This is a genomic window from Dactylosporangium sp. NPDC048998, assembly GCF_043197855.1.
Taxonomy (GTDB): domain Bacteria; phylum Actinomycetota; class Actinomycetes; order Mycobacteriales; family Micromonosporaceae; genus Dactylosporangium.
In genome coordinates this window covers 112860-170183 of sequence record NZ_JBICTV010000017.1, presented here as the reverse complement: position 1 = coordinate 170183, position 57324 = coordinate 112860, and the positions used below count along the sequence as shown (strand labels likewise).

Annotated in this window: 51 protein-coding genes (1 of these 51 cut by a window edge); 25 read left to right on the top strand and 26 right to left on the bottom strand. The window is 70.0% G+C overall.

Translation table 11 applies throughout. The annotated features are described in order from the left end of the window. Positions 1-639: 639 nt before the first annotated feature. Positions 640-1737, bottom strand: a complete 1098-nt coding sequence (locus ACGFI8_RS31070) for a M48 family metallopeptidase (protein WP_392810333.1) — start codon at positions 1735-1737, stop codon at positions 640-642. Positions 1738-1961: 224 nt separating this feature from the next. On the opposite strand from ACGFI8_RS31070, the gene ACGFI8_RS31065 reads away from it, so the two are divergent. Both ACGFI8_RS31065 and ACGFI8_RS31060 read left to right on the top strand, forming a co-directional pair. After that, positions 1962-2309, top strand: coding sequence for a PadR family transcriptional regulator (locus ACGFI8_RS31065; protein WP_392810332.1), 348 nt, complete (start codon positions 1962-1964; stop codon positions 2307-2309). After that, positions 2306-3232 carry a hypothetical protein gene (locus ACGFI8_RS31060; RefSeq protein WP_392810331.1) on the top strand — a complete coding sequence of 309 codons (927 nt, stop codon included), beginning with the start codon at positions 2306-2308 and terminating at the stop codon, positions 3230-3232. Before ACGFI8_RS31065 ends, ACGFI8_RS31060 begins: the two co-directional genes overlap by 4 nt. Before the next feature lie 343 nt (positions 3233-3575). Here ACGFI8_RS31060 and ACGFI8_RS31055 read toward each other — a convergent pair whose 3' ends face one another. Further along, positions 3576-4268: a hypothetical protein gene (locus tag ACGFI8_RS31055; protein WP_392810330.1), complete on the bottom strand. Its 693-nt coding sequence runs from the start codon at positions 4266-4268 to the stop codon at positions 3576-3578. A 470-nt stretch (positions 4269-4738) separates the two neighbouring features. Here ACGFI8_RS31055 and ACGFI8_RS31050 point away from each other — a divergent pair, with 470 nt between their 5' ends. Next, complete coding sequence (locus ACGFI8_RS31050; protein WP_392810329.1) at positions 4739-5029, top strand: hypothetical protein; 291 nt, start codon at positions 4739-4741, stop codon at positions 5027-5029. A gap of 758 nt (positions 5030-5787) precedes the next feature. On the opposite strand, the gene ACGFI8_RS31045 is transcribed toward ACGFI8_RS31050, so the two are convergent. The 6 genes from ACGFI8_RS31045 to ACGFI8_RS31020 form a co-directional block, all read right to left on the bottom strand. Further along, positions 5788-6705, bottom strand: coding sequence for a carbohydrate kinase family protein (locus tag ACGFI8_RS31045; RefSeq protein WP_392810328.1), 918 nt, complete (start codon positions 6703-6705; stop codon positions 5788-5790). 20 nt (positions 6706-6725) lie between these two features. Continuing rightward, complete coding sequence (locus ACGFI8_RS31040; RefSeq protein ID WP_392810327.1) at positions 6726-7571, bottom strand: class I SAM-dependent methyltransferase; 846 nt, start codon at positions 7569-7571, stop codon at positions 6726-6728. Next, on the bottom strand, positions 7519-8172 hold the full coding sequence (locus ACGFI8_RS31035) for a thymidylate synthase (protein ID WP_392810326.1): 654 nt from the start codon (positions 8170-8172) through the stop codon (positions 7519-7521). Before ACGFI8_RS31035 ends, ACGFI8_RS31040 begins: the two co-directional genes overlap by 53 nt. 1 nt (position 8173) lies before the next feature. Beyond that, a complete protein-coding gene (locus tag ACGFI8_RS31030; protein WP_392810325.1) occupies positions 8174-9934 on the bottom strand; it encodes a hypothetical protein in 1761 nt (586 codons plus the stop codon). Between the two features lie 743 nt (positions 9935-10677). Continuing rightward, positions 10678-11172 (bottom strand): hypothetical protein, encoded by a 495-nt coding sequence (locus tag ACGFI8_RS31025; RefSeq protein WP_392810324.1) that lies wholly within the window; start codon positions 11170-11172, stop codon positions 10678-10680. A 197-nt stretch (positions 11173-11369) separates the two neighbouring features. Continuing rightward, the gene (locus tag ACGFI8_RS31020) at positions 11370-11726 is read right to left on the bottom strand and encodes a hypothetical protein (RefSeq protein WP_392810323.1); all 357 of its coding nucleotides are present in this window, start codon (positions 11724-11726) and stop codon (positions 11370-11372) included. A gap of 79 nt (positions 11727-11805) precedes the next feature. Here ACGFI8_RS31020 and ACGFI8_RS31015 point away from each other — a divergent pair, with 79 nt between their 5' ends. Continuing rightward, a complete protein-coding gene (locus ACGFI8_RS31015) occupies positions 11806-11991 on the top strand; it encodes a hypothetical protein (protein ID WP_392810322.1) in 186 nt (61 codons plus the stop codon). A gap of 48 nt (positions 11992-12039) precedes the next feature. Here ACGFI8_RS31015 and ACGFI8_RS31010 read toward each other — a convergent pair whose 3' ends face one another. After that, positions 12040-13263, bottom strand: a complete 1224-nt coding sequence (locus tag ACGFI8_RS31010; RefSeq protein WP_392810321.1) for a hypothetical protein — start codon at positions 13261-13263, stop codon at positions 12040-12042. Between the two features lie 105 nt (positions 13264-13368). On the opposite strand from ACGFI8_RS31010, the gene ACGFI8_RS31005 reads away from it, so the two are divergent. From ACGFI8_RS31005 to ACGFI8_RS30990, 4 genes are read left to right on the top strand one after another with little or no spacing between them, the layout of a single operon-like run. Continuing rightward, a complete protein-coding gene (locus ACGFI8_RS31005) occupies positions 13369-17343 on the top strand; it encodes an SNF2-related protein (RefSeq protein WP_392810320.1) in 3975 nt (1324 codons plus the stop codon). Next, positions 17340-17924: a hypothetical protein gene (locus ACGFI8_RS31000; RefSeq protein ID WP_392810318.1), complete on the top strand. Its 585-nt coding sequence runs from the start codon at positions 17340-17342 to the stop codon at positions 17922-17924. The genes ACGFI8_RS31005 and ACGFI8_RS31000 overlap by 4 nt, the downstream gene beginning before the upstream one ends. A gap of 58 nt (positions 17925-17982) precedes the next feature. After that, positions 17983-18411: a hypothetical protein gene (locus ACGFI8_RS30995; RefSeq protein ID WP_392810317.1), complete on the top strand. Its 429-nt coding sequence runs from the start codon at positions 17983-17985 to the stop codon at positions 18409-18411. Further along, a complete protein-coding gene (locus tag ACGFI8_RS30990; protein WP_392810315.1) occupies positions 18408-19757 on the top strand; it encodes an FtsX-like permease family protein in 1350 nt (449 codons plus the stop codon). Before ACGFI8_RS30995 ends, ACGFI8_RS30990 begins: the two co-directional genes overlap by 4 nt. 72 nt (positions 19758-19829) lie before the next feature. Here ACGFI8_RS30990 and ACGFI8_RS30985 read toward each other — a convergent pair whose 3' ends face one another. The 6 genes from ACGFI8_RS30985 to ACGFI8_RS30960 all read right to left on the bottom strand — a co-directional run bounded on the left by ACGFI8_RS30985 (position 19830) and on the right by ACGFI8_RS30960 (position 29507). Continuing rightward, positions 19830-20981, bottom strand: coding sequence for an acyltransferase (locus ACGFI8_RS30985; RefSeq protein ID WP_392810314.1), 1152 nt, complete (start codon positions 20979-20981; stop codon positions 19830-19832). Between the two features lie 145 nt (positions 20982-21126). Then, positions 21127-21930 (bottom strand): DeoR/GlpR family DNA-binding transcription regulator, encoded by an 804-nt coding sequence (locus ACGFI8_RS30980; RefSeq protein ID WP_392810313.1) that lies wholly within the window; start codon positions 21928-21930, stop codon positions 21127-21129. After that, positions 21927-23246, bottom strand: coding sequence for an alpha-galactosidase (gene melA / locus ACGFI8_RS30975; RefSeq protein ID WP_392810312.1), 1320 nt, complete (start codon positions 23244-23246; stop codon positions 21927-21929). Before melA ends, ACGFI8_RS30980 begins: the two co-directional genes overlap by 4 nt. A 69-nt stretch (positions 23247-23315) precedes the next feature. Continuing rightward, positions 23316-24116 (bottom strand): DeoR/GlpR family DNA-binding transcription regulator, encoded by an 801-nt coding sequence (locus tag ACGFI8_RS30970; protein WP_392810310.1) that lies wholly within the window; start codon positions 24114-24116, stop codon positions 23316-23318. Between the two features lie 139 nt (positions 24117-24255). Continuing rightward, positions 24256-26763, bottom strand: a complete 2508-nt coding sequence (locus tag ACGFI8_RS30965; RefSeq protein ID WP_392810308.1) for a DUF4832 domain-containing protein — start codon at positions 26761-26763, stop codon at positions 24256-24258. Between the two features lie 62 nt (positions 26764-26825). Next, complete coding sequence (locus tag ACGFI8_RS30960) at positions 26826-29507, bottom strand: fibronectin type III domain-containing protein (RefSeq protein ID WP_392810306.1); 2682 nt, start codon at positions 29505-29507, stop codon at positions 26826-26828. 209 nt (positions 29508-29716) lie between these two features. Between ACGFI8_RS30960 and ACGFI8_RS30955 the strand changes: the two genes are divergently transcribed. Further along, positions 29717-31096 (top strand): DUF4832 domain-containing protein, encoded by a 1380-nt coding sequence (locus ACGFI8_RS30955; RefSeq protein WP_392810304.1) that lies wholly within the window; start codon positions 29717-29719, stop codon positions 31094-31096. Here the strand turns inward: ACGFI8_RS30955 and ACGFI8_RS30950 are convergent. Then, positions 31083-31922 (bottom strand): DeoR/GlpR family DNA-binding transcription regulator, encoded by an 840-nt coding sequence (locus tag ACGFI8_RS30950; protein WP_392810302.1) that lies wholly within the window; start codon positions 31920-31922, stop codon positions 31083-31085. The two genes, ACGFI8_RS30955 and ACGFI8_RS30950, sit on opposite strands and share 14 nt — an antisense overlap. Before the next feature lie 404 nt (positions 31923-32326). Here ACGFI8_RS30950 and ACGFI8_RS30945 point away from each other — a divergent pair, with 404 nt between their 5' ends. The 5 genes from ACGFI8_RS30945 to ACGFI8_RS30925 all read left to right on the top strand — a co-directional run bounded on the left by ACGFI8_RS30945 (position 32327) and on the right by ACGFI8_RS30925 (position 38433). Further along, positions 32327-33274: a carbohydrate ABC transporter permease gene (locus tag ACGFI8_RS30945; protein ID WP_392810300.1), complete on the top strand. Its 948-nt coding sequence runs from the start codon at positions 32327-32329 to the stop codon at positions 33272-33274. An 8-nt stretch (positions 33275-33282) separates the two neighbouring features. After that, complete coding sequence (locus ACGFI8_RS30940) at positions 33283-34179, top strand: carbohydrate ABC transporter permease (protein WP_392810298.1); 897 nt, start codon at positions 33283-33285, stop codon at positions 34177-34179. Between the two features lie 37 nt (positions 34180-34216). Further along, entirely contained in the window at positions 34217-35566 is a 1350-nt protein-coding gene (locus ACGFI8_RS30935) for an ABC transporter substrate-binding protein (protein WP_392810296.1), read from the top strand. Positions 35567-35675: 109 nt separating this feature from the next. Beyond that, a complete protein-coding gene (locus tag ACGFI8_RS30930; protein WP_392810294.1) occupies positions 35676-37178 on the top strand; it encodes a glycoside hydrolase family 36 protein in 1503 nt (500 codons plus the stop codon). A 70-nt stretch (positions 37179-37248) separates the two neighbouring features. Further along, positions 37249-38433: an ROK family protein gene (locus ACGFI8_RS30925; RefSeq protein WP_392810292.1), complete on the top strand. Its 1185-nt coding sequence runs from the start codon at positions 37249-37251 to the stop codon at positions 38431-38433. 33 nt (positions 38434-38466) lie between these two features. Here ACGFI8_RS30925 and ACGFI8_RS30920 read toward each other — a convergent pair whose 3' ends face one another. The 5 genes from ACGFI8_RS30920 to ACGFI8_RS30900 form a co-directional block, all read right to left on the bottom strand. Beyond that, entirely contained in the window at positions 38467-40965 is a 2499-nt protein-coding gene (locus tag ACGFI8_RS30920) for an FtsX-like permease family protein (protein WP_392810290.1), read from the bottom strand. Continuing rightward, positions 40962-41684 (bottom strand): ABC transporter ATP-binding protein, encoded by a 723-nt coding sequence (locus ACGFI8_RS30915; protein WP_392810288.1) that lies wholly within the window; start codon positions 41682-41684, stop codon positions 40962-40964. Before ACGFI8_RS30915 ends, ACGFI8_RS30920 begins: the two co-directional genes overlap by 4 nt. Next, positions 41681-42298 carry a PadR family transcriptional regulator gene (locus tag ACGFI8_RS30910; RefSeq protein ID WP_392810286.1) on the bottom strand — a complete coding sequence of 206 codons (618 nt, stop codon included), beginning with the start codon at positions 42296-42298 and terminating at the stop codon, positions 41681-41683. The genes ACGFI8_RS30915 and ACGFI8_RS30910 overlap by 4 nt, the downstream gene beginning before the upstream one ends. A 26-nt stretch (positions 42299-42324) precedes the next feature. After that, a complete protein-coding gene (locus ACGFI8_RS30905) occupies positions 42325-43104 on the bottom strand; it encodes a DUF4386 family protein (RefSeq protein ID WP_392810284.1) in 780 nt (259 codons plus the stop codon). A gap of 154 nt (positions 43105-43258) precedes the next feature. Beyond that, complete coding sequence (locus ACGFI8_RS30900) at positions 43259-43624, bottom strand: hypothetical protein (protein WP_392810283.1); 366 nt, start codon at positions 43622-43624, stop codon at positions 43259-43261. Between the two features lie 115 nt (positions 43625-43739). On the opposite strand from ACGFI8_RS30900, the gene ACGFI8_RS30895 reads away from it, so the two are divergent. After that, positions 43740-44810: a Dyp-type peroxidase gene (locus ACGFI8_RS30895; RefSeq protein ID WP_392810281.1), complete on the top strand. Its 1071-nt coding sequence runs from the start codon at positions 43740-43742 to the stop codon at positions 44808-44810. Further along, positions 44810-45652 carry a family 1 encapsulin nanocompartment shell protein gene (locus ACGFI8_RS30890; protein WP_392810280.1) on the top strand — a complete coding sequence of 281 codons (843 nt, stop codon included), beginning with the start codon at positions 44810-44812 and terminating at the stop codon, positions 45650-45652. The genes ACGFI8_RS30895 and ACGFI8_RS30890 overlap by 1 nt, the downstream gene beginning before the upstream one ends. Here ACGFI8_RS30890 and ACGFI8_RS30885 read toward each other — a convergent pair. Next, positions 45571-46494: an FAD-dependent monooxygenase gene (locus tag ACGFI8_RS30885; RefSeq protein WP_392810278.1), complete on the bottom strand. Its 924-nt coding sequence runs from the start codon at positions 46492-46494 to the stop codon at positions 45571-45573. The genes ACGFI8_RS30890 and ACGFI8_RS30885 overlap by 82 nt on opposite strands. A gap of 195 nt (positions 46495-46689) precedes the next feature. Between ACGFI8_RS30885 and ACGFI8_RS30880 the strand changes: the two genes are divergently transcribed. Then, the gene (locus ACGFI8_RS30880; RefSeq protein WP_392810277.1) at positions 46690-47037 is read left to right on the top strand and encodes a hypothetical protein; all 348 of its coding nucleotides are present in this window, start codon (positions 46690-46692) and stop codon (positions 47035-47037) included. 29 nt (positions 47038-47066) lie between these two features. Beyond that, complete coding sequence (locus tag ACGFI8_RS30875) at positions 47067-47798, top strand: hypothetical protein (protein WP_392810276.1); 732 nt, start codon at positions 47067-47069, stop codon at positions 47796-47798. Positions 47799-47882: 84 nt separating this feature from the next. Here ACGFI8_RS30875 and ACGFI8_RS30870 read toward each other — a convergent pair whose 3' ends face one another. From ACGFI8_RS30870 to ACGFI8_RS30855, 4 genes are read right to left on the bottom strand one after another with little or no spacing between them, the layout of a single operon-like run. After that, positions 47883-48455: a hypothetical protein gene (locus ACGFI8_RS30870; protein ID WP_392810274.1), complete on the bottom strand. Its 573-nt coding sequence runs from the start codon at positions 48453-48455 to the stop codon at positions 47883-47885. After that, positions 48452-49366 (bottom strand): zinc metalloprotease HtpX, encoded by a 915-nt coding sequence (gene htpX / locus ACGFI8_RS30865; RefSeq protein ID WP_392810273.1) that lies wholly within the window; start codon positions 49364-49366, stop codon positions 48452-48454. Before htpX ends, ACGFI8_RS30870 begins: the two co-directional genes overlap by 4 nt. Before the next feature lie 10 nt (positions 49367-49376). After that, positions 49377-49655 carry a hypothetical protein gene (locus ACGFI8_RS30860; RefSeq protein WP_392810271.1) on the bottom strand — a complete coding sequence of 93 codons (279 nt, stop codon included), beginning with the start codon at positions 49653-49655 and terminating at the stop codon, positions 49377-49379. Continuing rightward, positions 49652-50428, bottom strand: coding sequence for a PspA/IM30 family protein (locus tag ACGFI8_RS30855; protein ID WP_392810269.1), 777 nt, complete (start codon positions 50426-50428; stop codon positions 49652-49654). Before ACGFI8_RS30855 ends, ACGFI8_RS30860 begins: the two co-directional genes overlap by 4 nt. Positions 50429-50663: 235 nt before the next feature. Here ACGFI8_RS30855 and ACGFI8_RS30850 point away from each other — a divergent pair, with 235 nt between their 5' ends. The 7 genes from ACGFI8_RS30850 to ACGFI8_RS30820 form a co-directional block, all read left to right on the top strand. Beyond that, entirely contained in the window at positions 50664-51110 is a 447-nt protein-coding gene (locus ACGFI8_RS30850) for an MscL family protein (protein ID WP_392810267.1), read from the top strand. A gap of 391 nt (positions 51111-51501) precedes the next feature. After that, positions 51502-52731 carry an ROK family protein gene (locus ACGFI8_RS30845; RefSeq protein WP_392810266.1) on the top strand — a complete coding sequence of 410 codons (1230 nt, stop codon included), beginning with the start codon at positions 51502-51504 and terminating at the stop codon, positions 52729-52731. Next, on the top strand, positions 52731-53612 hold the full coding sequence (locus ACGFI8_RS30840) for a carbohydrate ABC transporter permease (protein ID WP_392810264.1): 882 nt from the start codon (positions 52731-52733) through the stop codon (positions 53610-53612). The genes ACGFI8_RS30845 and ACGFI8_RS30840 overlap by 1 nt, the downstream gene beginning before the upstream one ends. Next, complete coding sequence (locus ACGFI8_RS30835; protein WP_392810262.1) at positions 53605-54408, top strand: carbohydrate ABC transporter permease; 804 nt, start codon at positions 53605-53607, stop codon at positions 54406-54408. The genes ACGFI8_RS30840 and ACGFI8_RS30835 overlap by 8 nt, the downstream gene beginning before the upstream one ends. Before the next feature lie 29 nt (positions 54409-54437). Continuing rightward, complete coding sequence (locus ACGFI8_RS30830; protein ID WP_392810261.1) at positions 54438-55715, top strand: ABC transporter substrate-binding protein; 1278 nt, start codon at positions 54438-54440, stop codon at positions 55713-55715. Between the two features lie 51 nt (positions 55716-55766). After that, positions 55767-56849 carry a glycoside hydrolase family 15 protein gene (locus ACGFI8_RS30825; RefSeq protein ID WP_392810260.1) on the top strand — a complete coding sequence of 361 codons (1083 nt, stop codon included), beginning with the start codon at positions 55767-55769 and terminating at the stop codon, positions 56847-56849. Continuing rightward, positions 56846-57324, top strand: the beginning of a protein-coding gene (locus ACGFI8_RS30820) for a TIM-barrel domain-containing protein (RefSeq protein ID WP_392810258.1). The gene runs 1699 nt beyond the window's last position; the window shows 479 of its 2178 coding nt (coding positions 1-479); its start codon is at positions 56846-56848; its stop codon lies beyond the right edge, outside the window. Before ACGFI8_RS30825 ends, ACGFI8_RS30820 begins: the two co-directional genes overlap by 4 nt.

Below are 57324 nucleotides of genomic sequence, written 5' to 3'. Positions count from 1 at the left end.
AACGCGTTCCAGATCGCGTTCGAGGGCCGCCTGAACCCGACCAACCACTGACCAATTCAACAATCCAGATCAGCCGTTAACTTGACACTCCCGATCCCGGATGCTCAGCCGGCGAGCGGGCCGTTCGTGCCGGGTCCTACCGACCGCGTGACGCTGACCATGCACGGGAATTGGGCGATCCCATGGCCGGTCTTCCGCCGCTTTGTCGATGCAATCCAAGCATCCGGCGACATCGTGGATGCATGAGCAGCCGACGGGAGTTGTGTTCCAGCCATCCCTGGGGGCAAACAGGGGGTCACGGGAGCGAACAGCCGCGTACAGCCACGAACGCTTGTGAACCTCGAACCGTTGCGGCGCAAGGGGTTTGGGCACGTCCAGCCCGGACATCATGGCGTTCACACCGAAGAGGTCACTGGTTCGATCCCAGTATCGCCCACCGCCGAGGGGCGGAGTCTACTCAAGGGACTCCACCCCTTTTCGTTGTGCCCGGCGGTGGATTCCTCCCGCTCGCTTCGCCCGCTCAAGAATCGACGGTCAGATCGTGGGGCAGGGATTCGAGATCGCCCTCCGTTTTCCATTCCTGCGCGTCGGCGGGTCGACCCTGCCCCTGCCCGCACGTGCTCTGCGAAGCGGCGGCGATCAGCCGGTGCGCAGGTCGCGGACCACTCGCCGGTAGATCGGCTCCAGCTCGCCGTCGGTCGCCGAGGTGTCGACCTCCAGCGCCGGGACGCCGGCCGCGTCCGCCAGGAGCGCCGCGCGCCGGGCCAGCGACGGCGGGTACGCCGCCGGATCGTCGTCCACAAGGGACGGCTGCGCGGCCCGGATCTGCGCGACGAGCGCCGGCCAGCCCGCCACGACCGGGCCGACCGGCCCGCGGCGCAGTGCCGCCGCGTCCGCGCCCGCGTGGTCGCCGGCCCGGGCATCGCGGCGCAGTACGGTGGCGATCGACGGGGCCAGGGCCCGGATCGCGAGCACGTCACGGACGGCCGCGGAGCCGGCCAGCCTGGCCCCGGCGGCGTCGGCGGCGTGCAGGGCACGCACCGCGGCGGGGCGCTGTAGCGCGACATACGCCCGGCGCAGCAGCCCAACCACGCCGCGTACCACCCAGACCACCGGAAACAGCAGCAGCTCCGCGACCCACACCGGGGACACCGTCCCGGTCACCTGACTGCCCATCCGGGTCGGAGCGGCCGCCACGAGTGTCGGGTCCTGCAGGGCGCGCAGCGACTCGTCCCGCTGCGGCTCCAGCAGCGCCTCCAGCTCGCCGAGGCTGCGGTCCACCCAGCCGGTGACCGGTGCGCGGTCCGGGTCGCCGGTGCCGTTGCGGGCCAGCTCCATGGCAAGCAGGGCGATGCGCTGGTGCCCGTCGAGGACGGCCCACAGCGGGGCGCCGATCCTGAGGTACCGGCGCCGGAGAACGCCGTCGAAGCCGCTGGCGGCGTCCAGGCGGTCGTCGACCGCCACGACCCGCGGGCGCGTGAGGCCGAGCGCGGCGCTGACCCGGCCGGCCAGGTCGTGCAATGCGGGCGCCTCGGCCCGGGACAGCCGGGTGGCCTCGCGCGGCAGCGCCGGCGGGCGGGGCAGCGTCAGCGCGCCGAGCGCCAGCAGCACCACTCCCGGCAGCAGCCCCACGCTCGGGAAGTGCCGAGCGCACAGCCAGACGCCCAGCGCGAGGCAGCCCAGCGAAGCGAGCTGCACCGCGGCCGCGACGACGAACGCGAGGCACCGCCTCATCATGCTGCACACATTATCGCTGTCGATGAATGCCGACAGTCTCAGGTTCGCACCGCAGGGCCCGCGCTGACCTGCGTCGATCTTTCCGCCTGACTCTTCGCGCTCCTTGCCGAGTTGCCCGAGTACCGCGCCGCCACGATTGCTTGGCCCGATCGGGAGGACGCCTCGACGATGGCAACGGGGATTCGACTCTTGGCATATACCGCGCGACGGTATATGTTCTCCACATGGAATCAATGAGCGAGCAGTCGTTCCTGATCCTGGTCGCGCTCGCCGACCAGCCCCGGCACGGATACGGGTTGGTGACGGAGGTCGCGGCGCTGTCCGGCGATCGCGTGCGGCTGCGGGCCAGCACGCTGTACGCGGCGCTGGACCGGCTCTCCACGCGGGGGCTCGTCGCGCCGGAGCGCGACGAGGTGGAGAACGGCCGGTTGCGCCGCTACTACCGGCTCACCGACGCCGGCGCGGCGGCCGTCGAGGAGGAGACGGCACGGATGGCGGCGCAGGCCAAGGCGGCCCGCCAGCGGCTGGCCCAGCGTTCCGGCCACGCCCCACGGCTGGGGACCGCCGGATGAGCGCCCGGTTCAGCCGGGACCGCGACGGCGCGACCGGAGACGACCGGATGGGCCCGCTCAAGCGCCGATACCGTGCGCTCATCCGCATACTGCCGGCCGACCATCGGGCGGCGCGCGGCGAGGAGCTGCTCGGCCTGCTGCTCGACCTCGACGAGGGCCGCGAGCGGCCCAGCCTGCGCCAGGCGGCCGGCGTCGTCGGCCTCGGGCTGCGACTCCGCCTCGCCGCGACGGCGACCCTGGTGCTCGCCGCGCTGCTGATCGCCCTGAGCACCGGGATGGCCGCGCTGTGGATCGGCTCCGTTTTCGGCTCGGCGGTGGCACCGTCCCCGCGCCCGGCCTGGCAACTGGTCGCCCTGACCGCCGTGCCCGCGGCGGTGGCGCTCGCCGCCGCGGCAACCTGGGCGACCGGCCAGCGACGGACCACGCTGTGGCTGCTGGTCGCCCAGCCCCTGGCGGCGTTCGCCGCCGCCCGGTTCGAGGCGCTGACCGTACCGATGATCGCGGGGCCGGCCGTGCTCGCGTTCGCGGCCTGGCTGCTGCCGGTCCCCCGGCCACGCCGGGCGCTGCTGCTGACGATGCCCCTCGCCGCGCTGCTGTGGTCGGCGGAGTCCGCGTGGGGCCGGCACAGCCTCGCGTACCCGCTGCTCGACACCCCCGCCGCGCCGGCCCTCGCGGGCGCCGGGGCCGGGCTCGGCCTGCTCGCCGCGCTGCTCATGGCGCGCCGGACGGGCTGGTTCGCCAGGGCCGCCGCCGGGTTGGCGGGCGCGGTGGCCGGCGCGTCCGTCCCGACGCTTGCGCTGAGCCTCATCTCCGGCGAGCCCAGCTGGACGCTCGCGGTCACCGCCGCCGTCACCGCCGTTGCGGCCGCAGCCGGCCGGGCACCAGCCGGCCAAACGAACCACGTACTGAGAACGGCCCGCTAGGCGCCACAGCGCCCGCCCCCAGCCGAGCCGGCGCACAGGCCGGGACGGGGACCGGGGGCCACGCCGCGCCGGGCGGGGTGCCCCAGGCGCCCGGGTTCGCCGCCGGGGTCGGGGGTCGGCGTCGCCGATCATCGACGTGGCGGGAGACGACGGGCACGCGGCCCGGAGTGGCGCGGTCGGGGCAGTGGGTACTCCTCGCGGAGGTTGATCCTGTATCTCGCACCAACGGCGGAGAGTCGAGCAGGAAAGACGGCCGTGACACCTTGATCACAGGTGTCACGGCCGCATTCGCGAACCCGTTATCAGGACGCGAATTTCACCGTAATGTCTCCGTTGCTCGTGGTCAGGTCGAGCCGGTGGTCGCCCGTCGGGTCGTTGGGCGTGGCGATGCTTTTGTCCCCTCGGTTCGTCTGCGCGGACCCTGGTACCGCCCGGCCGGGACGGTGAGGGTGATGTGCCCGTTGGACGTCTTCGCCTGGATATCCTGCGATGTGGTCGGAGTGAGTTCGATGGCACCGTTGGAGGTCTCCGCCCGGATGCGTCCACCGGCCAGTCCTCGTCCGCCGATCCGGCCGTTGGTGGTCCGCACGTCAACCGAGCCGGTGACTTCATCCAGAACGATGCGCCCGGAACCGGTCGACACGCTTACCTCGCCTACGTGGGACAGGCTGATGGCACCTGTCGAGGTCTCGCCGCTCACCGGGAGGCCCGCAGGCAGGTCGATGCTGTAGCTCACCGAGCAGTGGCGACCACATCCACCGAGGACCAGGACGCCGTTCTCGACCTTATGGGTGGCACCGTGGGGACGATCGCCCCGATACTCGACTTTTCGGTGCATCGACACCTCATCGGCGCCCTCTTTGCCACGCAGTTCGACGCCGCCGGAACTATTGTCCAGCCGTACGGACGTGATCGCGCCCTGCAACGCGCTGTCATCTTCGAAGGTCTTCGCTGGCATGGATCCGCACGCGCCAAGTCCGCCGACAACGATACCGGCAATGGCGACGACCTTGAGGATGTGGAGTTGCCGACGCATGAATGTCCCCGTATCCGACGAAATTCCCGGCCCCGACACATTTATCGGTAACGTTCGGCAAAGCTATCGCACGGGCAAGGGCGCAACCATGGGGTAAACCCCAGTATCCGGCGTATGGGCCGCCTTACTGCCGCCCCTGTTGCCCCGGTGAGCAGGTACAGCCAGTTCCGCTACTCAGCGTAGATAAGCCTCAGGTCGTGGGCGCGACGTCGGTGGCGGCCGCGGGCCGGGTCGGGCGCGCTCGTCGCGTTCGGGATGGGCACCCGGAGCAGCCGCCCTCCCTGTAGTTGCAGGGAACCGTGGTGCTTGTTGGACGAGCCGCCACCTCGCCCCAGTAATGGCGCGGCCTCCGAAACGGGGGCCTCCTGCTGCGCCGCCGGGCGAACCTACCGGCCACGTCGCCGACGACGACCGGCCGATTCGAAGACTACGCACTGGCCATCGGCGACCTGGTCGCCGTCTTCGGCGGCGTGACACAGCTCGACGGCATGAACGGCGGTTGCGTCCACGGACCGGCGTGGTACGTGCATCGCCTCGCGGCTCGCCTGTGCGCGGGCTACGTCGCGGCCCCGAGGACCACGCTGGCCCAGCTCCTCGCGGACGCGATCGACGGCGTACGCGGTGACCACGGTGGCAGTTGCGACCTGGCCCATCCTGGCACTCCAGCGGCCACCGTCTGCGCGCTGCAGGTACACGATGCCGAGGCCGAGTATCTCGTCCTTGCTGACAGCCCGATGGTGTTGGAGACCGGACCGAGCTGACGATGGTTCGGATGATCATGGACCGGCCATCCATGAATTGACCATGAAGATCTTGTCGCCCGGGTTCTGTTGTACCCGCTGAGTAAGCTTGGGGCACCCTGGTTCGCCCAAGTGAGATGGACGGGAAGGTGGCTCATGCGTAGTTCCTGGCCGACGATGGTGGGATATGGCCGCGAGTCCGCTTAAGAATCGTGCGCCTAGGGAAGCACCATCTCCCTCTCCGGACCGAAATGATGGACTCAGTGCAATTGCTTTTTATAGCGCTTGGATTGTCAACGCGGATACGAAGATTGGATTCCTCGCTACTGGTGTCACGGTAATTGGTGCGGCGGAATTTGGAAAATTGAACCACTTCGTCAATTCTCACCCGTTCTCCGGGGTTCGAAGCGAGGTGGGAGGCACGCTCCTTATTGCCTCGCTAGTAGGTGTAACGCTTGCAGCGCTCAGTCTCGTCTGTGCACTCACTCCACGCACCGCGTCACCGCCAATGTCGACGCGATATGCGTTTCCCGACCTAATCCGACACGACTTCGGGTACTTGCCAACGTTGGATGCTGTTGCGCAGCGCGAGGAGGCTTGGGTACAGGCCCGCGCCCTGGCCGAGATAGCGACAAAAAAGCTGCGGTATTTCAAATTTGGACTTTACGCCTTCAGCGGATCGGCGCCGCTATTGGGTGTTTCTGCCGTACTGATCAAATAGCTGTGATCTTGTCCGGCAACCACTACTGCATGATCGACGCAGTGGCGGTAACCAGTCATCACCTTTGCTGAAGCAGGGCGGCGACCTCGTCGGGTCCTGGAAGCGCCGATCCCGTGCCGCTGCGCAGGGTCGCCGCCGCCCCGAAGCCGTTGGCGAGCGCGAGAGTCTCGGTGAAGGGCAGGCTGCGCAGTAGCCCCACGGTCAAGGCGGCGACGAAGGCGTCCCCGGCGCCGGACGTGTCGACCGGGGCGACGTCCACGCCCGCCGCCTGTACAACACCGTCCGGGCCGACACCGACACAACCCGCGGAACCCAGCGTGACAACCACCGTCCGCCGCGGGACCGCCAGCCGCTCGGCTGCCTCGCGCGGGTTGGACGCGCCGCACAGCCGGTACGCCTCGTCGGCCCCGACAACCAGCACGTCGATGCATGGCAGCAGGCGCATTACCTCGTTACGGACCTCGTCGGGAAGGTCGGTGGGTAGGTCGAGTACGACCATGGCACCTGCCTCACTGGCGAGGTCCATCAGCTGCCTCGCCTGCTCTGAGCGCGCGGCGCCGAACAGCGAGTACCCGGAGACTACTAGCACCGCAGCAGGTCCGGGCAGCGTCGTCCAGGCGTCGTCCGGACCGGGCCGCGCGCTGGCGCCACGGTGCCCGATGATGGTCCGTTCACCCGGGCCGGACACGAGGATGACGGTGAGATGCGTCGGCAGTTCCTCGTCCCGGGACACTCCCGTGACATCGACCCGTTCCCGCCGCAGCAGGGCGAGCGCTTGGTCGCCCCAATGGTCCTGACCGAGGTTAGCCACGAGCACGGGGCGGCCACCCAGCCGGGCAAGGATCAGCGCGATGTTGACACCGCACCCGCCGACGGTCACCATGCGTTCGTCGACAAAGGCGTCGCCGCCCTCTTGCGGGAAGGCCGTCAGGTGCAGGACGACGTCGACAGCAACGTCGCCCAGGACCCATATCACGCCCGGCGGAGTCTCGCCGCTCAGCGGTCGATACCGCATCTGGGCCGGCAGCGCCCGAGCAGGAAGCGGGGGAACTCCCAGGCGATCGGGTACTGCCCCTCGATTCCCTCGTCCGGATAGGGCTCCGTGATCTCCTCGACCACTAGGCCGGCTGCGGTAAACGCGTTGAAGTACCCGTACAGCGGACGATGGGTGTGGGTCGTTGTGACGGGATTGTCTGGATTGAGCGAAGTGCGGAACGGCGCCTCGATCCAGATCTCACGGTCGTAACGGAACCACGGTGCCTTCTCGTACTTCCAGTAGCGGGGCCAGAAACACGGGTGCGGGACCGCGAACACGAACGCGCCATTCGCGTCCAGCATCTGTGCGCAGGCGTTCAGCACAGACGGCAACGAGCTGACGTTCTGCAGCAACATGTTCGCAATGACGAGGTCAAACGACTGCCGTTCCACCTCCGTCGCGAACCCCTCGACGGTCTGCTGGCGGAATTGCAGGTTTGCCACTCCGGACCGCTTATGGTCGGCGATGTCGATACTCGACGGGCTAGGGTCGATGCCGACGATTTGGCATTCCGGATGATCGCGGGCAAGCTCAGACGCGAATTTTCCAGTTCCGCACCCGGCGTCGAGGATCCGGTGGCCCGGCATCAACCACTTGGCGCTCAACTGCAGAAGTGCTGGTATCAGGATGTAGCTGTAGCTCAGGTCACGACCTTCGACGATCAGCTGATCACGATCCGCCGCCACTCGATCCCATTCGGCCGCCAATTCGTCGCTGGTACGCGGCTCGACTCTGCGCGGACGGAGTCGATTGCTAGTCATGGCGGCCGCCTCGGTCGCCGGGCGAAATGAGGCGATGCGCGGCATCCCAATCTCTTTCGTAGATGTGCGCCGAGATGATGTGCAGGGTCAATGGACCGGCTGGGACACCCAGCTTGTCGGAGATGTCGATCTGCAACCGATGCAACGCCATGGCATTGCCCGGTTGACTGGCGAAGACGTTCTGGCTGCGGAACACCGCGTTGAGGTGCAGACTGCCATGCCGCACCTTGCAGTCTACGAGCGAGATGCAGCTCAGGACCTCATCTCCAGGAATGTGGAACCCAATCGTCGCGGACTTGGTCTCGGGCCGTAGTCTAAGCCGGTCGATCAGCCACTCGACCTGATCGACTCCGGCGTGTTCGCGAAAGAGCCTGCCGTAGCTCATCGGGTACATCGGCAGCGGGGTCATTGACTCATACTTGTCGATCATCAGCGCGATCCGGGCGGCGTCGGCGCCCGCCCGCACGAGGCTCTCGGTGTCACAGGTCCAAGCCGACACGCTGACATTCAGCGACTCACGCAGGGCGACCCCGTCGTCATGGACCACCTGCCCGCTGGTGAGCACCTGCCGCACGCATCGCAGCCAGGCGCCGGCGAAATCCGGAAACGTCCCGACATTGGTCGACAACACGACGTCCGGCGGCATGTCAAGCACTCGCCTCCCAATAACGGCGCACCACGGTACGAATCCCCTCGAACTCCGGAACGCGCCGCGACCAGTCGAACCCGCTCGACGGCTCGCCCGTAGGCGGTTCGTCACGTGTCTGGTGAATGAGATGACCGACCAGCCGGGTGTGGTAAGACGCGAAGAACCGCCAGATCGGCAAGGCACGTAGCTCCATGACCAACTCCCCACCGAATCGGCCAGGATGCGGGACCTCCGACAGCACGCTGAGGTGGTCGAGGAGGTGCCCGAAGTAGTAGACACTGAGGCGGTCACGCCGGTTCGTCACCTCGAGGTGCGGCAACCCGCCGGTGGTGCCGGCCAAGTGCAGCAGGCTCACCCGCTCCTCGAACGCCTCGTAAGCGGCGTCGGCCTCGGTGATCCCCGTGCCGCGACGGATCGCCTCCATCAGGATCTGCCGCGAGAAGGAGTTGTGGTTGGCCAGTTGATTGACGTGGTCCTGCAGCCGCCCGACCGTCGCCGGATCGGCCACCACCCGGCTCAGCGTGCCGTCCGCGGCCTGATGGCTGAGGTCAAGCAACTGCCGAAGCGTGAGCCCGAGTTGACTGACGATACTCGCGGCGAAGTGTTCGCAGATGGTCACCAACTCGGTCGGGCGCAGGTCCTGCCGGACCGCCCGGTTGAACGCGTCCGAACCGGAGAACCCGCGGATGAGGGCATACGGGCTCACCCCGAGCAGCGCCTCGGCCCGCTCGATGGCGTCGCCCTCCACCTGCTCCAGCGACGCCACGTCGTTCTGTCCGAGTTCGGATTTTCCGTACTGTTGGATCTTGAAATCGATGTAGCCGCGGAAATGCGTGCGCGGATTCTGCGTGTTCTCTCCCAGGAGGAACAACAGGTCGCCTGCGGCCACGCACGGCAGCAACTCCTGGACGGTCTTGGCGACCTGTGCCGACCGGTACGGGTCCGCGCAGTGAATGACCGCCTTGTCCGCCAGCAGGAGCGCCGCCTCCAGATGTTGGACCACGGGCGCCTCGGGGAACCGGCGTCGATAGAGGGCCGCATTGTGGATGTCGGTGATCGCGACGTAGAGCGTCGTCGGCGGCAGATCGCGCAGGGTCATAACCCGGGGAGGTGCCTGCTGCCCTGCCGGAACCGGTCGAGCGGTGGGCAGGTCGGCCCGGGCCGGCGACGCGAGCGCGTATGCGGAATCGAGCCAGACTACGGTCGTGGTCTCTTTCACCGCGATCTTGACCGGGGCGAAGCTTTCCGGTTCGAGCGAGCCGTACCCAGGACGAATGATCTTGTCGTAGAAGTCGTCGGAGACCACGACGACCACATCGCGTTTGGTCGCTTTGAGCGCATCGCGGATCACGTCATTGTCGATGATCCGGAAGGCGTGATTCAACTGTTCTCCGGAGTGCCCCTGAGCGTCAACAGTGACCTCACCGTGGTGCACGCCGATACGAAGCCGCAGGGCGGCGGCGGAGTTTGCGGCGCGGTTGTGGTGACGCACACCCGTTTCGAGCGCCGGCATGAAATCCTGCAAGATCGAGGTCTTCGGCAGATCGGAGCGGAAGAGCAGCCACTTGCCGTCACCGGTGTCGCCCTCCGCGCTGAGCGCTTCGGAGTGCGCCATGCGTTTGATTGCCATCCGGATCAAGGAGTCGAGATCTCGGCGAAGCCCGGCCCGGATCGGATCCGTGCGCGTCGGTGAGCCGAAACCTTCCATGTCGACGGTGACGATGGAGTGGTGCTGTGGTTCCCAGACTGCATTCGTCACAGGCGCTCCCCTGCTGCGGCCGCCGTCGCTTAACGCCATGCGACACGTTCGACAGTACGTGGCTAACTCCCGCCAGGGAATAGCCGAGAGGCTCAGGCCGCGCCCACCCGGCAGTCAACCCCGTATCCGGCGACCGAATAGATCAACGCCAGTTTGATCGTGCGGTACTCTATCCTGCCTGGCAACCATCAGCTTGCGGCTCGCCCTCGGCGCCGCACCGCCGCGACCGTCACATCTGACCCCTGAACAGCGACGACGCGGTTCTTAGGCAAACTCCTGCAGTCGGTGCGCGCCGGCACATCCGACCATCCACACGTGCGGGAGAGGCTGCGCCGAGCAACTGGGCGGCTGGAGTTCTAGTTCCGCTGCGTGGTCCGGCCGCTTGCCCGAGACTGTTCTGGCTGTCCGTCCTCCAGAGTTGGGCACGCATTGGGCACAGACGTCCGCTGAGGGCCGGTCAGCGCCGGCTATAGCCGTACACAACGGTGAAGCCCTGGACAGGGTTCTCGCTGCTCCAGGGCTTCGTTTGTCCTGCTAGACCGCCTTCTGGCGGGTGGTGCCCCGGTAGGATTCGAACCTGCGCCCCCGCCCCCGGAGGGCGAGCAGCCTTTGATCTGCCGTGGTGCTGTGAGCTGCGCGGACGTACAGGCCGAGCGCCGCCCGGCAGGAACTTCGGCGCCTAATTCGGCGTGGCGCTGGAATGGGGGCGAGCCGGAACTCGGTGCGGGTCAGCGCTGCGTACGTCATGACGAGACCGGCCGCGGGCTGGCTGATGGGGGCAACTCCGTCGAGTAAGCCTCCAAATCCCAGGAAGTGATGGTGTCCGCCCGGTCGATGACCACGGGGTAGGGACCGAGGTCCTGGTGGCCGACCGCACGCTCATCGGGCGGAAAAAGACTCTTCGAGAATTCCCATCTTTCGATGCATGGCCATCGCTCGTCTTGGCTGAAGCTCTGTCCGCTCACGTGCACCGCGAGCTCGCCGGAGCCCGTGCATCGTCCTCGGAGCCGGACCAGCCACCCTTCGGGTATCGCGACTTCGATGTGTGGGGAACCGTACACCTTCGAACTCCAGGCGCCGACCAGCCGCTCGAAGGAGTCGGGGGTCTGGTCCGGCATCGATCTGTAGTCCGGCGCGGACGGGCTCGTCGGGCCGGTGCAAGCGGCCAGCCCAACGAGCGCGGCAAGGGCCGCCAACATCGCTGATACGAAAGACCGCGAGACGACCTGCTGATGCATGGAAATAGGTTACGGTCGTCTGGCAAAGAAGAAGCCCGGTCAGCTTGCGGCCGTCGATGGTCCGCGGCTTCTGGACCTCGGTCCGTCGGGCTACACACCGCAGCTCCCGCGGACACCGGTCGCTTCGCTCCCTGCCAGCTCCGCGTGTAGTTGCGCTCCTTGCCTCCGGCGGGGCCTCCAGCCGGGGGCGGGTGAACTTAGCCCCTGGATTCGGTACGGCGACCGCAGTAGGCGATCTCTTCGCCGGCGCGCATCGCCAGGTCCATCGAGATGCGCCAGGTCTCGTAACCGTCTCCGCGGGGGACTGGCTTGTGGCAGAAGCTCAAAAAACACTCGTAGAAGGATGGGGCGTCGGGTGACTCAGCCGCCTCCCGCAGGTTGGCGCAAAGCTGGGCACTCACCGGATCACTCCCAAGGGCGAACATCGAGGATGCCTGAAGTACGAGGTTGCATACCGGGCTTGGGTCAACGGGATGCTGGATACGGCCCCACGTCAGGAAGTAGCGGGACCCTCCGTCGGCGAGGCGAACCTCGATTGCTACCACATCATCCACGGCCACATTCTCGCTCCTGCTGAGGATCGGGAGCGGTCCGCCGTTGGCCGGCGACGTTCGTTGGTGGAGCATCCTCTGCATGCAACCAGAAAACGGCCCCGATCAGCCGAGTTCCCCCTCCGCACCGCGCGTCAAGCTCGCCGGGAAGGTCCTGCTGTGCCTCGCCTTGGGCATCCCGGTGGCGCTGTTCGTCATCCTCTGCTGCATCGGCTGTATGTTCCGCCTCACCGATCACGAGTACTGGAATCCGCCGGCCACTCCGTAGCCGAGCCGTCCGCAGATAACCAGTGGACGAACACCACCTCCACCGGCGTCACGGCCGCCCGGCGTTGCCGGCGGCGACGAGCAGCATCCGGCAGGCATCGCGGTCCTGGGGCAGACCGACCTCGGCGAAGTACGGCATGGTGTACTTCGCCCGTTCGCCCCAATTGTGGTCGTCGTTGACCAGCCGACGCAGGAACTCCCGCTGGTTGCCGGTGAGTGGCCGGTCCTGCCACCCGGGCGGGAACGCCACCCGCAGCAGCGGCCCCCACCCGGCCTCGGTCGACTCCGCCGCCGGCGCGGCAACCACGAAGGCACCGGGCACGAGTTCATCGAAGCTGCCCGCCCGCGCCCCGGCGACCTTGGCGAACTTCATGTGCAGCCGCAACCGTTGTTGCAGCGACGACCCCGGATGCAGCCACCTGTCGTTGTCCGGGGTGTACCGCAACGCCTCCTCCAGCGCCGCGACCGCACGGGCGTCACCGGCCGTTGACGCCGACAGCGCCGCACACGCCCGCGCCACCAACGATGGGTGGCCCAGCAGCGACACCGTGTCCGCACCCAGCTCTGCGAGGGCGTACGCCGCCGCACCCGACACGCTCACCACACCGTCACCGCGCCCGGCGACCGAAAGCAGCCGCTGCACCGCCGCCGCAACCTGTTCGGCCGCCGCGCCGTCCGCCGCGGCGCCGCGAACCTCCGGCTGCAGCAGCTGCGCGAACCGGGTCACCGCGAACATCGCCGCGTGCGCGACCCGCACCTCCGGGTCGTCGACGTACGGCAGCAGATCGCCGAGCATCTCCCCGGCCAGCGCCCGCACCCCGAGCCGCTCCGGCGCCTCGTACCCGGCGATCAGATCCGGCCCGGGCAGATCCTCGGCGCCGGCCGCAACGGCCGCCGCCTTCGCCCGCAGCTCCTCGTCCGTGCCACCCCACGCCGGCGCCTTCGCCGCGGTACCCAGCAGCTCCAGCAGCTTAGCCCGCAGTGGCAGCTCCGGATCCCACGAGTCGTACACCCAGACCCCGGCGGAGCGCGGATCGGCCAGCACCGCCACGACCACCGGGACCAGCAGCACGGTCGCCGGACGGATGTCGGCGTACTCGAAGCCAGCCGTCTCGAGGAAGCTGACCGCGTCCAAACGCCGGCCGAAATCGGCGTGCCAGAGATCACGCACCATCTCCGGCACGTCGGCCATCGGCCCGGTGTGGCCGCCTGGCCAGCCACCCTCGACATCCCACCAATCGACGGCGGCAAGCAACGCCTCGATACGGTCCAACCCGGCGCTCCTGTCCGTAGCTCACCGCGTGTGTGACGGGTTCCGGCGCGATACACGCGGGTTCCGCGGGCCGGTCGCGGGGCGAACCGCGGCTAACGGTAGACAATGAGCGTGCCGGATCAGTCTCCCATTCCCTCGCCCGCCGGCCTGGCCCGCGTCCGGCGCCCGCCCGCGCCGCCGCAGCCGTCGCGGGACAGGCGGCTCGCCGAGATCGAGAAGGAACGCGCACGGTTGGCCCTTCGGTCCCTGGTCACCGACCCCGCGACGGACTTCACCGCTCTGGACGCCGACGAGTTCTTCGCGGCGCTGCGGTGTGCCTGCCAGGACGGCGTGGTCAATGCGGCGTTGATGGCTGAGGTCAGGCGTCGTCTCGCTGAGGGCACCGCGGCGTCACGCGACCTGCATCAGGTGCTCTTCTCGGCTGGTCACGACGGCGGGTGGAGCGACGTTCGGCGCGCGGCGATGGCTGTCGTTGCCCGGCAGCCCCATCTCGCGGTGGAGGTCGTCAATCTGGAGATCCAACGCCTCGGCGTGGCGCCGATGCGCGTGATCGAATCGGCCGGCGAGGGGGGCTTCACCGCACGGGCGTCGCTCGACCGCGACGGTGTGACCGCAGAGGGGCAGCCCTGCTTCGACACCAGCAAGAAACGCGCGAGCCAACGGGCGGTGGTGTCGTTGCTTGCCCTGCTGGTCGAGGTCCCCGCCCCGGCAGCGACCGGGTCAGAAGGGGCCTCCGGGCCGGGATCGGCGCACGTGCCGGTCGCGCCGGCGATGAGTCCCGCTGATCTGGAGGCATGGCTCGAGTACGTGGTCGGCCGGCCGCAGCCCGACCCCGAGTTGGCCGACCAGCTGGCGTCGGGACGCCTGACGACACGCTCGCTGTACCTGCTGCTCTTCGAGGCCCCGCCGCAGGGATGGGTCCGCCACCGCGGCAGAGCCTGGGATTCCCTCGTCGCCGCCACCTCGCAGGCACCGGGGGTCCTGTCGATGCACACCCAGGCTCGCTCCTGGCCGCCGGCCGTCTACGTGGAGCTGAGCGAAAACGTCGCGCTCGCCTACGTGACGACACCTGACGGGCCGGTCGTCGGCGAACCTGCCGTCGCCGCAGGGGTCCGGGCGGCCCGCGCGTCAGCCGCACTTGCCCTGGTCAGGGACCTCGCACCGCCCGTCGAAGGAGACGATGGGCCGGGAGGGCCTGCGCCCGGGGGCAATCCGGTCGGCCTGCTCAACGAACGCGCCCAGATCGGCGTCATCGCGGACTTGACCTACACGCAGGACGCGACGGGGCCCGCCCACCGGCCGATGTTCACCTGTACCGCCAGCTGCGTGCACGCCACGGACCGCTACGTCAGCTCCGCCGAGGCGACGAGCAAGCACGCGGCGAAGGCGGCTGCCGCCGCGGAGCTTCTGGAGCAGGTTCTCTGCGCGGAACGAGCACACCTGGCCCGTCTTGCCCGGGCTCGCCGCGAGCAGGCCCGAAGCCCCGAGGGCATCTTCACCCGACTGCTGCGAGCCGGCTGCCCCGTGGACTTCACCGGCTGGAGCTTCCGGATCGGCGGCGATCTCCCGGAGCCCTTGGCGGGATACGGACTCCCTGTCCTGTCCGCCCTGCCGATCCTGGTCACGCTCGACGGTCAGGTTCACCCATCGGCGCGGACCTGGGCGTCAGCCGCGAAGGCAGCGCTGGAGGCGGTCGCTGCCCGGCGCGTCTACCCGGCCCTGGACGCCGACGGGCGGGACTGTTGGCGGCTCGCCCTGAACGTCCCGCAGGATCCTGCTCTCGCGCGCTTCCTCGACACGGTCGCGGAGATGCTGCTGCGGCCTCCGGGGGCGCGCCTGGTGGTCGGGGACCTGCCGTACGCGGGACGCGCGCGGCCGCTCGACCCGGACGCAGCTGACTGGGCCGACCGCGCTGCCGATGCCGCCGAAGGGACCGCCGCCGCGCCCTTGGTGATCCGGCTGCGCCCACCCGACCGCGACGGTCTGCCGCTGCGCGCGCAGTTGCGCGCAGCCGGAGCAGGCAGGGTTCTCCAGTCAGGCGGGGACACATCCGGTGAGAGCCGCGCGGAGGAACGGCTGGTGCGCAGGGCCTGCCGGCAGTGGCCGCCCCTGGAGCGCATCTGGCGTGACGGGACGCTGGGCGGCGCCGAGGCCGCCGAGCTCCTGGGCCCGGCGGGGCAACGGCTGGCGGCGCTCGGGGTCACCGCGGAGTGGCCGGCCGACCTGGTCACGGCCAGCGGTCTGGGGAGGCAGATCATCGTCGCGTCCCAGGCCCCGGGCGGCTCGGGCACCTTCTCCCTGGCCGGCGAGGCGGATTTGACCTGGCAGCTCAGCCTTGACGGGGACCCGTTGACAGATGAGGAGATCGGGGCGGCCGCCGAAGCGGTCGCGGGTGTCATCCGGATCCGCGGACGCTGGGTCGTCATCGACGCCGAGACGCGGCGGATCGCGGGCAATCGCGGCGCCGGCCGGCTCACCGGGGCGCAGGCACTGGGCGCGGCGCTCACCGGCCAGGTGATCGTCGGTGGACGGGACGTTGCCTGCTCCGCGACCGGGCGTCTGGCCGATCTCATGGCCACCCTGCGCGCGGCCGGTTCCAGCACGCACGACAGCCTCGCGGTGCCGGACGGGCTGCATGCGACCTTGCGCCAGTACCAGCGTGTTGCCGTGCAATGGCTGGTGCGAACGACGTCTGCGGGGTTCGGGGCGCTGCTCGCCGACGACATGGGCCTCGGGAAGACCCTCACGGTGATCGCCTACCGGCTGTCCCGGGAGAACGCCGGGCAATCGCTCGTCGTCTGCCCGGCGTCGCTGGTCGTCAACTGGGAACAGGAGCTCGCGCGGTTCGCGCCCGGCGTCAAGGTCCGGCGCTACCACGCAGCCGGCCGATCCCTCGACGGCCTGGAGCCCGGCGAGGTCGTCGTCACCACCTACGGAACGCTGCTGCGTGACGCCGGGGTCCTCGCCGACGTGCCGTGGGACCTGGTCGTGGCCGACGAGGCGCAGCAGATCAAGAACCACCGCTCGCAGGCTGCCCGCGCACTGCGGCTGTTGCGCCCGGCGGCGCGGGTCGCGGTGACGGGAACCCCGGTCGAGAACTCCTTGACGGAGCTGTGGGCAATCCTGGACTGGACGAACCCTGGGCTGTTCGGTTCCCTGACCGCGTTCCGCGAACGGTTCGGCCGCGCCGCCGAGCGGGAAGCGGCCGACGCTGTCGCCGATCGTGACGCGGCGCGCCTGCTCGGCCGGCTCATCGCCCCGTTCGTCATGCGCCGCCGCAAGACCGACCCGGCCGTCGTCCCCGAATTGCCCGACAAGGTGATCAACGACCGCTACGTGGAGCTCACCCGCGAGCAGGCCGCGCTCTACCAGGCGGCCACAGCGGAGGCTCTGGAGCGGATCGCGGCCAGCGACGGCCTGCGACGGCGCGGCCAGGTGTTGCGTCTGCTGCAGTCGCTGCGGCAGATCTGCAACTCGCCCGCGCACTACCTGCGCGAGTCCCCGAACGACTGGGATGCCGCCAGGCAGGCCACCCGGTCCGGCAAGCTCCAGGTCCTCGAAGAGCTGATGGAATCGGTCACCCTCACCGAGGACGCCGCACTGATCTTCACCGGGTACGTGTCCATGGGACACCTCATCCGCGCCCACCTCGCTGCCCGCGGCATCCAGGCGGAGTTTCTCCACGGCGGCGTGCCGGCCACGACCAGGCAGAAGATTGTCGATCGGTTCCAGTCCGGTGACGGCAACGCGCTCATCCTGTCGGTCCGTGCGGCCGGGACCGGGTTGAACCTGACGCGAGCCGGGCACGTCATCCATTTCGACCGGCCGTGGAATCCGGCCGTCGAAGACCAGGCCACCGACCGGGCGCACCGTATCGGTCAGCACCGCCTCGTCGAAGTTCACCACCTGATCGCCGAGGCCACGATCGAAGACCGGATCGCCGGGCTCCTCATCCGCAAGCGGCACCTGACCGAAGCGGTCCTGCCCGATGAGCCGGTGGCCCTGACCGAACTTTCCGACGGCGAACTGTCCGCGCTGGTGAGCCTCGGCACAGACCTGAGCACGGGAGGCGCAGCGTGAGCGTGAGTCAACCCACGCACCCGGATCCGCGGGCCTGGGAAGGCTGGGAGACGCCACCGGGTGTTCCCGGCAAGGGGCTCTTGGACCTGCTCGCCGCAGACGCGGCAGGACGGGCCACCGCCATGCTCGCGGGCAGCACCACGCTCACGGAGGACCCGCTGATCGACGCGGTACGGCTGCTCGCATCCGTCTCGGGAACCCCGTACACCACGCGGGTGACACAGCTGACCGGCATCCCCGAGGATGACCTACGGCGACTCACCCTCGCGTACCGGCACGGCGGCACCGCCGGCGTGTCCGCAGCGCGCGAAGCGACACCGTGCGGCCCCGAAGAGTTGTCCGCCGCGGTGGACGAGGTCCGCGGACGACGGACATTCGCCGTTGGCGAGCTGTCCGTCGACGCGGGAACGATCACAGACGCCGGGGCGGGGGTACGGCTGCGGCTGGGACCGGACGGGCGGTGGTATCCCTTCACGCATGCGCGCGAGCAGTGGTGGCCCGCGGGCGGCGCCAGTGCCTCCGCCGGCGCCGCCTACCAGGCAGCAGTGCGTGCGAGGTCACTGCGCCGCGCGAACGGCTGACCTCGCTCCGAGATTGCGGCACCAACCGGGGCGGTTGTGAAGCTGTTGCATTGTGACAATGCATGGGTCAGAGTGGGGCATGCTCTCGTTCGTCTGGGCGCACCTGCGGGGGCGGGCGGCGCGGTCGCTCGCGTTGCTCGTCGGGGTGCTCATCGCGACCACCGGGTTCACCGTGCTGACCGGCACCACGAGCACATCGCAGCTGCGGGTCACCGGGACGGTCGACAAGACCACGAACGCCGCCTACGACATCCTGGTGCGGCCGCGGGGCGCGCGCACCGCTCTGGAGAACGAGCGCGCCCTGGTCCGGCCGAACTACCTGTCCGGCCTCTTCGGCGGCCTCACGATGCAGCAGTACGAGCAGGTGAAGGCCGTCCCCGGCATCGACGTCGCGGCGCCCATCGCGATGATCGGATATGGCAATGCGTTCCTCCCCCTGGAGTTCGACCTCACCTGCCGCTGGAGACGTACGAGCCGCCCGGCGTGACCGGCGCCGACCGCCGCAGCCGCGACCTGCTCGCCGGCCAGACGCTCGGCCCGGGCGCGAACCCGGCCGGATACGTCGCGACGCCGCCGCTGCTGCTCACCACGCTGAGCGTGGCGAACGACATGCTCCGCGGCACCAGGGCAACCGACTCCATCAGGGCACCGATCAGCGCGATCCGGGTCCGGGTCGCCGGCGCGCGGGACTACTCGAAGACTGCGCAGGAGCGGGTGCGGATCGTCGCCGAGGAGATCGCCACGCGCACCGGGCTGGACGTCGACATCACCTACGGCTCCTCGCCCGCCCCGCAGACCGTCGACCTGGCACCCGGCTCGTACGGGCGGCCCGACCTGCTGGTGTCCGAGGGCTGGTCGAAGAAGGGCGTGGCGACAGCGATCATCACCTCCGTGGACCGCAAGAGCCTCGTGCTGTTCGTCCTGGTCCTGGTGGTCTGCGCGCTGTTCCTGGCCAACGCCGTCACCGCCGCCGTGCGCGACCGAAGATCCGAGCTCGCCGTCCTCGCCTGCCTGGGATGGCCCGCGCGACGCATCGCCGCCTCGATCCTCGGCGAGGTGACGGCCCTGGGGCTGGCCGCGGGGGTGGCGTCGCTCGCGCTCGCCGCGCCCCTGGGTGGCCTGCTCGACATCGGCATCGTCTGGTATCAGGCGCTGCTCGCGGTGCCGATCGCGATCGGCCTGTCGCTCGTCGCCGGTGCGCTGCCCGCGCTGCGGGCGGCCGGTGCACACCCGGCTGACGGGCTGCGTCCGGCCGTCGCGCCCGTGCGCCGGGCCGCCAGCCCCCGGACCGTGGTGGGCCTCGGCCTGGTCAACCTGGCCCGGGTGCCCCGGCGTACGGTTCTCGGCGCCGTGTCGCTCGCGATCGGCATCGCGGCGCTGACCGTCCTCGTCGCGATCACGGTCTCCTTCCGGGGTGAGCTCGTCGGCACCCGCCTCGGCGACGCCGTGTCCCTGCGGGTGCGCAGCGTCGACACGGTCGCGGTGGCCGCCACCGTGCTGCTCGGCGCCCTGGCCGTCGGCGACGTGCTGTACCTCAACATCCGTGACCGTGCGGCCGAGTTGGCGACGCTGCGGGCGAGCGGGTGGAGTGACGGCATGCTGGCCCGTCTCGTCGCCGCCGAGGGTTTCGGCATCGGGATTCTCGGCGGTACCGCGGGAGCGGGCGCGGGCCTGGCGGGAGCGTCCTGGCTGGTCGGCTCGGTCGCCGCCGGCCTGCTCACGGTCGCGGCGCTCGCCGCCGTCGTGGGTGCGCTGGTGGCCACCGCCGCCGCACTGGTGCCGGCGGCCCTGCTGCGCCGGCTGCCGACCGCCCAGCTGCTCTCCGAGGAATGACAAGGCCCTCAGACCTGCAGGCAGCGGTCCGCTCGGCGAACCTGCTGTCCGCCGACACGCGCGCCTGGACCGCTAGGACCGGTGCGCGTCGAGGTTTGCGGCCTGCTGGGACTCCGGGGGCGGTGGCGGTGTCGCGACGTGCGAGGGCGGAGCGGTGTGTGGGCGGCCGATCGGGAACAGCGCCGGCCGGCGTTTCGCGGCGAGGTCCTCGACCCAGCCGAGCGCAGCGACGACCAGGGCGATCAGGACCAGCGCCACGGCGAAGTAGCCGAACTGGCCCGCACGCCAGGCCTGCAGCCGGTCGCCGATCGTGAAGCACACGGCGATGGCGACGTTGTGCCACAGGTACACGGTGACGGTCCGGGCGTTGAGCAGCGTGACGAAAGCGTCCAGCGGGCGGGCGCGCCGCAGCCAGGACATCGCCGGGGCGGCGCGGAGGACCAGCAGGACGACGCCCAGGGAGTACAGCGCCTGGGCCGGCGGGATGCTGTTGAGGTCGGTGGCGCCCGTGTCCCCGTGGTGGATCAGCGCCCAGGCCGCCCCCGCCGCGATGCACGCGACGGCGGCCGTGAGCAGCACCGGCAGGCGCATGCGGCGCAGGGCACCGGTGCGGTGCGCGAAGCCGGTGCACCAGCATGCACCGTAGGTGGCGACGTGGAGCATCACGGCGGCGGCGGAACCGTTCAGCGCGAAGGGGTCCAGCTGCGTCACGCCGAGTGACGGGCCGAGCTTGAGGAGCGCGAGCAGGGCCAGCGGCACCAGCACGGTCAGGAACGGCTGGCGGCGGAACAGCCACCACGCCGCCGGGGACAGCAGGACCAGCCAGAGGTACGTCACGAGGTACCACAGCACCACCGTCACGTTGGCGGCCCACGCGTTGCCGGGCGGCTGGGCCAGCGGCACCACCCAGAAGACCAGGGCGCCGAGGTCGCGGCCGTTGTCGTCGGCCGCGGTCCAGCCGTGCCAGAACATGGCCGGTACCACAATCAGGCCCATCGCCCACAGCGCCGGCAGCAGCCGCCGGATCCGGCTGCGGACCGCGCGGGCGGCGGAACGCTGGATCGACGCCGCCATGAGCGAGCCACCCAACGCGAACATCACGCCCATTGCCGGGAACGCCCAGCTCAGCCACGGGATGGCGAACATGTGGTACGTCACGACCCGGACGACGGCAATCGCGCGCAGCGCGTCGAGGTAGCGGTCGCGGCCCGTTGTCTGCGTCATGCGGGCATCATGGCGGCGCTCGGCGGCTGACCAGGGCGGTTTCGCCAGCGGCTGCCCCATCGCTCACCCCGCCGGGATGGCTCCCCGGGGCCAGGGCCGGCACGGCCGGCACAGCCGGCGGCGTCAAGCCCGGCCTGGAACCGGCTCAGACCCCGATGAGCTCGATTTCCATGCCCTGGTCGCGGAGTGCGGTGACGACGGCCGGATCGGCATGGTTTCCGGTGATGAGCAGGTGAATGTCGTTGAGCAGGCAGACCGGTGCCAGCTCCACATTGCCCAGTTTGGACGAGTCCGCGACGAGGATCCGGCGGGCGGCGGCCTGGATCATGCGACTCTTCATTTCGGCTTCTTGCAGATTGAGGCTGGTCACGCCGGCCTTCGGGTGGATGCCGTGGGCGCCGAGGAAGATCGTGTCAGCATGGATGCGCTCGAGCATCGGCGCTCCGAGCGGGTCGACGAGGGAGTGTTTGGCCGGGCGCAGCGTGCCGCCGGTCACCAGCACGGAGAAGCGCGGGATGGCGGGCTCCAACTCGAGCGCCGTGCGCAGCCCGTTGGTGAAGACGACCACGTCGGTCAGGGTGGCGCGGGCGGCCAGTTCCCGGGCGACGAAGGTGGCGGTAGTGCCGGCGTCGATGATGATGCTTTCGCCGTTGCTGACGAGCTGAGCCGCCGCTTTCGCGATGAGGGTCTTCTCCAGGGCCGCGCTGCCGAGAGACACCTCGAAGGAGGGTTCCACGGACTGCGGAGGTCGTGCCAGCATCGCGCCGCCGCGCACGCGACGGATCGCGCGTTGTTCGCCCAGTGCGTCGAGGTCGGCGCGGATCGTGACACTGGACACCCCGAATTGCTCCGCCAGATCGGTGACCCGCACGAACTCGTGCTCGGCGAGCAGGGAGATGATCCTTTCTCGGCGCACGTCGGCTGACACGGTCTCGGGAAGCGCGGTCACGCGACAATCCTGTCATCGGTGACGTCGGTCAATGAGGGCAGGAGGGCGGCGTGGGCGCCGATGAGTTCGTCGCACATGGCGGCGATCTCGGGCAGCGTCAGGGTGGCTGCCGTACTCGGGTCGAGCATGGCGGCCTGGTGAATCGTGCTGCGCCGCGGGTTGAGGGCCGCGGCAACGGTCAGCTCGGCGACGTTGAGGAAGGTGCGGTTGAGCGCGGCCAGTTGGACCGGCAGGTCGCCGATGCGTTGTGGGTGGATGCCGTCGGCGTCGACAGTGGCGGGGACCTCGACGCAGGCCTCAGCGGGCAGGTTGGTGATGAGACCGCGGTTGGGAACGCTGACGTACACCGTGCGGGATCTGTCCGTGATCAACGAGTGAATGATCTCGGATGCCATCTCGAAATGCTTCCATCGCGCGGTGACCGGCTCGCCCGCGGCGAGCATTCTGCGAACGCGTTCGTAGTCGTCGAGGTGCTTGCCCCGGCGCCGGAAGTACTCGTCGACCGGTAGGCCGAGCCGGGCGACCTCCCTGTCGTGGCGCAGGAACCAGGGCAGGTATTCGGCGGCGTGTTCGCTGGATTCGGTGGGGAAGAAGCCGAACCGGCGGTACAGCTCGACGCGGACGTGGCCGCGAAGTTCCGGGTCGGCGGCGATGGCCTCGTCGAGGTCGGGGTAGAGCGAGCGTCCGTCGGCTTCGAAGGTGAGTACGAAAGCCTGGTGGTTGACCCCGGCGGTGTGGAAGGTGATCTCGGCGAGTTCCCGGCCCACGAGGTCGGCGAGCATGGAGTGCGTGTCGCGTACCGAGTGGCAGATGCCGACGACACGCAGGTCGGGCACGGCGGCGTAGGTCGACCAGCACAGGATGGCCATGGGATCGCAGTAGGACAGCAGCCACGCCTGCGGGCAGAGCTCGGCCATGTCCCGGGCTATGCCGATGAGCACCGGCGCGGTGCGGAGGCCTCGGAAGATACCGCCGATGCCCAGGGTGTCGCCGATGGTCTGGCGAATCCCGTAGCGGCGGGGGATCTCGAAGTCGCGGACCGCCGCGTCGAGGCCACCGACCTCGATCTGGCAGATGACGTAGTCGGCGTCGGCGAGCGCCGCGCGGCGGTCGGCGTGGGCGTCGATGGTCGCGGCTGCGCAGGTTTCGGAGTCGATGCGCCGGACGATCGCCTCGGCGGTGGCCAGCCGCATCGGGTCGATGTCATGCAGCGCGATGTGCAGGCTGCCGGCCAGTTCGGCGGCGCCGAACAGGTCGGAGATGATCTTCCGGGTGAGTTCGATGTTGCCGGCGCCGATGACTGCAACCTTTGCCATTCGAAACCTCCTTGGCCGGCGAGGTTACCATTTCGGCACAGTTGCGAAACCCGCCGGCCACGGCGGACGTCAAGCCACCACGTCCACGCGCAGTCCACGGTCGCGAAGATCGGAGACGACGGCCGGGTCCGCGGAAGCGCCGGTGATCAGCAGGTCGACGTCGGTGATCGCGGCGACCTTCGCCAGCTGAACCTGGCCGACCTTGGAGCCGTCGGCGACCACGACGCGCCGGGTGGCCGAGCGCAGCATCCGCTGCTTCATCTCCGCCTCGGGCAGGTTGATGTTGGTGATGCCGGCGATCGGGTGCACACCGTTGCAGCCGAGGAACACCGTGTCGGCGTTGAGCCGGTCGAGGACGTGTCTGGCCATGGGGTCGACCAGGGAGTGCTGCAGCCGGCGCAGGGTGCCGCCGGTGAGCACGACGGTCACCCGTGGAATCGCGTCCTCCAGCTCCATGGCGATGTGCAGGCCGTTGGTCAGGACCACCACCTCGCTGAGGTCGGCGCGGGCCGCCAGCGCCCGGGCGATGAACGTCGTGGTGGTGCCGACGTCGAGCGTGACGCTCTCCCCGTTTCCGATCATGGCGGCGGCCGCCTCGCCGATGAGGGTCTTCTCGATCGCGGAGGTGGCGAGCGCTTCCTCGAACGAGGGCTCCGAGCGCATCCGCGACCCCAGGGCCATCGCTCCCCCACGGACCCGCCGGATGGCGTTACGCTCCTCCAGCACGTCGAGATCGGCACGCACCGTCACGTCCGAGATGCCGAAGGCCGCGCCGAGATCGGCGACCCGGACAAACTCGCGGTCGAGCACCAGGGCAAGCATCCGCTCGCGGCGGACCTCTGCCGGTAACGGCTCAACACTGTCTGCCATGCCGCAATCTTGCGAAATCTTTCGTTCTCTTGTCAAGAGCAAAGCGCTTTGGCGCATTTCAGCAGCGTGAAGCTTGTTTCCAAATCAAAACCACGGTGGGGCACCGGCTGCGTCCGGTACCCCACCGTGGCCGCTCAGTTCACTCGAAGAAGATGTGGTCGATGGTGACGGTGCTGTTGCCGCCGAACCAGAAGCCCATCGCCAGCTGCGAGGGCGAGTTGCGGTTGATGCCGTTGGCGGCCATCGGGATGCGGATGTCCTGGTAGCTCGTGGTGATCACCGGATGCGCGCCGCCGTCGAGGGTGAAGTCGGCGAACAGCTTCGTCGAGCCGCCCAGACCCAGGTTGAAGTGGGTCTGCTCGCCGCCTGCGGCGCCCTTGATCCGGATGACGAGATAGGTCCTGGCGGTCAGGTCCACGCCGACGTCGGAGCCGAACCAGCCGCAGTTGTTGTACCGCAGGCTCAGCGCCCCATCGGCGACGACGCCGGATCCGCCGCCGTCGAGGAAGCAGTTCGCGCCCGTCCACTTGCCCAGATCGTTCAGGTAGGACGACGGGTAGGGCGGATTGCCGTCGAAGTCGTCCAGGACCAGGCCGCCCGGCGTCGAGCTGGTGGACACCGTGACGACGTTGCTGGCCGCGGACCGGTTGCCGGCGGCGTCGACGGCTTTGACGGTGTAGCTGTAGGCGGTGCCGGGGCTCAGACCGGTGTCGGTGAACGTGGTGCCGGTCGGCGAGCCGGCCAGGGTGGCGCCGCGGAACACCTCGTAGCCCACGACGCCGACGTTGTCGGTCGCGGCCGTCCACGACAGCGACACGGTCGTGCCGGTCACGCCGGTCGAGGACAGCGTCGGGGTGCTCGGCGGTGTCGTGTCCGCGCCGGCGGAGACGGTCAGCGTCACCGTGTTGGACGGCCCGGACACGTTGCCGGCCGCGTCGCGGGCGCGCACCTGGTAGGAGTGGGTGCCCGGCGCGACGCCGGTGTCGGTGAACGAGGTCGCCGTGACGGTGCCGGCAAGGGCGGCGTCGCGGTACACCTGGTAGCCGGTCACGCCGACGTTGTCGGTGGCGCCGCTCCACGTCAGCGAGACGGTGCTGCCGTTGACCGACCCGGACAGGGTCGGCGCGGTCGGCGGGGTGCAGTCGCCGGTGCAGTTGCCGACCGTGACCGCGCTGGACAGGACGTTGTAGCCCTTCGCCGCGTCCCAGGTGCCGGTGTTGGCCAGCCGGACGGAGTACTCCGGCCGAGCCTGCAGTCCAGCGCTCGGGTCCGGCAGCCACAGGGCCAGCTTGTAGGTCCCGGCGGCCGCGCCTGCGGGCACGGTGACGGTCTGGGCCGGGATCGTGCCGGCCCCGGACAGCCAGGTGCGCGGGTCAACCGCCGTCAGCGGCAGGTTGTAGCGCTGCGTGCCGTTGTCCAGCACCAGGTAGACGGGCCGGGACTTGATCATGCCGGACCAGCCGTCGTTGCTCAGGTTCGCCGAGAACGTCAGGCTGCCGCCCGGGGACACCGTCGTGGGGAAGGTGGCGTCGGTCAGCCGCAACCGGTACCCCATCTTGCGCTTGATCCGCGTGAAGCAGGTCTCCGCCGGGTCGTTGCCCGACGCGGCGAGGTTCGCGGCCTTCCACTTGTCGGTGTTGACCGCCGCGTAGTCCTCGTTGATCTCGGTGAAGTGGAGCTTCTGCATCTCGGTCTGGGCGTTGACGCACGCGGCGTCGTTGTAGCCGTCCGAGCCGCAGGTCTCCCCGCCGACCATCTTGTTCAGGCCGGTGGAGGTGGCCATGTCGTACATCCACTGCTTCTTCTGCTCGATGTAGTACCAGCCCATCCACGACGGGTTGTCGTAGGTGCCCTGGTCGTTGTAGTCGGCGAGGAAACAGTCGTTGTGGAAGCCGATGCGGTCCTTCTGGGCCTGGGTCATCGTGCAGCCCCCGGGCACGACGCAGGACGTCGGATCGACGATCTCTTTGATGTAGATGGGGTAGCGCATCACCAGCGGCATCGTGGCGGGCGTCGTGTCGAGAATCTTCTTCACGATCCGGTAGCGGGTGGGTGCCTCGTCCGCGGCGGACGGGTTGGTGTATCCGCCCGTGTGCCATTCGCCCCACGCGCCCAGGTAGCCCGTCTCCAGGTGTAGTACCACGTCGGCGTTGGCACTGATCACGGCGTTGAGCTGACCGATGTGGGCCAGGATCTGGGCCTCGTCCACGGTGACGTAGCCGTCCCACGTGTACGCCGGGCGCAGCACGATCTTCAGGCCGGCGGTGCGCACCGCGGCGAGGCCCGAGGCGAGGTTGTCCAGCAACGCCTGCGGGAGCGGCTGGGTCTTGTACTTGTCCAGGTGCACGTAGCTGTGCACGAGGGTGTCGCCGTGCGCCTTCGCCCGGGCGAAGGTGCGGTCGAGCAGGTCGGGATTGAAGCCGGGGATGGCGGCGGCGTTGACGTAGTCGTTGACCGCCGGATCGTTGATGATCTCGTAGCGGTTGTGGAAGCCACGCTCGGGATTGGCGAACGCGGTGGCGAAGTCGGCGGAATAGCTGACCGTCGCGGCCTGCGCGGGCGCGGCGCCGATGGCGGCGGCGCCCACCCCCACCGTCAGCAGGCCGGCGACGAGCAGGGCGGCTCGTCGCAAGGGGCGGATGAACACGGCAACCTCCTGGTATGCGGCGACCGGCCGGGCCGGGGCAGGGTCCCCGGCCCGGCCGGATGTCACTCGAAGCGGATCTCGTCGATGGAGATGGTGCTGCTGCCGCCCTGCCAGAAGCCCATCTGGAACTGACCCGGACTGGTACGGCTGATGCCGTTGGCCACCATCGGGATCCTGATGTCCTGGTAGGAGGTGGTGATCGTCGGATGTGCGCCGCCGTCGAGGGTGAAGTCGGCGAACACCTTCGTCGTCCCGCCGACCGACACGTTGAAGTGCGTCTGCTCGCCGCCCGAGGCGCCCTTGACCCTGACGACGAGGTAGGTGTAGGCGGAGACGTCGGTGTTGATGTCGCTGCCGAACCAGCCGCAGTTGTTGTACTGCAGGACCAGCGCCCCGCCGGCGACCACGCCGCTGCCGCCGCCGTTGAGGAAGCAGTTGCCGCCGGTCCACTTGCCCAGGTCGTTGAGGTTGGACGACGGGTAGGCCGGGGTGCCGTCGAAGTTGTCGACGACCAGCCCGACCGGGCCGCCGGCCTTGGTCGAGACGTTGAGCGTCGCCGAGGCCGCGGACAGGTTCCCGGCGGCGTCGAATGCCTTGACCGTGTAGCTGTAGGCGGTGCTCGGCGACAGGCCGGTGTCGGTGAACGAGGTGCCGGCGGCGGTGCCGACCTCGGAGCCGCCGCGATAGACGCGGTATCCGGTGACCGCGACGTTGTCGGTACTGGCGTTCCACGTCAACGCGATGCTGGTGCCGGTCTGCGTGGGTGAGGCCAGTCCGGTCGGTGCCGTCGGTGGCGTACAGTCGCCGGCGCATCCGGTCGTGGTGGCGGAGACGGCGGTCGACGGCGCGGACGCGTTGCCGGCGTTGTCGACGGCGACGACCGTGTACTGGTAGGTCCGACCCGGTGAGCGGCCGGTGTCGGTGAATGACGTCGCGGTCACGGGGGCGGCGGTGACCTTCGCACCGTCGCGGTAGACGTCGTACCCGCGCAGCCCGCTGCCGCCGGTGTCGGTGGACGCGGACCACGACAGCGACACACTCGTGTCGGTCACCCCGGTGACGGCCAGGCCCGTCGGGACCGACGGCGCCGTGCAGTCACCCGTGCAGGCACCGGTGGTGCTCAGCGCGCCGAGGTTCACCCAGCCGTCCGTGCCCTGGTTGCTGTTGGCGAAGGAGAGCGGGTATGCGGGCCGCCACTGGTCGATGACCCAGTCGGTGAGCCGGGATGCCGCGGGGCGGGAGCGCAGCACGGCAGGGGTGACGGCCTCGAGCGGGTTGCGCACGCGCAGGACGAGGCTGTAGTTGCCGGCGGGGACGCCGGCGGCGTTGAGGGTGGCGGAGAAGTTGACCGGGCGGCCGAAGTCGAGGTAGGTCGGGTTGGCCCCGACGTTCCAGTCCGGGAAGGCACGGATCTTCAGGGGCTGGACCTGCCGCAGGTCCCAGTCGGTGTCCCAGGACTTGACGATGTTGCCGCCGCTGTCGCGCAGGCCGACGACCACGGTCCACGGGTAGTAGAACGGCGCGACCCCGTCGTTCTGCATGGTGACGCCGACCTTGAACGTGCCCGAGGCGGTGGCGTTGAAGTTGGCCTGCGGGATGTGCAGGTTGTAGCCCATCTTCCGCACGCCCGCGGCGACCTTCGGATCGGTGGCGCTGTACCCGCCCGCACCGGTCTGGTTGATCATCCAGCTGATGTGGGTGAGCTCCGTCGCGGCCAGCACGTCGTCGACCTGGCCCGAACCGCCGGGCCAGTTGGCGTAGAGGCTGCCCTGGATCTCAGGCCGTGCCTCGCCGCCGATCGACTGGGTGGTCCACCGGTTCTCCGTGCCCGAGTCGAGCATCAGCTGCGTGAACGCGTCGGGCCACCCGTTCATGGACACGGGCAGGGTCATGCTCTTGAGCTGCCCGTTGCGCCATTCCATGTACGGCCAGGAGTCGTCGTGGAAGCCGATGTTCGCGGTCTGCGTGCCGGCCAGGCCCGGGTAGCGCACCTCGAGCTGGATGTTGTCGAACGCGTTGTCGAACGCCTGGAGGATGGTGCGGATGGTGGCGTCGGTGGGCATCAGATCGGGGTAGCCGTCGGTGGTGTCCCGGTCATAGGGCCAGGTGTGCCACTCCCCCCACAACCCGACAAGGCCCAGCGTCATGAACGCGATCCGGGGGTCGGCGGTGCCACCCGGACCGGCGTGGTCGTATCGGGCGGCGAACGCGTTGATGAAGCTGGTGAACGCCGCGATCACGTCGGGATCGTCGTAGTCGGGGCTCACCGTGCCCCAGAACCCGTTGGTGCGCAGCGCCATCTTGCCGTTGAGGCACGGTGGGATGCCGTTGCCCGGATGCGAGCCCGTACCACCCGGATACTCGACGTAGAAGCGGAACGCGAGCTGACGACCCCAGACCGCCGCCTCGTCCAGCGCCTTGTCGAACACGCTCCAATCGAAGACGGTGCAGCTCGAGGGGTCCTTCATGACCTCGTTGAGCGCGAAGTACGCCCACATCACGCCGCCGGGGTACTTGCTGGCGTAGTTGTCGCCGGGGAACAGGTACGGCGCGAAGCCCTTGAGCGGCTGGCCTACCGCAGCGGCGGCGTAGGTGTAGGTATGGGCGGTCAGGCCGGCGTCGGGGCCGGGTCCCACCGGCGGTCGGGCGGGCGGGCCGGCCGCGGCCACAGCCGCGCTCGACGTGGCCAACACCACGGCCAGCGCCGCTGAAACGACGGCCAGCAGTCGTCGTAGGAGTCTCATCGGATCCCTCCGGGACAGGGGCAGGAACGTATCCCATGACACCAGAGGGGTTGCGCAATCACAAGAGATGGTCTTGCGTTACAGCAATCCAATACGGTAATTATTAGGATGGAAACGGACATAAACCACAGTCAAATCTTGCGTTAGCTTGCGTTTCTCTGTTTGGATGCGCTCCGATACCCGCACTCCCCCTGCAAGGAGTCCGTCGCATGACACGAGCCATCCGCATGGCGGTGGCGCTGGCACTCATGTTCACGGTGGCCGGCGCAACCCCCGCCTGGGCGCAGCAGCGCACCGACACACCACAGTGGACACCGCTGACCTATCGGCCGGCGCCAGCGGACAACCCACTCAAGGGCTTCATGCCCTACGCCGGCAGCTACCAGGCCTTTCCCTACAGCATGGAGTGGTTCTACATCCCGCTGCGCGAGGTGATGACCGGACCCAGGACGTTCACCTGGGCGCCGCTGGAACGCCGGCTCGACGAGATCAGCCGGCGCGGCCACCATGCCGCGTTCCGGTTCTACCTCGACTACCCCGGCAAACCCACCGGGATACCCCAGTTCCTCCTGGACCAGGGCCTGGCCACGCACACGTACGACGACTTCGGCAACAACGGAGTCAGCCTCGCCCCCGACTACAACGACCCCCGCCTGGCCGCCGCACTCGACACCTTCATCAGCCAACTGGGCCGCAGATACGACGGCGACAAGCGCATCGGCTTCATCACCCTCGGGCTGATCGGATTCTGGGGTGAGTGGCACACCTGGCCGTACGACGGCTGGACCAACCCCGAGAACTGGATGGCCACGGACGAGGTCCAGGGCCGGATCCTGTCCGATTTCGCGGCGGCCTTCCATCGCACCCGGCTGTTGGTTCGCTACCCGAACGCCCAGAACGCCGCGCTGAACATGGGTTACCACGACGACTCGTTCGCGTTCGAGACGCTGCCGCCGACCTCGTGGCACTTCGTGCAGCGAATGATCGACGCCGGTGTCACCGGCAAGTGGCGGCAGCAGCCCATCGGCGGCGAACTGCGACCGGAAGTCCAGTCCTGCATCTGGGATCAGCCGATCAGCTGCGGCCAGTACGAGGACTGGGCCGAGTCCGTAACCAGCACCCACGCCTCGTTCCTGCTCAACCAGACGCCCTTCGACGGGGCCGGCTTCACCGGTGACAAGTACCTGCGGGCGCTGGCCGGCGCCAGGTCGCTGGGCTACGAACTGACCGTCACTGAGGACTCCCTCCGCGCGGCCGCCAACCGGCGTGCGAACGTCGCGGTGCGCATCGCCAACCGCGGCGTGGCCCCGTTCTACTACGACTGGGACGTCGAACTGGCCGCGATCGACCACAAAGGACGCATCGCGAAGCGGTGGCACACCCCCTGGTCGGTGACCGGCATCCAGCCGGACCAGCCACCGACCGAACTGTCGACCCAGCTGGATCTGGGTGGACTGCACGATGGCAGCTACCGGCTGGTGCTCCGGGTGGCCAACCCGCTGCCCGGCGGCAATGATCTGCGATTCGCCAACACCAGCCAGGACGTCCAGACCGGCTGGCTGGGGCTCGGCACCTTCACCGTCCGCTGACCAGGGAGCCGATGCCCTCTGGATCGTGATCGACCGTTACCAGGGTGCCGGTGTTCCCGCTGAGGACGCGCCGGGCGGCGGCCGGCATCCCCTGGTCGACGATGACGGTGTCCGCGCAGTTCAGTGGCCCGATGGTGGCGACGCCGGTGGTGTTCCACCGGGTGTGGTCGGCAAGCACGATGACGCTGCTGGCCATCGCCAGGAAGGAACGGATGACGGTCGCCTCCATCGGGTCGGCTGCGGTGTAGCCGCGCTCATCGATGCCGTACGGCGCGAGGAAGCACTGGTCGACGTTGAGCGACCGTGCCGCCGCTTCGGCCACCGGTCCGGCGAGGGCACCCGTTCGGGTCCTCTCGCCGCCGGTCAGCACGAGCTGCTGGTCCTGACGGCCGTGCCGGCTGAGGACCGTGCACGCGGCGATCGAGTTCGTCACGACGGTCAGTCGCGGCACGCCGACGAGGTACCCGGCGAGCAGGCCGGACATGACGTCGCCGGTGATCGTGACGGCCGCGTCCGCGGCGACGAGCGCGGCGGCATGACGCGCGATCGCATGGTGCGCCGGAAGCGCGGCTCGATGGGTCCAGGTTGCCCGAGCGGTGGGTATCGTCGCCGCGACGGCACCGCCGCGGACTTGTTCCAGGAGACCGAGGCGGGTCATGCGGCGCAGGTCGCGCAGCACGGTGACGCAGGAGACGTCGAAATGGCGGGCCAGGTCGCCGATCCGCGCGCCGCCGTCGCGGTTGACGACGTGGAGGATCTCGGCACGGCGCTGATCTGGGTGCCGGTGCCGCTGGGCGTCCGGCATCCGGATTGGCTGGGATGTCATGGGTGTCTCTCCCGGGTGGCCACGATCGGCCGGACGCCGCGCAACACCGACCCCGGGCGAACGTCGCGGCGTCCGGAATCCCGGCGCCGGACATGGCGAGCGATTCTGCGCGGTTGACACACAGAGTCGACACCGATGCGGCCACAAACGGCTGACCGGTGTCGCCTGCGATGCTGACGGAAACGCGACCTGACCAGGACAAACGCTGCATCCGAGGAGCGGCTACGCTCGCCTGTTTCCGGTTCGATACGAGAAGGTGTTGACAAAATTTCGAAGCGCTTCATCATTATTGGCGTGTCAGATCGAAGTAGCAAGAGCCGATTCAGGTGCCGGCCTCGATCCCACGAGACCGGCCGGACCGGCCGGTCCGGCCGGGCGTCTGCCGCCGCGCCGGGGGTGGAGCGGTGACCGCCGTGGCCGGTCCGGCGAGCGGCACCGTCCCCGTCGCGGCGCCCGCGGATGCTCAGGATGGGCGCCGGCGATCACGACGGCGTGACGATCGGCGGGTCGCCTGGCTGTTCCTGGCGCCGGTGCTGCTCGGCTTCACGGTGTTCTACCTGTATCCGACGGTGCGCGGGATGTGGTTCTCGCTGACCGACTACAGCCTGCTCAACACGCCGAGCTATGTCGGCGGCGCGAACTACGCCAAGATGCTGGACGACGCGCAGTTCTGGAACTCGCTGCGGGTGACCGGCTACTACGTGCTCGTCAACATCGGTTCGCAGACCCTGCTCGCGCTCGGTCTGGCGGCGCTGATGCATCGGCTCACCCGGTCCACGGTGCTGCGGGCCACGCTGCTGGTGCCGTGGCTGGTGCCCAACGTGACGGTCGGCCTGCTGTGGGCCTGGCTGCTGGACGCCAACCTCGGCTTCATCAATCATCTGCTGTACGGACTCGGGCTGGACGGGGTGTCGTTCTACTCCCCCAGCTGGTCCATGCCGTCGATCGCGCTGGTCAACACCTGGGCCTACACCGGCTACACGGCGCTGCTGTTCTACGCCGGCATGCTGCAGATCCCCCAGCACCTCTACGAGAGCGCGGCGCTCGACGGCGCCGGCGAGCTGCGCATGTTCCGCCGGATCACGCTGCCGCTGCTGCGCCCGATCCTGGCACTGGTCCTGGTGGTGTCGCTGATCGGCTCGTTCCAGATCTTCGACACCGTCGCGGTGGTCTACCAGGGCAAACCCATCCCGGAGACCCGGGTGATCTACTTCTACATCTACCAGCAGGCATTCACCTACTTCCACATGGGCTACGCCGCCGCCGTGGCGATGGCACTGGTCGTCATTCTCGGCATCCTCACCTTTGTGCAGCTTCGCCTGCTGCGTGCCTCCCGCTCGGACCTGGCCTAGGAGACACGATGCGCAACACGCAACGCGACCGGCGCGGCCAACTCGGCCGGGCACTGGCATGGACAGTCCTGATCGTCGCGGTGGTGGTGACGATCTTCCCGTTCTACTGGATGCTGCGCACCGCGCTGACGCCGGCGGCAGACCTGTTCTCCGACGCCGGACGGCTCTGGCCGCAGCACCCGACGCTCATCAACTTCGCCCGCGTGCTCGGCTTCGTGGACGCGGAGGAGGCGCGCGCGGCGGGTGGCTCGGGGGCACACATCAACTTCCTGTGGTACACCGTCAACTCGATCATCTACAGCGGCACCATCGCCGTGGCGCAGACATTCTTCTGTGCGATGGCCGGCTACGCCTTCGCCCGGCTGCGCTTCCCGGGGCGGGACCTGGTCTTCGGGCTGATGATCGCGTCGCTGATGGTGCCGCCGATCTTCACGCTGCTGCCGAACTTCTCGCTGGTCAAGGACCTCGGCCTGCTCAACACGTTCGCCGGGTTGGTCGCGCCGAGCCTGCTGATGACCCCGTTCGCCGTGTTCTTCCTGCGGCAGTTCTTCCTGTCCATCCCGAAAGAGGTCGAAGAGGCCGCGGTGCTCGACGGCACCGGCCGATGGGGCATCTTCTGGCGCATCGTCCTGCCGATGAGCCGCGGCCCACTCATCACCATCGCGCTCACCACCACGGTCTGGGCGTGGAAGGACTTCCTCTGGCCGCTGCTCGTGGGCCGGGAGGAGCAGACCCGGGTGCTCACCGTCGCGCTCGGCGTCTTTCTTCAGCAGTCCCCCAACACCCAGCCGGACTGGACCGGGCTCATGGCCGGCTCCACGCTGTCCGTCCTGCCGGTCCTCGTCCTGCTGATCTTCCTGGGAAAGCGGCTTGTGGAGTCGCTCAACTTCACCGGCATCAAGTGACACCCACACCCCACCCACCCGAGAAAGAGACACCCCCGTGAACCGTCCGAAACGCATTGCGGCCGCCGTCCTGGCCGTCGCCCTTGCCGGGCCCTTGGCCGCGTGCGGCGACTCCTCCGACAGCAAGAGCGGCGGCAACGTCGCGCTCAACTACTGGCTCTGGGACGACAACCAGACCGCGTCCTACCAGGCCTGCGCCGACGCCTTCCACCAGGCCAACCCGACCATCACAGTCAAGATCAGCCAGACGGCGTGGGCGCAGTACTGGCAGAATCTGACCACCCAGCTCGCCTCCGGGTCGGCGCCCGACGTGTGGACCGACCACGCCTCCTACTATCCGCAGTTCGTCACCAGCAACCAGATCCTGGACATCCAGCCCTACGTGGACCAGGACAAGGTCGACCTCAACCAGTACCAGGCCGGCCTGGCGGACCTCTTCGTCAAGGACGGCAAGCGCTACGGCCTGCCCAAGGACTGGGACACCATGGCGCTGGTCTACAACACGACGTTGCTGTCGGCGCAGGGCGTCACGCCCGAAGCGATGGCCGACCTGACCTGGAACCCCACCGACGGCGGGAGCCTGCAGCAGGTCATCGCGAAGGCCACCGTCGACCAGAACGGACACAACGGCCTCGATCCGGCGTTCGACAAGAACAAGGTCAAGGTGTACGGGTTCGAGCCGGAATGGGCCGACGGCTCACAGGGGCAGAACGGCTGGGGCGACTTCGCGGTCAGCAACGGCTTCACGTTCCTGGACAAGAACCCGTGGGGCACCCACTACAACTACGACGACCCGAAGCTCGCCCAGACCATCGACTGGTACAAGCAGCTCATCGACAAGGGCTACGCACCCAAGTTCGACAAGAAGTCCACCGTGGGCCGTGACGCGGTGATGGACGCCGGCCAGGGCGCGATCACCATCGTCGGCTCGTGGACGATCAGCACCTACCTCGGCTCCAGCGCCAAGCAGAAGTACGCGTTCGCGCCGCTGCCCACCGGCCCGGCCGGGCGCAAGACCGCCATCAACGGCCTGTCCGACGCCATCTACGCCGGCACCAAGCACAAGGATGAGGCCTGGAAGTGGGTCAAGTTCCTGGGCTCCAGCGACTGCCAGGACCTCGTCGGGGCCAACGCGGTGGTCTTCCCCGCCATCAAGACGGCCACCGACAAGTCGCTGGCCGCGCACCAGGCGAAGGGCCGGGACGTGCGCGCGTTCACTGACCAGGCGAAGGCGCCCGGCGGCACGTTCTTCCTGCCGATCACCGACCACGGCAATGAGGTCAGCCAGATCGTCGAGGATGCCGTGCAGTCGGTCATCCTCGGTCAGGCTCCGGCGGGCGAGGCGCTGAAGAAGGCCAACGACAAGGTCAACGCGCTGTTCAAGTAACCCCGAAGCACACCGGATGCGGCGGGACGCCAACCACGGCGTCCCGCCGCGTCTCAACCCGCCCATCGTCCGCAACCCCGCTGCGTCGCGTCGCACCGCAAGGAGAACCATGTCACTGCTCGTACCTCTGGCCGACCGCACCTTCGCCGTCGAACTCGGCGGCGACGGCACACCGCAACCGGTGGACGGCGGCCTGCTGCTCCCCGCCGGGCGGGTGGCGGTCCTGCACACCATGGGCGACGCATTGTTCTACCGCAACGGCCAGAACTCCTGGAGCCCCTGCGGCTGGCGGCGCCTGTCCGCGGCGCCGCTGCGCATCGCCGACGAGCGACGCCGGACCACCGCCGACGACACGATCTGGGACGACCCGGCCCGGCACCACTCGTCGGCCGTGGCCGCCGTGCAGGACGGCAACGGCAACGTGCTGCTGCTGGGCGCGCTCGGGCTGGGCACGCCACGGCTCAGCGCCGACCAGGACACCCTGGCCGGGTGGTACGAGCACGGCGCCGCGCCCTGGTTCCTGGCCTACGGCCGCGAGGAGCAGGTCTTCGCCGACTACGCCGAACACCTGCACAGGCGCATCGGTTCCCGGAAGGGGCGGGCCGGCAACGTGTGGTGCAGCTGGTATGCCTACTACGAGGCCATCACCGAGACCCAGCTGAAAGAGGACATCGCCGCGCTGCGTGGGCTGCCGTTCGACGTGGCCCAGATCGACGACGGCTGGCAACAGTTGGTCGGCGACTGGCAGCCCAACGCGAAGTTCCCGTCCGGCATGGCCGCGTTGGCCGAACGGATCACCGACGCCGGGCTGACGGCCGGACTGTGGCTCGCGCCGTTCATCGCCCTGCCCGGCTCCGAGACCGCCCGGAGCCGGCCCGAGCTGCTGCTGCGCGACGCCGAAGGCCGGCCGGTGACCGCCGGCTACAACTGGGGCACCGGCTACTGGGCGCTGGACCTGACCCGCGACGACGCCCGTGAACACGTCGCCACGCTCATCCACCGCGTCGTGCACGAATGGGGCTTCCGGTACCTCAAGCTCGACTTCATCAACGCCGCTCTGGCCCCCGGCGTCCGGCCTGCCGGCACCGACCGGGAACAGGTCTACCGCGACGCGCTGGCCCTCGTCCGCGAGGTCGCCGGCGACGACACCTACCTGCTGGGCAGCGGCGCCCTGCTGCTGCCCTCGCTCGGACTCCTCGACGGCCTGCGCAGCGGACCCGACGTCGCACCCATCTGGCAGAACTACGCCAGTGACGACCCCTCCGACGCGATGGCCCGCAACGCCGTCGTCAACACCGTCCACCGCCTGTGGCAGGCACCGCTGGCCGAGATCGATCCGGACGTCGTCTACTTCCGAAGCCGCCTCAACCTGCTCACCGAGCGCCAGATGGACTGGCTGCGCGACCTGGCCGACATCTGCGGCTTCCGAGCGGTGTCCGACCCGCCCGGCTGGCTCACCCCCGGCGAGCTCGACGCGATGACCACCTACCTGAGCAGGCGCCCGGCGATCACCCGGCACGACCGGTACCGTTACGCCATTGACGGCCGCGTGGTGGACTTCACCCCAGCCGTGGACCCGGCAATCGGCGAGCAGCCGTATCCGATCTCGTGATTCGCTCGCTAGACTTCGTAAAGATCACAGCATTATTGGTTGGTGTGGACTACGTGTCGAGGGGGCTGCGGTGACCGAGTTGGTGACGACCGGAACCGATCTGACCCGGTTGCGCGAACTCAACTCGCTCACCGTCATCCGCGCCCTGCGCGGCTACCCGCCGTCCACCGTCACCGAACTGTCCGGCCGCACCGGACTGTCCAGACCCTCCACCGACGTCATGGTGCAGGCCCTGGTCGCCGACGGCTGGGCCACCGTCGTCGAACCGACCGGCAGCAGCATCGTCGGCCGGCCCGCGCGCCGCTACCAGTTCCGCGCCGACGCGGGCCACGTCCTCGGCGTCGACGTCGGCGGGCACAAGATCCTCGCCGTCCTCGCCGACCTCGACGGCACCGTGCTGCACAGCACCCGGCGGCCGGTGACCTCCGACGCCGACCCGGCCACCCGACTGTCCGCAATGGACGCCACGATCGCCGAGTGCCTCGCCGGGGCCGGCATGACCTCCGCCGACCTGTGGGCGGTCACCGTCGGCGTCACCGGGCCGGTCGACGCGACCGGACGCACCACCCTGTTCACCCCGCTCCCCGGCTGGACCAGCGTCAACCCGGCCGAGCACCTCGGCACCATGTTCTCCTGCCCGATCCTGGTGGAGAACGACTGCAAGCTCGCCGCGGTCGCGGAACGCTGGCACGGCGTCGCCCAGGACTCCGACGACATCGTCTACCTGCTCGCCGGCATGCGCACCGGCGCCGGCCTGATCATCGACGGCACCCTGCGCCGCGGCTACGGCGGCGCGGCCGGCGAGATCGGCGCCCTGCGCGCGGTGCGCTGGCTGGACGCGCCGACCCACCTGCAGAACTGCCCCGACCTGCCGGACAGCGTAGGACCCGACGACGCCGCTGCCTGGGTCTTCGCCGCCGCCCGGGACGGCAACCGCGCCGCCCGGACCGCGGTGCGCCGCTACACCCGCGACCTCGCGATCGGTGCCGCGGCGCTCGTCCTCGCCCTCGACCCGCACGTCGTGGTCGTCGGTGGCGGCTACTCCCGCTCCGCCGACGTCCTGCTCGAACCGCTCCGCCGTGAGCTGGAACGCCTCTGCCTGCGCGTGCCCGAGATCCGCGCCTCCACGCTCGGCGACGAAAGCGTCGCTCTCGGCGCCCTGCGGCTCGCCCTCGACGAGGTCGACGCCCGCCTGCTCAACACCGGCCTCGCCGCCCCGCAGGCCCCCCGCCGCCACACTCCGGCCGCAACCTGATGCGACGTCCCGCAGACCTGTGACGCGGGCGCATCATGTCGCGCGTCGCACCAGCTCCGGCTGGCCGCCGGTGGGCAGCGCGGCCAGGACGGTGGCGACCACCGGCGGCAGGGCAACGACCAACAGCAACGCGAGCCACGGCGTATGCCAGTTGGTCTCGACGTTGTAGGCGACGTAGCCGACGGCTGGTCCGATCCCGGCGGCCAGGCCGAGCGGGGTGGCCAGACCGACGATCAGCGCGGCCTGGCCGGCCCGGATGCGCCGGCGGATGTTCGGCGTGGCCCCGACGGCGACCATGGTGGCCAGGTCGCCGCGCATCTCCGCAGCCGCGAGCCCGACGGCGACCGTGCTTGCGATGGCAGTGACGATCACGCTGACCGTGGCGAGGATGGAGAACATGGTGCTGGTCTCGCTGACCGGCCGGCGCTGCGCGGCGATCACGTCCGGCACGATCGGCGTCCCCGGGACCTGGCCGGCGCGCAGCTGTGCCTGCAACAGCAGCTGGGTGGCGGCGGCAAGCTCGGCCGGGCGTGGCGGTCGGACGGTGTCGACGACGACGGCGTTGACCGCGGTGGTGAGGCCGAGCCGGCGAGCGGTGTCCGGCGAGACGAGCAGGCCGGGAAGGTCTGTGAAGTAGGCCCCAGTGGCGGCGGTGCTCGCCGGGAGCACCTGTTCGGCACCCCCGTCGGACGCCAGCGTCACCCTATCGCCGCTGACCAGCGTGTCGTTGAACGCCACCGCGCCACCCGCGCGGAGCACATCCGACTCCGCCGCCGTCGCCGCACGCCCGGTGACCAGCTGGATGACCTCGTCACCACCGACGGCGACGGCGCGCTGCTCCATGGCGGCCAGCGCGGAGCCGTCGGCGGTGTCCTCGACGTGCCCGCCCATCGGTACGAAGACCCGGCCGCCCGCCGAACCGGTCACGATCCGCAGCACGATGAGGTTACGGGTGGGCAGGGTCGACGCCAGGCGCCCCAGACCGTCCTCGCCCAGCAGCTCCACCGCCTCGGCCGGCAGCATCACCTGCCCCGGGCGAGCGTGCTGCCGCAGGGGCGTGATCTGCCCCCGCGCGTCGCCGACGAGCGTCAACGCCACCGTCCCTGCGACCGCGGCGGCCACCGCGGCCACCGCCGACGCGGTGCGCAGGGAGTGCCGCGCGGCGTGCCGGGTGGCCAGCCGGGCGGCAAGCGGCAGCACGTGCGCGGCGCGTCCGCCGACGCGGCGCACGAGCGCCGGTACGACGGCCACGATGCCGGCGAGTTGTGCGACGCCGCCCGCCGCGATGAGCTCCGGCCGCCCGTCCGGATTCGCGGTGTACCCCAGCAAGGCCGTCCCGGCCGCCGCGCACAGCAGCCCGCCGGCCAGCCAGCGCAGGTCGCCGGCGGAGCGGGACCGGTTCGCGCTGGTCTCGACCCGGACCGGACGATTCCCGGCGGTGCGCGCCGGAAGGTACGCGGCGAGCAGGCCGATCACGACCACGAGCAGCACGACCGCCGCGACCGGCACGGGCGGGATCGAGGTGTCGATCAGCGGGTGATCGGCGACCCGCTCGATCATCGGCCCGGCCAGCGTGAACGTCAGCAGCCCGAGCACGACGCCGAGCGCTGCGGCGGCGGCGCCGAGGACCAGGCCGGCGGCGACGACGACCCGGCCGACCTGGCGCGACGTGGCACCGACCGCGGACAGCATCAGCAACTGCTGCCGCCGGCGTCTCGCGCCGATCATGAATGCCGCGCCGGCGAGGAGGACCACCTGAGCGCCGGCGAACGCCACGACGACCGTCGTGGCGGCGGCCTCGATCGCCCGCTGCCGGCTGCTGGGTTGCAGAGCCTTCCGATCGACGTAGCTCAGCCCCGGCACGGCGGCGCCGGGCGGTGACCAGGATGCGGAGTCGCCGGGTAGGTCGACCAGCAGCTGCCGGTGCGCGCCGGCCGACAGCGGATCGTCCGCGGACACGATCAGCGCCGGGAGCCGCAACGACCTGCTCAGGTCCACGATGCCGACGACGGTCAGCTGCCGCGCCGGCATGCCGGCCTCGATCCGCCGGCCCACGTCGACGTGTAACTGCCGGGCCAGCGCCCTGGTCAGCGCCACCTCGGTGCCGTCCCGTGGTGCTCCACCGGCCCGCAGCACGTACCTGCCCTCGGCGATGACGCCGGTGACGTCGACGGCCTCGTAGTCGAATACGTCCAGCCCCTGCGGGGTCCGCACGATGGTCCTGCCGTCCGCGACCGGCTCGGTGCGGCTGCCGGCCGGCAGCGATGCGGCTGCGGCTGCCACGTCGTCGGCGCCGATCAGCAGGTCGGCCCGGCCCAGTCGAAAGGTCGCCTGCTGCGCGGAGGTGCCGCTGAGATTTCCCCACGAGACCACGAGGACGACGCCGGCATATGCCGGCACGAAGAGCATGAGCAGGATCAGCATGTTGCGGGTCTTGTCGCGCCATATCGATCGCCGGCCGATGCGCAGCGCGACACGCCACGAGCCGCCGTATCCCGACCTGGGCCGTAGCGCTGCCGGTGCCGCACTCACGAGGCGCCCCTGAGCAGGTGCTCGACCGGGACGCGTGGTCCGGTGGTGTCGGTGAGCCGGCCGTCGCGCAGGAAGATGGTGCGGTCTGCCCAGCCCGCATACCGGGGCTCATGCGTGACGAGGACCCCGGCCGCGCCGGCGTCGACCCGGCTGCGCAGCACCTCGAGGACCGCCTCGCCGGTGCGGGAGTCCAGCGCGCCGGTCGGCTCGTCGGCCAGCACCAGCCGTCGCTCGCCGATCAGCGCCCTGGCGATGGCGACCCGCTGCTGCTGCCCACCGGACATCTGGTCGGGGAACCGACGCGCCAGGTGGCCGACGCCGACCTCCGCGAGTGCGGCGAGCGCTTCCCGCCGGGCGGCACGGGCGCTCAGGCCCGCCAGTTCGCGCGGCAACCCGACGTTCTCGGCCGCGGTCAGGTCCGCGATGAGGTTGAGGTCCTGGAAGACGTAGCCGATCCGGTCGCGCCGCAACCTCGCCAGCTCGGTCGCGGTCAGGCTGTCCAGGGCGATGCCCTCCACGGACACCACCCCGGACGTCGGCAGATCGAGGCCACCGGCGACGGCGAGCAGCGTCGACTTGCCTGATCCCGACGGACCCATGACGGCGACCAGCTCGCCCGCACGGACCTCGAAACTCACCTCGTCGAGCGCCCGGACGTCGTCATCGCCGGAGCGGAAGGTCCGGCTCACCTCCGCGAACCGCAGCACGACGTCGCTCATCGCACGCCGCCTGCCGGCGGCTGCTCCGCGGCCTCCACGAGCGGACCCGACGGGCGATCGGCCGGTGCGTGCGCTGACGAACCGGCCGACGGCCTGCGGTGCAATACCGTGGCCTCGATGTGGTCGAGCCACCGAAGCTCGCTTTCCAGGGCGAACATCAGGTGGTCGAGCAGCAGCATCCAGGCCGGCTCCTTCGCCGGATCGGTGCGCCGGCGCAGATCGGTGTAGTCGCGCATCTGGCGCATCGACTCGACCCGCTGGGCCTGGACGATGCCGGCCACGTCCGCATGCGGCGTGGTAACGGCGATGGCCAGCTTCATCGCCAGTTCGCTGCGCGACCGGTCCGCGGTGGTCACCGGTGTGGCGAACCATTCGGCCAGCGCCGCCTGACCCTGCTCGGTCATGGCGTACATCGTCCGGCCCTCGTCGTTGTGTCCTACCGAGTCGACGAGGCCGTCGCGGTGCAGCCGCTCCAGCGTCGTGTAGATCTGCCCGACATTGAGCGTCCACATTCCGCCGGTCCGCGTGTCCAGTTCGGTCCGCAGCTGGTAGCCGTACTTCGGACCATCACTGAACAGCGCCAGCAGCCCCCAGTGCACCGCACCTCTCCGCATGACGGGTCACCTTACCAAGTAACTACTTACTCAGTAAACTGGACGTCCGGATCCTGCATCCGCCAGGCGACGGCGACCAGCCAGATCATCCACGCGAGGTCGAGGACGAAGGCCAGTACGATCAGGATCGTTTGCGTCGAGGTGAAGCCCTCGGAGCCGGCCACCCAGCCCTGCGCCAGGTAGGTGAGGCCGGACAGCCCCATCAGGTAGGCGATCGGCCGCGGGATTCCCTTCGCCCGCACGACCGCGGCCGCCAACAGGAGCAAGGCGAGGCCCAGCGCGAAGTCCTGGTAGCTCCGCATGCCCCACTCGAGCCAGCGGATCGCCTCGGCGCTCGCGAAGCGCGCCGGCTTCTCGGCGTCCGGGGCGCCGGCCCACGCGTCCACGGCGTGCTTGAGGGCGACCCCGTCCACCGCCTGGAGGATGGCGTACAGCGCCAGCGCCGCCACCGCCGAAGCGGCGCCGAACCGACTCGCCCATCGCGCCGCCCCAGCCCGGGCGTTCAGGGCGGAGAACAGGGCGAGCAGCCCCGCGAGCAGGATCGCCATGGCCGCGAACTGACCGATGTGCACGGCCGTCCAGGCCTGGCTGCCGGCGTACCCGGCGAACACCTCGGGGTGGTTGTTGGCGGGCCCACCGGTGTGGAAGTGGGTGACCACGATGAACAGGAGCTGTCCCGCGAGCAGCAGCGTGGCCGACAGGCGCAGTGACGCGCGATCGACCATCGCGCCGACCTTGCCGCGGGCGTGAGCGCCGCGGGCGGGTGACGAGTCGGGCGGGTTGGTGCGAGGACGAAGGGCGGACATGTGGACTCCTGACTGAGGAAGGAATCGGTCAGGAGCGAGCGTCGGTGCGTCGCCTTGCTGTGCGCTGACTGGCGGCTGGCCGACCGTGAACGGCTACGGACAGCGAACGGACAGCGAGTGGACAGTCATGGTTTCCGCGGCGCGACGACCTGGATCAGCCCACCTGCAGCACACCCGCCTTGACCTTCACCTTGCGGCGCCCCTGGAGCAGGAACGTCGGCGGCCGCCAGCTGATGTGCTCGGTCACGCCGTCCGCGTCAACGGCGTAGTAGCCGCTTCCACCGGTGCTCTGCAGGCCGGCACCGAAGACGACCACGATCAGACCGATGAGATAGAACTCGACGTCCTGGGTGAAGAACAGCAGCGTGAGGACATAGGCCAACCCGATGAAGCAGACGCTCAGGCCGAGCCGGCGGCGTGCGCGGTGCGTGGCGTAGACGATCCACGGCGCACCCGGAGCGTCGGACGGCGGAGCCCACGCGGCGTGCGCGACGAGGGAAGAGGGCAGCTGAAGGTTCATCGATTGCCTTTCGGGCTGTTCCTCGATGGGGAGAGGAAATCTAGCACCCCGCACGTCGTGCCGTGGTCCTCCTCGCCTCAGGCGTAGCGCTGCTACGAACGGGTAGGGCGACAGCATGGCGGAGCCCGGCCGGGAGGTGATCCCGCAGGCGGTGTTGAGCCCGCTGACCCGCGCTGCGCTGTTCCTTGTGCTGACCATCGACGCCGGGGGCGAGTCGCGGGCGCGGGCACTGCTGTCCGACCTGCCGGGCCTGCAGCGGGCCATCGGGTTCCGGGCGCAGGAAGGCGGGTTGAGCTGCGTCGCGGGGGTCGGCTCGCGGGCGTGGGATCGGCTGTTCGCCGGGCCGCGCCCCGCCGAACTGCACCCGTTCCGCGAACTCGCCGGACCGGTCCACCGGGCGGTGGCCACGTCGGGAGACCTGCTGTTCCACATCCGGGCACAGCGGCCGGACCTGTGCTTCGCGCTGGCGGCCGAGATCATGCAGCGCGTACGGGGCGCGGTGACCGTTCAGGACGAGGTCCACGGGTTCAAGTACTTCGACGTGCGCGACCTGCTGGGTTTCGTCGACGGCACCGAGAACCCGGTCGGTCCGGCGGCGACCGCCGCGGTGCTGATCGGCGCGGAAGACGAGCGGTTCGCCGGCGGCAGCTACGTCATCGTCCAGAAGTACCTGCACGACCTGCAGGCGTGGAACGCCCTGCCGGTCGAGGCCCAGGAGCTGGTGATCGGCCGTGAGAAGCTCTCCGACATCGAGCTGGACGACGCCGTCAAGCCGGCCGACTCGCACGTCGCGCTGACCACGATCACCGAACCCGACGGCACCGAGCGCCAGATCCTGCGTGACAACATGCCCTTCGGCACGGTAGGACGTGGTGAGTTCGGCACGTACTTCATCGGCTACGCCCGCACCCCGGCCGTCACCGAGCGGATGCTGGAACGGATGTTCCTCGGTGATCCGCCGGCGCGGCACGACCGGATCCTGGACTTCTCCACCCCCGTGACCGGCACTCTGTTCTTCGTCCCGAGCGCCGATTTCCTCGACGACCTGCCCGATGCACCCGTCGTCGCGGCGGCTGTGCCGGTCGGCGACGGTGCCGTCGATGCCGTTGCCGGTGCGCCCTCCGAGCACGCGATGCCGGCCCTGCGAACCCTCGGGATCGGTGACCTCAAAGGGAGCGACGACTGATGGACAACCTGCATCGGGAACTGGCGCCGATCTCCGACGCCGCCTGGGCTGACCTGGAGGATGAGGCGCGGCGTACGTTTCGCCGGCATGTGGCCGGTCGTCGCCTCGTCGACGTCGTGGGCCCGGCCGGGGTTGCGTTGCCGGGGGTGGGCACCGGGCATCTGCGGGGCATCGAGTCCCACGCCGACGGGGTCGCCGCTCGCGTCCGCCGTTCACAGCCGGTCGTCGAACTCCGGGTGCCCTTCACCGTCGACCGGGAGCAGGTCGACGACGTCGAACGTGGCGCCAAGGACGCCGACTGGCAGCCGGTCAAGGACGCCGCCCGTCGACTGGCGTTCGCCGAAGACCGCGCGGTCTTCGACGGATACGCCGAGGCCGGTATCGCCGGTATCAGCCCCGGCTCGTCCAACCCGGCGATCACCCTGCCGACGGACGTCCGCGACTACCCGACCGCCGTCAGCCAGGCCGCGACCGCGCTGCGCCTGGCCGGCGTCAACGGGCCGTACGCACTGGCGCTCGGCGCCGATGCGTACACCGCTGTCAGCGAGACCTCCGATCACGGATACCCGATCCGGGACCACATCGCCCGCGTCGTGGACGGCGAGATCATCTGGGCACCCGCCATCGGCGGCGCCTTCCTGCTGTCCACCCGCGGCGGCGACTTCGAGCTCCACCTCGGCCAGGACGTCGCCATCGGCTACCTCACCCATGACGCGACGAGCATCCAGCTGTACTTCCAGGAAACGCTGACCTTCCTGGTCTACACCGCCGAGGCCGCGGTACCGCTGCCGCCACCTCCGGCCGGGGAACACAGCGGCACGGCGTCCGCGGTGGTGCCGTAGACGAAGCGGTCCGGGCGCAGCACGGCCAGGGCGACGCGGTGCCGGTGAAACCAGTCGCCGAGCACGCCGTTGACGTCGACCACGTTGACCACGTCGTGGGCCGGGGTGCTCGGCGCGCCGGACGAACCGGTCGGCAGGACCCGGACGAACGTCGCCGCGGGACCCGCCCAGGTGGCCGCCGTCCGCGCGTCCACGGCCGGGCCGATCACCGTGAAGGCCGGGCCCAGCACGTGCTCCAGCAGGCGCGGGGTCGTGCTGCCCGGGGTCGTGACCTCCGGCTGGGGAAACATCGTGCCGATCGGGCCCTTGCGAACGCCGCCGGACAGCATGCCCGTACGCAATGCCGGGGCCGGCTTGAACTCGAAACGGCGCACGAAGCGGCGGACCCGGGGCACGATCTGGACGCCGCGGAGCACCGCGTCGCGCGCGGCGGCGGCGTAGCGGTTGCGGACCAGGAAGACCTTGCCCAGGCGGAGGCTCGTGACCGCCATCTCCTCGGTGTGCGGGCGCCGTTCGGCCTCGTAGGAGTCGAGCAGGTCCGGGCCCGCCGCGCCGTCCGTGCCCTCGAGGACCAGGGCGAGCTTCCAGGTGAGGTTCGCGGCGTCGCGCAGGCCGCTGCACAGGCCCTGGCCCAGGAACGGCGGCATCTGGTGGGCCGCGTCGCCGAGCAGGAACACCCGTCCGCTCCGCCACCGCTCGGCGACCAGGTGATGGAAGGTGTAGACGACGGCGCGGGTGACGGTGAAACGGTCCGGGTCGACGTACGGGGCCACCAGACGGGCGATCGTCTCCGGGCCCCAGAACCCCAAACCGCACGGCGTTTCCGTCGGCGTTCCCGGCACGGACCCAGCGATGGTACCCGGCCCGGGTCCGCCGGGCGCGGTTCCCGGCCTGCCGGGAAACCGTTCCCGAGCCACCCGGGAACACGGAGACGCCTCGGCGGGAGCGGCCGGCGCGAATCGGGAACGCAAGCCCTGGGCCGGTGATCCCGGCGCGTTCGACGCTGATCGGGCAATCACCGCCACCGGGAGGCCGTCATGAGGACCATCCGCTACACCGCTGCCATCGCGACCGTCATCATGTCCCTGCTCAACCTGCCGATCGCGCTCGACCCCGCGGGCGCCGGCCTGGCGGCCCCGGTCGCCTGGCTGATCAGCCTGCTCGGCGTCGCCGGCATCGTCGCCGCGATCGGCCTGTTCCGCTCCGCCGCCTGGGCCACTCCCGCGGTGATCGCCGTCGGCGTGCTCAACCTCATCGGCGCCATCGCCGCGCTCGTCAACAACAGCCAGGGCGCCGTCATCGGCCTGGTACTCAGCGCCGTCGGCACCGCCCTGGCCGTCACCTATGCCAGCAGCCGGGCGGCGAGGACCCCGCGGGCCGACTGACCACCTTCTCGCAGAACGGAGGACGCACCGTGCGGACCGACATCACATCGATCGAGGCTGCGGCGAAAGCCGGCAAACCACCGAAGGACGTGCGCGGCTTCTGGCGGATCCTGCTCGCGATCGTCGCGCCGCTGCCGATGCTCGCCCAGGGCCTGTACTACGTCCTGTCGCCCTGGGACAGCAGCGCCGCGTTCCAGCAGACCGTGCACGACACGGCCGACCACCTCAGTCTCATCGGGGCCCTGCAATGGATCGAGACGCCCTTCCTGGTCGGGCTCATCCCCGCCACATTCGCGGTCGCCTGGGTCGCACGCCGCCGCGCACCGCGGCTGGCCACCGCCGGCGCGGTGCTCGCCCTGCTCGGCGACCTCGCCGGATTCCCGCTTATCCCCAACGGCGACCGGCTGACCTACCTCACCGCGAGCAACAACTTCGACGTCACCGCGATGGCAGCGCTGTCCGACGCCGAGGACAACTACCTGCTCGGGCAGCTGGGCGGCCTGCTGTTCATCATCGGCATCACCATCGGGCTGCTGCTGCTCGGGCTCGCGCTGTGGCGCAGCCACGCGGCACCGGCATGGATGGGCTGGGCGCTGGCCGTCGGCGGCTTCACCCACCCCTTCGTCTCCGGCATCGTCCCGGGCTACATCGCCCAGGGCCTCGGACTGTGGGTCGCCGCGGTCGGGTTCGCCGGCGCCTCCTACGCACTCCTGCGTATGCGCAACGACGAGTTCGACCTGCCGCCCGGCCCTACCGCCTAGCCAGGGTGGCGACGACGTGCTGCCGCAGTCTCCCGGACCCGGAGACTGCGACAGCCGCGCACACCCGGCCGTTCCCGCGCCGTGCTACAGCGCCGGCGTCGTCCAGATCGGAAACCAGCGGCTGAGGTCCGACTCGAGCGGAAGCTCGCCGCTGAGCTGCGCACGGGCCTGCAGCTCGAGGGCGTTGTCGCGGGTGTGCGCCCCGGAGGGGGCGAACGGGTAGAACGTGCCGCGTTTGAACAGGTAGACCAGGCCGAGCCGGCGGCGGTCGGCGGCGCCGACGAACCCGATGATCGTGCACAGCAGGCTCGGCCCGTAGCCGGCGTCGGCGAGGGTGCTGTTCACCGCGTGCAGGTCGGTGACGAGGCCGGCCAGGTCGCTGCTCTCGTGCCGGCCGGCGATCCAGGTGTAGCCGTACTCGTCCTGGCTGACGGCCACATGCGCCCCGCGGTCCGCGGTGAGCAGCGCGACCGCGTCCGCCTGGGCCTGCGTGGCGGCCTGGCCTTCGGCGGGTTTGAAGCAGACCGCGCCCACGCCGGTGGGGACCAGGTCCAGGGCCGCCTGCAGGGTGGTGGCCGCGGCCGGTACCGCGAACAGGGCGTCGAGGTCCGGCTGGACCGGTCTCGTGCGCCCCAGCAACGCGTCGAGGAATCTCATGCGCTCGGTGCCGCCTCTCCGAGTTCGGCCGAGATCTCGGCCAGCTGGTCCAGGCGCTGCTGCAGGCTCGGATGCGTGGACAGCAGGGTCGACAGGCTCGGCCGCGCCCCGACCGCGGGGGTGAAGAAGAACGCGTTGAACGCCTGCGCGGTGCGCAGGTCGCGGGTGGGAATGCGGGCGATCTCGCCGGTCACCTTCGTCAGGGCCGAGGCGAGCACGGAGGGACGGCCGGTCAGCGTCGCGCCGGCGCGGTCGGCGGCCAGCTCCCGATAGCGGGACAGGGCCCGGATCAGCAGGAAGCTCAGCGTGTACACCACCGCGGAGACGAGCATGACCAGCATGACCAGCAGGTACGTCTGGTCGCCGTCGCGGCGGCGCCCGCCGAACAGCTGCGAGTAGAACATGAAGCGGGTGACCAGGCCGGCCAGGACGCCGAGGAACGAGGCGATGGTCATGACCGCCACGTCGCGGTGTGCGATGTGGGACAGCTCGTGGGCGAGCACCCCTTCCAGTTCGTCGGTGTCGAGGCGACGCATGATGCCGGTGGTCACGCACACCACCGCGCGCTCGGTGTTGCGCCCGGTGGCGAACGCATTGGGCAGATCGGTGGTGGCGACCGCGACGCGCGGTTTGGGCATGTCGGCGGCGGCGCACAGCCGGTCGATGATCCCGTGCAGACGGGGCTGCTGCTGCGCGTCGACGACCTGGGCGCGCATGGCCACCAGGGCGATCCGGTCGGAGCACCAGTACTGGACGGCCAGCACGCCACCCGCGATGAGCACGATCAGGACCCACGACTTGAGCAGCGCGATCAACACGGCGACGAACGCCACGTACACCAGCCCGAGCAGGAATACGGTCAGCGTCATGCGCGCGGTCAGCTGGCGGTCGGGACGGAACCGTGTACGCATTGCCGGCTCCTCAGCCCGGGATGAGGCCCTCGTCGCCCAGCAGCGCGGCCACATCCGCCAGAGCGCTGTCGGGCGCGGGCAGGACCAGGTTGGAGACGGTCAGCACGTCGTCGGGCACGGAGGTGCCGCGCTGACGGACGACGGCGAGCAGATCGCCCAGCCGTGTGCGGAACGCGGTCGCGTCGCCGGCGTCGACGGCCGTCTGCACCGAGGCGTCGAGCACGTTGAGTTCGGTCAGCGCGGCCTCGGGCACGTCGTACTGGCCTTCCCCAAGAATCCTGATGATCATCGCTGGGCCTCCTCGTCCGGCTTTCCCCCGCTCACCGCGCGAAGTTCCGGACGGCCGCCGACGGCCGGCGTCGACCGGCCGGCCTTGAGCGCCGCGAGTTCGCGGTCGACCCCCTGGTCACCGCGCGCCGCATCGAGCGCGGCCTGCAGGTCGTCGCGGCCGGCGGTCGTCGCGGTGGCGTCCTGCAACGCGCCCGAGGCGAGGAGGTCGTCGATCGCGCCGGCGCGGGCCTGCATCTGCGCGGTCTTGTCCTCGGCGCGCTGAACGGCCAGACCGACGTCGCCCATCTCCTCCGAGATACCGGAGACCGCCTCACCCACACGGGTCTGCGCCTCCGCCGCGGTGTAGGTGGCCTTGATGGTCTCCTTGCGCGTGCGGAACGCCTCCACCCGGGCCTGCAGCCTGGTGGCGGCGGTGGTGAGCTTGGCCTCCTCGGCGTTCAGTGCGTCACGCTGGGCGGTGATGTCGCCCATCTGGGCGGTGACGGCGGCCCGGCGCGTCAGGGCCTCCCGGGCGAGGTCGTCGCGGCCGAGGTCGACGGCCTGCGCGGCCTGTTCCTGCAGCCGGTCGGCGCCCTGCTGCAACTGGGTGAGTTGCAGGTCGAGGCGTTTGCGGCTGGTGGCGACGTCGGCCACGCCGCGGCGGACCTTCGTCAGCATCTCCAGTTGGCGTTCGTAGGAGTAGTCGAGCACCTCGCGTGGGTCCTCGGCCCGGTCGAGGGCCTTGTTGGCCTTGATCCGAAAGAGATTGGCCAGGCGGCGGGCAATACTCACGACAACTGTCCTTTCTCTCGGTGCCGTTCGGCTTGACCGCACGGCCCTGAGCCGGTGGACGCTCATCTCCAATCTTGCTGCCCACTGGAAGAGCGGCGAATCCTAGCCGGAACTCGGCATCGCGTCCCGGACTGCCGAAATCTCCGAAAAGCCCGCGAACCACGATGTACGGTCATGACCGGCCAGGCCGCATCGCGCCTGGCGGGTGCAGCTGAGCTCTCTGCAGCGGAAGCGGGTGTGGAAGGAAGTGCTCAGAGGCTTCAAGAACTTCCTCATGCGCGGCGATGTGATCGTCGTCGCCGTGGGTCTGGTGACCGCTCTGGCGTTTTCCACGCTGATCAAGGCATTCACCGACTTCATCATCAACCCGATCATCGCCCGGTTTCAGGGAGGCTCGGCCGTCGGGCTCGGCTGGCAACTCGGCGGGCCGGGAAACCATGCGACCTACCTCGACATCGGGCAGTTCATCTCGGCGCTCATCTACTTCATCATCTTCATGGCCGTCGTCTACTTCCTGATCGTCGTGCCCTACAAGCGCGTCCAGGCTCGGCGGGGTGTCACCGTCTTCGGTGAGCCCGCGGCCATCAAGACCTGCCCGGCCTGCCTCTCCGACGACCTCCCGGCGGCAGCCAAGAAGTGCCGCTACTGCGGCACCGAGCAGCCTCCCGTCGCTTCTCACTGACGTTCATCACCGGGCATCCTCGGGCCGGCGCCGGACCCTCCGGGTCGCGTGCGCCGGCCCGCTCGTCGTCATGCCGGCGTGGATTGTGACCGCCGGCTTCCGCGGCGCCGCCGAGCATCCTCGGCCGGCGCCTGCCGCAACTGTTGACCGGGAAGCAACTGCCGCCGCCGGGCGCCCCTGGGCCTGGCCGGGTTGCCGCTCGCCGCCGCCCTGGCTCCCCTGCGGGCGGCCGCGCAGCCTGCCGTCGACCGGCCGACGCTGGTCGGGGAGATCAGCGACGGCCCGGCGCTCGCCCCGCCCGTCACGTGCGATCGGTTACCGAAATGTGTCCTTGACCTTGGAGGCTTCGCGTGGGACTTTGTATCGCAACTTAATGAAGTAGGTGGACAAAGTGCCGTTGGCGAAGCATGGGGCCGGGCGGGATCTCTCCCGGTCGGCGGTGCTCGCGCTCCTGGGGAGCCGCGGGCCCACGTCCCGCGCGGACATCGCGCGTGAGCTCGGGCTCAGTCCAGCAGCTGTGTCGCAGATCATGCGCCGGCTGCTCGAGCAGCGGATGGTCGAGGAGGTCGCGCAGGCGCCGTCCAGCGGCGGGCGGCCCGGATCGCTCATCGGACTCGTCGGCGAGGCCGGCCGGGCGCTCGGGGTCAAGGTCGCGGCCGACCACCTCGTGATCGTCAACGTCCGCCTCGACGGGCAGATGCTCAGCAGCACCACCCTAGCGTTCGACGCGATGACCCCCGACGCGCTCACCAAGCTGGGCGCCGAGCTGGCACCCCACACGCACACCGACCCCGGGCTGCCCAAGCTGCTCGGCGTCGGCGTGGCGGTGCCGGGTGTCGTGCCGAGCCCCGACAAGGGCATCGTCGACGCGGACGTCCTGCAGTGGCGCCGGCTGCCGGTCGGTCGGCACCTGCGCGGAGTGCTCGGGTTGCCCGTCGTGGTCGAGAACGACGTCAACGCCCTCGCCGTCGCCGAGGTGCTCTACGGCCACGGCCGCGAGGCGGACGACTTCCTCGTGCTGACCATCGGCCGCGGCATCGGCATGAGCATCGTCGCCGACCGTTCGGTGTACCGGGGCGGCAAAGGCGGCGCCGGTGAGTTCGGGCACGTGCCGATGGACGACGAGGGGCCGCTGTGCCAGTGCGGGCGGCACGGCTGCCTGGAAGCGTGGCTCGGCGAGCCGGCGCTGGAGCGCATCGCCCGCGAGCGTGGCGTGATCGGCCCGCGGCAGGGGTTCGCCGCGCTCGTCGCGGCCGCCGATCGCGGTGACGGGCAGGCCGCCGAGATCTTCGCCGACGCCGGGCGGCTGCTCGGCCGGGCGGTCGCCGGCGCCGCGAACATGCTCGACCCGGAGCGGATCGTCATCGCCGGCGAGGGGGTGGCGCACTGGATCCACTGGGACGCCACGTTCCGCGCCGAGTTCGCTCGCCGCCAGTTGAGCGGCGGCGACGGGATCGCCGTGGTGGTGCACACCTGGGACGACAGCAGCTGGGCGCAGGGCGCGGCGGCGCTGGTGCTCGCCGCGCCGTTCGACCTCGACGGCTTCGGCGGCGAACAGGCGAACCTCGTCGTCGCCCGCCTGCACGGCAGCATCGACGGCACCGACGGGACGGTGGAGTGATGACCGGGCCCCGCGGCGTGCGCAAGGCCGGCATCGTCGCGCTGTTCCTGCTGCCCAGTGCCGTGCCGCTGCTGCTGTTCACGATCGCGCCGATGTTCGGCGCGGCGTGGATCAGCCTGCACACCTGGAACCTCCAGTCGCCGATGCGGTGGACCGGCCTCGACAACTACGCCCGGCTGCTCGGCGACGCCGGCACCCGCGACGCGCTGCTGCACACGCTGTACTTCCTGGTCCTGTACCTGCCGCTGGTCTACGTGCTGGGCCTGGCGCTCGCCGTCGGGCTCAACCGCCGGTTCCCCGGGAGAAGCCTGCTGCGCTCGATGTACTTCCTGCCGGTCGTCACCAGCTGGGTCGTCGTCGCGCTGACCTGGAAGTGGCTGCTGAACCCGGCCAACGGCTTGGTGAACCACGCCCTGGAGGCGGTCGGCATCCCCGGGCCGGGCTGGTGGGCGTCGGAGGGCTGGGCCATCCCGTCCGCGGTCGTCGCGTCGGTCTGGAAGGACGCCGGATTCGTCATGGTGATCCTGCTGGCCGGCCTGCAGAGCATCCCGGAGGAGTACCTCGAGGCCGCCCGCCTCGACGGCGCGTCGGCGTGGCAGACCTTCTGGCGGGTCACGTTCCCGCTGCTGACCCCGTCGAGCTACTTCGTCGTGGTGATCTCGCTGATCAGCGGGTTTCAGGTCTTCGACCAGATCTACGTCATGACCGGCGGCGGGCCGGCCGGCGCGTCCCGGCCGCTGGTCGAGGAGATCTACGACCTGACGTTCCGCTACGGCGACGCCGGCGGCGCGTCGGCCCTGAGCCTGCTGCTGTTCGCGCTGATCCTGGTGGTCACCGTCGTCCAGCAGCGCCTGCAGCGCCGGTGGGTGACCTATGTCTAGGCGGCTGCTCATCGCCTTGCTCGCCGTCGGCGCGCTGCTCATGATCTTCCCGTTCGTCTGGACCTTCGTCACCTCGATCACCGCCGGCGGCGACGTCCTCACCACGCCCCGCCTGATCCCCGAGAAGGCCGGCCTCGACGGGTACCGCAAACTCTTCGAGGCCCTGCCGTTCTGGCGGATCACGGTGAACAGCTTCGTGCTGGCCGTGGTCTCCACCGCGCTGCTGCTCATCACCAGCTCCACGGCGGCCTACGCCTTCGCGCGGCTGAACTTTCCCGGCAAGAACGTCATCTTCGTCGCGTACCTCGCGACGCTGATGATCCCCATGCAGGTGCTCGTCGTGCCGCTGTTCATCGAGGTCCGCGCGTTCGACCTGGTCGACACGTACGCCTCGCTCATCGTCCCGACGATCGCCTCCGCGTTCGGCGTCTTCCTGCTGCGCCAGTCCGTCGCCGTGCTGCCGAAGGAGCTCGACGAGGCGGCGTTCGTCGACGGCGCCGGGCACATCCGCATCTTCCTGCGGATCACACTGCCGCTGATCCGCCCCGCCCTGGTGACCTACGGCCTGTTCGCGTTCATGTCCAGCTGGAACGCGTTCCTGTGGCCACTGGTCGTCATCCGCTCCCGCGAGTTCATGACCCTGCCGCTGGGCCTGGCCAGCCTCAGCGGCGAATACACCATCCAGTGGAACGCCATCATGGCCGGCTCGGTGGTGAGCATCGTTCCCATCCTCGCCCTCTACGCCGTGGCGCAGAAGCACATCGTGCAGAGCGTCGCCCAGGCCGGTCTCAAGTAACCAGACACCCCCCGATTGTGAGGCTCAGCATGTCCGCTCGCCCCCGGCTCCGTTTACACCGGGCCGCCGCTCTGATCGCCGTCGCCGCGCTCGCGCTGGCCGGATGCTCCAAGGGCTCCGCCACGAAGGACACGTCCGAGGGCGGCGTCACCACCGTCCGTTACCTGACGTTCTCCGCCGCGCCGGACCACCTCAACGACCTCAACGGCATCGTCGACGCGTTCGAGAAGGCCAACCCCGACGTCAAGGTCTCCGTGCAGACCGCGCCGTACAAGGACTACTTCACCCAGCTGCAGACCTCGATCGCCGGCGGTACCGCCCCGGACGCCTTCGAGCTGGACTACCAGAACTTCGTCACCTACGCCCAGGCCGGATCTCTGGCCGATCTCGCCGGCCCGGCCGCCAACGACAAGACGTGGCAGCCGTCGGTGCTCTCGCCGGCCGCGCTCGACGCGTTCAAGCACGGCGGCAAGCAGTACGGACTCCCCGAGTCCTTCTCGACCGTCGTGCTCATCTACAACAAGGCGCTGTTCGACGCCGCCGGCGTGGCCTACCCGACGGCCGACTGGAAGTGGTCGGATGAGGCGGCCGCCGCGCAGAAGCTCACCGACAAGGCCAAGGGCGTCTACGGCGACTTCCAGCCGGTGAGCTTCTACGAGTTCTACAAGGCCGTGAACCAGGCCGGCGGCTCGTTCCTCAGCCCCGACGGCAAGTCGGCCACGTTCAACAGCCCGGAGGGCGTCGCCGCGGCGAAATGGCTCATCGGCAAGCCCGGCACCACGATGCCGACGCTGACCGAGATCGGCAACACCCCGGACTTCGACACCAACCTGTTCAAGTCGGGCAAGCTGGCGATGTGGCACAACGGGAACTGGCAGTTCGACACGCTCAAGGACGTGCCGTTCGGCTGGGACGTGATGGTCGAGCCCGGTGACGCGCAGAAGGCCAGCGCCGTGTTCCAGAACGGCGTCGCGGTGTCGGCGAAGAGCAGCCACCAGGACGCCGCGTTCCGCTGGCTGAACTTCCTCACCACGTCCGAGCAGACCGTCACCGCGCGGATCAACTCGTCGTGGGAGCTGCCGCCGCTCGCCGACGCCTCGAAGCTGTCCGGCTACCTCAGCAAGACGCCGCCGTCGAACCGCAAGGCCGTCATGGACGCGCTGGGCAAGCAGTCGCTGCTGCCGGTCATCGCCAAGGAGCAGGAGATGCAGGACATCGTCAACAACGCCCTGACCAAGGCGGCCGGCGGCGCGGACCTGCAGAAGACCCTCGACGACGCGGCCAAGCAGGTCACGGCACTGCTCTAGCAAGCGACCGGGACACCCCTGGCAGGGATCTAACAGGATAAGGAACAGCACATGCGCGACCTGGTCGAGCACAGCATCAAGGTGATCACCCGCGAGCAGGCGCCGACCGGCGCCTACCCCGCCTGTTCGAACTTCCCCGTGTACGGCTACGCATGGCTGCGCGACGGCGCGTTCGTCGCCGACGGTCTGCGGGCCCACGGCATCGTCGACGGGCCGCGGGCCTTCCACGAGTGGACGGCCCGGGTCGTCGGCGACCGCGCGGGGCGGATCGAGGCGGTCGTCGCGGCGCTCGCCGCCGGTGAGGAGGTCGACCAGGCGCGGTTCCTGCCCACCCGCTACACCCTCGACGGCGCCGACGGGTCGGAGTCCTGGTGGGACTTCCAGCTCGACGGCTACGGCACCTGGCTGTGGGCGCTGGAGCGGCACTTCACGGGGACCGCGGACGGGACCGCGGACCCCGCGTTCGCGGCGGCGGTCGCCCTCACGGTGCGCTACCTCTGCGCCACGTGGCGACTGCCCTGCTACGACTGGTGGGAGGAGCACGCCGAGCAGGTGCACGTCGCCACGCTCGCATCGGTCGAGGCCGGGCTGCGCGCGGCGCTGCGCACCGGACTGCTCGGTGACGGCGACGCCGCGTCGGCGCTGTCCACCGCCGACGCGATCGCCGCGGTCATCGCCCGGGAGGGCAGCGTGGACGGGCGGCTGCGCAAGTGGCTCGGCTCCGACGCCGTCGACGGCAGTCTCCTCGCCGCCGTCGCACCGTTCCGCGTCGTGGACGATGCCACGGCACAGCGCACGGTCGCCGCCGTGGAGCGCGACCTCCTCGACGGCGGCGGCGTGCACCGATTCCGGGCCGACGTGTTCTACGGCGGCGGGCGGTGGCCGGTCCTCGCGGGGCTGCTCGGGCAGGCGTACCTCCGGCTCGGTCGCCCCGACGACGCCGGCCGCCAGCTCGCCTGGATCGCCGGTACCGCCGCGGACAACGGCGACCTGCCGGAGCAGGTCAGTGACCGGCTGCTCCACCCGGAGCACCGCCGGGAGTGGCTCGAACGGTGGGGCCCGGTCGCGACCCCGCTGCTGTGGTCGCACGGCGCATTCCTGTCCCTCTCCGCCGAACTGGGGGTGACCCTGTGATCCGGCACCGGCCCTTCGGCTCCGGCCACGCCTACCAGCCGTCCATCGACCAGCGCCTGCCGGTGCGGCCCCTCGCGGGCGAGCCGGTAAACCTCGGCGTCGCCGCCGCCGCGTCCGTCACGGCGGTGCGCTGCGAGTGGGACGGCGGCACGTTCGACCTGCACCGCGAGGGCACGCCGACGGGGCCGACGGCCGGGGCCGAGGGGCACCTCGCCACGGCCGCCGCCGGGCAGCGGGGCCGCAGCGTCCGCTGGGCCGCCGACAGCCCGCCACTGCCCGCCGACCGGCGGGTCCGGTACCGGTTCGTCGCCACCGACGGCACCCGCACCCGTCACACCCGATGGTTCGACGTCAGCGGCGCGGCCTGGTCGCCGGCCGGCGGCACGCTCACCACCCACGGAACGAGCCGCCTCGTGCCGGACACCACCTCGTGGCTCATGAGCCCCGACGGGGTCCACCGGGTCCGGTTCGCGCT

Bases quoted from the DNA above. Each gene is read 5' to 3' on its own strand.
- ACGFI8_RS31070 (WP_392810333.1), bottom strand. From the start codon at position 1,737: ATGATGAGGCGGTGCCTCGCGTTCGTCGTCGCGGCCGCGGTGCAGCTC.
- ACGFI8_RS31065 (WP_392810332.1), top strand. From the start codon at position 1,962: ATGGAATCAATGAGCGAGCAGTCGTTCCTGATCCTGGTCGCGCTCGCC.
- ACGFI8_RS31060 (WP_392810331.1), top strand. From the start codon at position 2,306: ATGAGCGCCCGGTTCAGCCGGGACCGCGACGGCGCGACCGGAGACGAC.
- ACGFI8_RS31055 (WP_392810330.1), bottom strand. From the start codon at position 4,268: ATGCGTCGGCAACTCCACATCCTCAAGGTCGTCGCCATTGCCGGTATC.
- ACGFI8_RS31040 (WP_392810327.1), bottom strand. From the start codon at position 7,571: ATGCCGCGCATCGCCTCATTTCGCCCGGCGACCGAGGCGGCCGCCATG.
- ACGFI8_RS31035 (WP_392810326.1), bottom strand. From the start codon at position 8,172: ATGCCGCCGGACGTCGTGTTGTCGACCAATGTCGGGACGTTTCCGGAT.
- ACGFI8_RS31025 (WP_392810324.1), bottom strand. From the start codon at position 11,172: ATGCATCAGCAGGTCGTCTCGCGGTCTTTCGTATCAGCGATGTTGGCG.
- ACGFI8_RS31015 (WP_392810322.1), top strand. From the start codon at position 11,806: ATGCAACCAGAAAACGGCCCCGATCAGCCGAGTTCCCCCTCCGCACCG.
- ACGFI8_RS31005 (WP_392810320.1), top strand. From the start codon at position 13,369: ATGAGCGTGCCGGATCAGTCTCCCATTCCCTCGCCCGCCGGCCTGGCC.
- ACGFI8_RS30995 (WP_392810317.1), top strand. From the start codon at position 17,983: ATGCATGGGTCAGAGTGGGGCATGCTCTCGTTCGTCTGGGCGCACCTG.
- ACGFI8_RS30985 (WP_392810314.1), bottom strand. From the start codon at position 20,981: ATGACGCAGACAACGGGCCGCGACCGCTACCTCGACGCGCTGCGCGCG.
- melA (WP_392810312.1), bottom strand. From the start codon at position 23,246: ATGGCAAAGGTTGCAGTCATCGGCGCCGGCAACATCGAACTCACCCGG.
- ACGFI8_RS30970 (WP_392810310.1), bottom strand. From the start codon at position 24,116: ATGGCAGACAGTGTTGAGCCGTTACCGGCAGAGGTCCGCCGCGAGCGG.
- ACGFI8_RS30960 (WP_392810306.1), bottom strand. From the start codon at position 29,507: ATGAGACTCCTACGACGACTGCTGGCCGTCGTTTCAGCGGCGCTGGCC.
- ACGFI8_RS30955 (WP_392810304.1), top strand. From the start codon at position 29,717: ATGACACGAGCCATCCGCATGGCGGTGGCGCTGGCACTCATGTTCACG.
- ACGFI8_RS30950 (WP_392810302.1), bottom strand. From the start codon at position 31,922: ATGACATCCCAGCCAATCCGGATGCCGGACGCCCAGCGGCACCGGCAC.
- ACGFI8_RS30940 (WP_392810298.1), top strand. From the start codon at position 33,283: ATGCGCAACACGCAACGCGACCGGCGCGGCCAACTCGGCCGGGCACTG.
- ACGFI8_RS30930 (WP_392810294.1), top strand. From the start codon at position 35,676: ATGTCACTGCTCGTACCTCTGGCCGACCGCACCTTCGCCGTCGAACTC.
- ACGFI8_RS30915 (WP_392810288.1), bottom strand. From the start codon at position 41,684: ATGAGCGACGTCGTGCTGCGGTTCGCGGAGGTGAGCCGGACCTTCCGC.
- ACGFI8_RS30910 (WP_392810286.1), bottom strand. From the start codon at position 42,298: ATGCGGAGAGGTGCGGTGCACTGGGGGCTGCTGGCGCTGTTCAGTGAT.
- ACGFI8_RS30905 (WP_392810284.1), bottom strand. From the start codon at position 43,104: ATGTCCGCCCTTCGTCCTCGCACCAACCCGCCCGACTCGTCACCCGCC.
- ACGFI8_RS30900 (WP_392810283.1), bottom strand. From the start codon at position 43,624: ATGAACCTTCAGCTGCCCTCTTCCCTCGTCGCGCACGCCGCGTGGGCT.
- ACGFI8_RS30895 (WP_392810281.1), top strand. From the start codon at position 43,740: ATGGCGGAGCCCGGCCGGGAGGTGATCCCGCAGGCGGTGTTGAGCCCG.
- ACGFI8_RS30890 (WP_392810280.1), top strand. From the start codon at position 44,810: ATGGACAACCTGCATCGGGAACTGGCGCCGATCTCCGACGCCGCCTGG.
- ACGFI8_RS30880 (WP_392810277.1), top strand. From the start codon at position 46,690: ATGAGGACCATCCGCTACACCGCTGCCATCGCGACCGTCATCATGTCC.
- ACGFI8_RS30870 (WP_392810274.1), bottom strand. From the start codon at position 48,455: ATGAGATTCCTCGACGCGTTGCTGGGGCGCACGAGACCGGTCCAGCCG.
- htpX (WP_392810273.1), bottom strand. From the start codon at position 49,366: ATGCGTACACGGTTCCGTCCCGACCGCCAGCTGACCGCGCGCATGACG.
- ACGFI8_RS30860 (WP_392810271.1), bottom strand. From the start codon at position 49,655: ATGATCATCAGGATTCTTGGGGAAGGCCAGTACGACGTGCCCGAGGCC.
- ACGFI8_RS30840 (WP_392810264.1), top strand. From the start codon at position 52,731: ATGACCGGGCCCCGCGGCGTGCGCAAGGCCGGCATCGTCGCGCTGTTC.
- ACGFI8_RS30835 (WP_392810262.1), top strand. From the start codon at position 53,605: ATGTCTAGGCGGCTGCTCATCGCCTTGCTCGCCGTCGGCGCGCTGCTC.
- ACGFI8_RS30830 (WP_392810261.1), top strand. From the start codon at position 54,438: ATGTCCGCTCGCCCCCGGCTCCGTTTACACCGGGCCGCCGCTCTGATC.
- ACGFI8_RS30825 (WP_392810260.1), top strand. From the start codon at position 55,767: ATGCGCGACCTGGTCGAGCACAGCATCAAGGTGATCACCCGCGAGCAG.